Below are 57671 nucleotides of genomic sequence, written 5' to 3' on the forward strand. Positions count from 1 at the left end.
GGGGTATAGCGGATATGCCGGATTTTTCCCGGTATCATCACCAGTTTTAAGGTGTGGGTACGCAAATCCTGGCGAGGAGCCAGAACCCGGCTGGTGACATAGCCGTGATTGATGAGCTGATTTTGCAATTGGGTCATCAGCCGGCTAATGCCTTTATCGCCCAGGCAATGGTTTTCGCCCTGTTGGGCGACACGCCTGAACGGCAACCAGTGCGGGAAATTTTCGGTGCCTGCCAGTCTGACGCGGGTGATAGGAAAACAGGGGGTTTCCACCGGAAAGGCGGCTGACGCCCCCGTTTCCGGTACAGACAGGCGAACCTCCGCAGGCGGCGGGGCTAATTGCGCCTCCAGGGCTTGCTGGCGGGCCTGTTGATGAATGAGTTGTTGTTCTGCGATGTCGGCGGCCTGACTGCCTGANCTGATCTTGCAATTGGGTCATCAGCCGGCTAATGCCTTTATCGCCCAGGCAATGGTTTTCGCCCTGTTGGGCGACACGCCTGAACGGCAACCAGTGCGGGAAATTTTCGGTGCCTGCCAGTCTGACGTGGGTAATGGGAAAACACGGAGTTTCCACCGCAAAGGCGGATGACTCCGCCGTTTCCGGTACCGACAGGTGAACCTCCGCAGGCGGCGGGGCTAATTGCGCCTCCAGGGCTTGCTGGCGGGCCTGTTGATGAATGAGTTGTTGTTCTGCGATGTCGGCGGCCTGACTGCCTGAGACTGCGCTACAAAAAACTATTAATACTACAATACTGCTTTTCATTGACTTGCTATTCCACAATGTTGAAACAGCATTAACCACGAATTTAACTTAGCGATCAATATTTAGTGTTGATTATCAACCGGGCAACTAAAATANGAACCTCCGCAGGCGGCGGGGCTAATTGCGCCTCCAGGGCTTGCTGGCGGGCCTGTTGATGAATGAGTTGTTGTTCTGCGATGTCGGCGGCCTGACTGCCTGAAGCCACGCTACAAAAAACCACAAATACTAAAATACTGCTTTTCATTGACTTTCTATTCCACAATGCCGAAGCAGTATTAACCACAAATTTAGCTTAGTGATCAATGTTTAGGGTTGATTATCAACCGGGCAACTAAAATAGGGGGTTGGTTAAGATAGCAGCAAAAACAAGGGGTTATATTGAAAGGCAAAAAACAGGCCAATGTGATTATTTTGTGACAAGATTGTATAAAAAATAGATTAATATTAATCATTTAATAACCAGCATTAATAATTTCAAATAAATTTTATTGTTTTATTTTTATTATGTGATTCTTATCACATTTATAATGATTTATTTCAGTATTGAATAACTTGAAATATGATAGGTATCGTTAATTTTTGATAAGACATGACCTTTTATGATTAGGTTAGATGATGACTTTTAGCTCAGTTGGCAGAACTGACGCTATACTATTGCGGATTGGGAAATAACCATCAGATAGCAAGTGTTGGTGGTAATTATGCAGCTAATTTCTCTATTACCAGACTTGATGTCTAGTTAGACTGCCCATATCGATTTTGGTTAAATAAACTATCTCAAGTAAAAATAAATCCAGTGCTATTGCTCCGTAATTAACTCACAGATTGGAAAAAATCATGAAGCCTAATGAGACAAAGATCTCCAGGGAGGATTTATCCATGCCAATCTTGCTTTTTATTTGCTGCTCACTCTGCCATAAGATCACTTAACCTAAATTCTTCATAATTATATGGGATAAATAGCATGATTTGTTAGCGTCATTCTCCGTAATTGGAGAGTTGAACGTAGTGGCAATTGGGAAGATGATACGATGTTTGGAGTTTGCAGAGCATGAACTAAATTAGAGGCGCAAATTTACTTTTCTCACCCTAATTCACCTTGGGAAAGAAGGGACCAATGAAAATATCAATGGGTCAATCAAGCAATACTTTCCAAAGGGAACCAATTTTAATGAAATCTCTGAGCAGGAAATAGATTTTGTGGTAAACCGATTAAGTAATCGCCCCTGAAAAACTCGGGGCGGTAAAACACCCAATGAATTATTTAAAGGAATACAGATATATTTACTTCCAGAGTAACAATGTTGCACTTACTATGTGAATATATCCCATGCTATTAACAAGGTCATTCAAACTTACCCATCCTAATAAAAACCCACTTTTTATTTTAATAAAAATAACTTCCTCACCAAAGAAATTATAAATTAATTTATAAATCACATTCAGTAATAATTAGTATAGATAACCCAGTTACTCTCTAACAGAACAATGGACTAAGGAATAATAATAATTTAAAATACTCAACTATAGTTATACTGAGGAGGAAATTAACTAAAGAGGAGAATGAAAATGTCCATATCCCTTGAGTATTTTCAATCTGCAAAATTTGACGGTAATTTGTATCTTAAATGTCACGGTGAAATTAGTAACGATACAGGAATAAAATACACCGTAACCAATTCAAACACAAAAGAGATATACGAACGTTATAGTGAAGATAATCAACTCATCTGTTTGACTTCACTTAAACCCGCAAATTATACAATAGAAACTACCATTAAAAAAGACGGTAAAACAATTGCTACGCTTACACCAGAAAATATAGAAATAAAAGAATCAGACTTTCTGTTTGATATCGATAAAAAAATCGATGAGATAGATAAAGACAAAACTGATAATATCAACATTAACCACATACCACCGAAACAGATACCTTCCAAAGAAAACATTATCTCTTTAAAAGGAAACAATGATATCCCAGACAAGAATTTGAAATATAACCTTGAGATTATGTTTTCCCCTGATGGACTAAAAAAATTTGAAATAGAAAAAGATAATTTATTATCTGCTTTTAATTCATCTCAACACGCAATAGAGATAAAACCTGTTTTTAATCAAGAAGATTTAGATAAGAAAACCTGGAAAACACCAGAATTCAGTAAGTTAATTCACCTCTACAAGATAGATGCTGATATTAATCATGCTGATTTAATCAAGTTAGCCAATGAACTGGAGAAACTGGATTATGTCGAATTTTGCTCTCTTACGCCGATGTTGAAAGAGCTACCGCCACCGCCTTTACTTCTGTCCGAAGAGGAAACAATAATTCCTGAATTTGATACTACTCATATCGTTACACCTGATTTTTCACATCTACAGGGATATTTAGACGAACACAGCGGTATGAATATTAGGAAGGTCTGGGATGAAGGTTATAAAGGCAAAGGCGTCACTGTACACCATCTTGATTTTGGCGTTTATAGAAACCATGAAGATTTAGTTGGTAATATTACGGTTATCAATAGCCGCCCAGAAACACAAGATTGTAATCACGGCACAGCAGCCACCGGCTGTATTGCTGCAAAAGATAATAAATTCGGTGTGACGGGTATTGCTCACGAATGTCAATTCCGTTTTTATGACGTCGATGATTTTAATAGAATAATATATAGCTTTTTACCAGGAGATATTATTAGTTTAAATATTCAAACTGTAGCCAATAATAGATATTATCCTTTCACCTACCTCAAATCTAATTGGCAAAAAATAAAAAGCTGTGCTGATGCAGGGGCAATAATTATTTTCGCTTCTGGTAATAGTGGTCTTAATTTAGCCTATGACTTCACTTTCCCTAATTATGGCGATCCTGGTGGTATTATGATCGGTGCCTGTACATCAATTAATGGACACAGGTTAGGCTTTTCCAATCATAATCTTCACACCAGTTTAAATTCCTGGGGTGAGAACGTCACAACTACTGGGTATACAAACTTACAGTACCTACCAGGAAATAATAGAAATTATACTCGCAGTTATAATGGCACATCCAGCGCTACACCTTTAGTTGCAGGTGCATTAGCGCTTATTCAATCCTATGTTAAATTAAAATATCATAAATATCTTAATAGCACTCAAATAGCAACACTGGTTAGAAGTAGCGGTTTTATAATAGGAGAACCACAAGGAATCGGTACGAGACCAAATGTCGCAAATGCTTTCAAATTAATTGATCGTCTGTTTTCTTAATTAAGGTAAATGACTTCAGATTAAAGTCGTGATGCTTTATCAGGGCCACCCGTTATTCTACGGATGGCCTTATATCAATTAAATAATTAATGCAGTTTTAATCGTGGACGGATAACACGGTTAATTCCGCCAACAAGCATCATCAAGCCAGTTTTAATATAACCATGTAGAGCCACCTGATGCATACGATATAAAGAGATATAGACAGCACGAGCTATACGCCCTTCGATCATCATTGAACCACGCATCAAATTGCCCATCAAACTACCCACCGTACTGAATTTAGACAATGATACCAATGAGCCATGATCCTTATAGGTATACTCTTTTAACGGTTTATCATGCAACAAGGCAATAATATTACTGTAACAGCAGCTAGCCATTTGATGAGCCGCCTGTGCCCTTGGTGGAACAAAACCACCTTCCTTCTTCGAGCATGATGCACAATCACCAATAGCAAAAATATGATCATCAAGTGTCGTTTGCAGAGTTGGCTTTACCACTAGCTGATTAATCCGGTTAGTTTCAAGACCGGCAATATCTTTCATAAAATCAGGTACTTTGATACCGGCAGCCCATACCATGAGATCAGCTTTAATCAGCTCACCTTCTTTAGTACTCAATCCACGTTCATCAGCGCTGGTCACCATAGTTTTGGTTAATACATGAACGCCAAGTTTTGTGAGTTCCTGATGTGCCGCAGCAGAAATACGTGCCGGCAATGCAGGCAAAATTCGCTCCCCTGCTTCGACTAGCGTCACGTTCAATGCTTCTGAACTCAGCCCTTCAAAACCATAACTGTTAAGCTGTTTTACCGCATTGTGCAATTCCGCTGATAACTCAACACCTGTCGCACCACCGCCAACGATAGCAATATTAACCTTATCTTGCTGACCACAGTTTGCAGAATACTTAAGAAACAGATTCAACATTTCATTATGGAAACGGTGAGCCTGTTGTGGGTTATCCAGGAAGATACAATGCTCTTTCACACCTTGTGTATTAAAATCATTAGATGTACTTCCCAAGGCCATAACTAGAATGTCATAGCTCAATTCACGTTCAGGAACCAATACTTCGTTATATTCATCCCTGATCTCAGTCAAAGTAATTTTTCTGCTATCACGGTGAATATCAGTTAACGTCCCTAATTGGAAACTGAAATAGTGGTTACGGGCATGAGCCAGATAACTCAACGCATCAACCCCATCGTCAAGGGAGCCTGTTGCCACTTCATGTAATAACGGCTTCCATAAATGACTTTGATTACGATCCACCAGCACAATTTCTGCTTTCTTCTTACGACCCAACTTATGCCCCAGACTGGTTGCCAGTTCCAAACCACCGGCACCTCCACCAATGATAACAATTCTCTTCTTTGGTGTTGTCATGACTACTCCACTAAAATGTAAACCAAATGTTATTTAAGGGCAGTAAAATAATACCTTTAAATAACATTTAGTTTTATATAAATAACCGATGTGATAATTACAGAATATCATGACTGGTTGGTGGGTCATACCAAAATTGAACAACATCAAATTCTTTTGAATAAATAAACATCAATCACAAAATTTGTCAATTTATTTTCAGTTGGTTGGATTCGGCTCTTATTTATTTCATTTTCTTATTTACATAGGAAATAAAATATGCATCAAAAAAGATGCCTTAAAGAACCTGATATCAATGAAATTTTAGGAATATGACCATGCTATGTATACAAAAAGTGGGATATTTTCCCGCACCATCAACATTAAAAGTCATTTATTTAGTAATATACCCGTCATCTTTCAAGTTGCCTCTTTGTTGGCTGCACTCACTCACCCCGGTCACATAGTTATCTATGCTCCCGGGGATTCACTCCCTTGCCGTCGCGAAGCATCTTGAAATCCATAGGGTATATACCCGTCATCTTTCAAGTTGCCTCTTTGTTGGCTGCACTCGCTCACCCCGGTCACATAGTTATCTATGCTCCCGGGGATTCACTCCCTTGCCGCCGCGATGCATCTTGAAATCCATAGGGTATAGAACAAACATAAGATACGACTTTACAAATTACCGCCCACAATCCTGCCATTGCTCATGTAAAACCGTTAGTGCTTTATTAGCTTGTTGCCAACGTTTTGAATTCTTTAACTCATTCAGACTGTATTGACCACCTCGATGATACAATTCTGATAATTTTTCCACTTTGGTCAAAGGCAGATTATCAAGCACGCTAACTGCTCCATCACGGTTATTACATATCAAAATTATGTCACAGCCTGCATTGAGAGCAGTCTGTCCGCGTTCAACATAACTTCCCATCATTGCCGCCCCTTCCATAGAGAGATCATCGGAAAATACCACGCCATTAAAGCCCAATTGCTGACGCAGCACTGATTTTAACCAATATGACGACCCGCTGGCGGGATGTTCATCTACCTGAGAATAGATCACATGAGCCGGCATAATCGCATCCAATAAATTACGCTGGATAAAATCACGGAAAATAGACATGTCATGATGACAAATCGCTTCTAACGGGCGATCATCACAGGGAGTTTCTTTATGAGAATCAGCATCGACAGCACCATGCCCCGGAAAATGTTTACCCGTCGATTTCATTCCGGCAGAATGCATGCCCTTAATAAAGTACTCCGCCATCATCTTGGCCTGTTCAGGATCTTTATGGAATGAACGCTCACCAATAGCCACACACTGATGACCTAAATCCAATACCGGCGCAAAGCTGATATCGATATCCATAGCAATCATTTCAGACGCCATCAACCAGCCCGCCTCTTCCGCCAATTGGGTGCCATTGAGATTGTCACTCAATCCAGCAAAAGATTGAGCCGCCGGTAAACAAGTGAAACCTTCGCGAAAACGCTGAACTCTGCCGCCTTCTTGATCAACAGCAATCACAAGACGATGACGAGAAGCCTTACGAATCTGACGGACTAATTCTCGTAATTGCTCAACATCATAAAAATTGCGGGTAAACAGAATTAATCCGCCCACTAATGGATGTTGCAAAATTTCCTTTTCTTCATTATCCAATTCATAACCGACAACATCTAACATGATCGGACCCATAACATTCCTCGCTTATATTCATATTACTGCAATCAATGCAGCTTAAAACGTTATACCCTTTATCCTTCAAGTTGCCTCTTTGTTGGCTGCACTCACTCACCCCGGTCACATCGTTATCTATGCTCCCGGGGATTCGCTCCCTTGCCGTCGCGATCCACCTTGAAATCCATAGGGTATAGACCAAAAGAGAGGCGCAACGGTTGTGCTAGTTCTAAAAAGTGTGGATCACCACTCTGTTTCCAGCGCACTTCAAACCACATTAAAATCATGTAATCAACCCAAGGTTGCCAACGTTTAATTTGACGTTCTAATAGTGTCCGGTTTAAATATCCTGATGGCTGACTACAATAGTAATTCAAAAAATCCTGCTGCTGCGGCTCATCCCAATGATCAGTGCGAAACAACGCCGCTAACGCAAATCCAATATCAGTATCAGTTGCATATTCCCAATCAATGAGTTTCAACCCTTGAGAGGTATTAAGCAAATTACCACAATGCACGTCCATATGAACGGGTGATAATTTTAGTATTGAAGGCATCGGAGATGACATAAAACGTTTATGCAGCCGCAACCAACAGGGAGTAAGACGCGCTTTATCAATTTGCAACCAATGGCTTTCTAGCTGATGCCTCAGTTGAAGCCGGTAACCAAACAGAGGCTGGTGATGCAAAATAGCCAATAATGCCGCCAGTTTTTGCAAAAATTCAGGCTGAGAAAACTCATTTTGCCCAATAATATGACCAGGCAACCACTCCAACAATAGCCAGTGAGGAACCATTGCTATGACTTGCGGAGCAATTTTTACTTGGCTGAGATGGCGTAAAATGGCGCTTTCACGTTGACGATTAACGCCAAGCTGTTTCGCCTGCTGCCCCTGCCTGCGGCCGACAATATGATATTCACCATTGGTGGCATAATAACTCTCATTCGTCAGCCCACTTAACGGTCTTATCTCCCAATCGTTTACTGCGGTATGCGGCCATTGTTTGCACAATGCCTGCAATAAACAATTATGATTATTTAACGTCACCGTGCCCTGACCAAAGAATCTCACCCGTCTTTACCAGCATCAGTTGCATGACGATATCACGCTTATCACTGTTACCTGAAACTATGGAATAGAAAACATAATCCGCATTCAAATAACGCGCCAGACCAATCGCTTTACTACGCAATCCCAAGCTATCCTCTTCAGATAAGCCCAGAGATTGACGGGCATTTTGTACCTGATTTTGTGGTATTAATTCAAAAACATGCTCGCTACTGAGAGCCTGACGCAAAACATCGGTTGCTTGCATGGTTTGTAATGCGCCGTTAGTATTGTTTTTCACTGTATCAACTAATAGTAACTTCGCGTTTTCCAGCCCATGAGCCTTAACGAGTTGCTCTACTAATGGTTGCACTGTACTTTCCCAGTCAATCGCGCTCATTTTAGGCGGCTCTGGTACTTTTTCAGATGGCGGTGTCGGTTTTTCCGATGGGGTCACTGGTACAACCGGCGTCGGAGGTTCAGGCTGCTCCGGTGGCAAGGATGGACATCCCGCCAAAAACATAACCGATAGTGCTACAAAAAGAATTCTTTTCATCAACCTATTCCAATTACAGAGTTTTAAAAAACAGATAAGTTTTTGCTGTGACACCAGCAACAAATTATCAGTTCAACTCCAATGATAAATTTGCAGCATTTATTTAAAAAATCGAGATATTCAGAGGCCGGCTTAAAATAAACATCCCCTGAATATCTGCCTATGTCCATGAATTTCAGTACTTCACATTGACTTCATCAACAACGGCCCTAAATGGCGACCACCAACCAAATGCATATGAATATGATAAACCTCCTGCCCCGCATGGCGATTACAGTTCATAATCAAACGATATCCATCTTCAGCAATGCCTTCTTGTTCAGCAATTTTTGCTGCAACTGTCATCATTCGACCTAATGCTGCTTCATGCTCCGGTTTAACATCGTTCACTGTTGGGATCAGAACATTTGGAATAATCAAAATATGAGTCGGAGCCTGTGGAGAAATATCGCGGAATGCAGTGACTAACTCGTCCTGATAAACAATATCAGACGGTATTTCACGGCGAATAATTTTACTGAAAATAGTTTCTTCTGCCATCACATTTTCCTTTTATAAAAAAACAACAGATATATGAGCGCTTACAAACCAAAGATTCAAGTTGATAAATCAAATTTTGTCTACATCAATATGAAATAAATCGCAAAAATTCTGTGTGGTCACTTCTGCCAATGCCTCAATACTCACCCCCTTGAGTACAGCCATATATTCCGCAACATCACGCACATAAGCAGGCTGGTTTTCTTTACCACGATGAGGCACAGGTGCAAGATAAGGAGAATCGGTTTCAATCAGAATACGATCCAATGGTACATATCTTGCTGCTTCACGAATTGGCTCCGCATTACGGAAAGTAACAATACCAGAGAATGAAATATAGAAGCCTAAATCCAGTAATTCTCTAGCGGTATCTTTATCTTCGGTAAAACAGTGCAAAACACCACCACATTCTCGTGCCTGTTCTTCACGTAATACTCTCAAAGTATCATCACGGGCACTACGGGTATGAACGATAACAGGCTTGTTGAGTTTGCGTCCGATACGGATATGTTCACGAAATGAGGTTCGCTGTAATTCAGCATTATCCTGTTGATAATAGTAATCCAGCCCAGTTTCACCTAGTGCAACAACTTCATTCCCGGCTGCTAAACGCGCTAACTCATCAAAATTATAACCTTCATCCAAGTTAAGTGGATGAATACCACAGGAAAATACGATATTTTCCCGTTCACCAATTAGGGTTTTCATTTGCTGGAAACCGGGTAGCGTCGTCGCTACTGCCAGCATAAATTTAACCTCCCGATCTGCCGCTTTCGCAACAACATCATCTACATTTTTATGTAGGTTTTCATAATCGAGACAATCGAGATGACAATGCGAATCAACTAACAACATATTTAAACTCGTATACAAAAAGATTTCAGGGTTATGAAGTAAACTGTTTTTCCCAATTGAGCAACTGTTCTGCCAGTAACAATTCCCAATTTACGCCCACGACTGAAAGCAACTGATGACGACAAGACATCCACTCATCAACGCTTTGCAGTAAAACAGCCATAGTATGCATGGAACTCAATTGATAAATCAGCGTTTGTTGATCCTGATTGATACAATAACGCTGTAACTGCTGTTGCCACTTCACCGCATCAAATAACAAACTGATAAGCCAATGAAGGCGTTGCGGCGCATTTTCATGATTCAGTTGGGGTAAAAGTGACAAAGCATCACGTTTATCCAAAGCCTGTTTAACAGCCTGGCAAAACTGTTCCCGTATCTGCCATTGCTCCGGTTGCAACAATTGTTCTGCTGCTACAGGTGCTCCCTGAGACAATTTCAAGGCTGTCATTGCATCGACCGAAGAAATTAAAGGCAACTGTTTTTGCAACCAATAAAGGCTACTTTCCGTCTCAGGTACCGGCAGAAAATAGTAAAAACAGCGGCTGCGTAAAGTAGCCAAAAGACTGGACGGCTGCCGACATTTCAGAAGAAAATAGGTATGTTCCGGCGGCTCTTCCAACGTTTTCAATAATGCATTGGCAGCCGCATCTGTCAGACATTCAGTCAAAGGTAACCAGACAATTTTTACCCCACCTTGCTGAGAACGGCTATAGAGCTTTTCCGTAATTTGCCGTACCGCTTCCACACCAACACTGGTTTTACCCTTCTCCGGCGACATAATATGCCAATCAGGATGAGTTTCTGCCATCATCAGATGACAGCTATGACACTTTCCACAACTTTTCATCCCCTGTCTATTCCGACACATTAACCATCGGCTTAATCCATAGATCAACACATCGGCCCCAGTACCTGCATTAGCATGAACCAATAAAGCATGATGGCCTCGTCCTTGCTGATGAGATTCCACCAACTGACGATATGCCTGATTAAGCCACGGATACCAATTCATTTAGCCATTTTCCTACCGCTTCAGCCATTGCCCAAGCACCTGGCAAATATCGGCTTGTACTTGCTCTATTGGTTGAGCCGCATCAACGGTCACAATACGCTTATCCTGTGCTGCAAACTCCAGGTAACGACTGCGAGTACGATCAAAAAAATCTATCGACTCTTTTTCAATTCGGTCTAACTCTCCACGCTCACGGGCACGCAGTAAACCAATTTGAGGAGGAAGATCGAGATAAATAGTCAGGTCAGGACGAAAATCACCCAGCACAGTATCACGTAGCGAAGTCATCAAGTTTTTATCAATACCACGCCCTCCCCCTTGATACGCCTGGGAAGAGAGGTCATGACGATCACCCACAACCCATGTACCACGGGCCAAAGCAGGTTTAATCACATTTTCGACTAATTGAACTCTGGCTGCATATAACATTAACACCTCTGCTTTATCCGTCAGAGGTTCACCTTCAACACCTTGTTTAATTAACCCACGTAATTTTTCTGCCAGAGGTGTTCCACCCGGTTCACGGGTAAAAATTAAATTCTGAATACCGTGCTGCTGCAATATGTCAACGACTGTTTTCATCGCTGACGTTTTTCCTGCGCCTTCCAGCCCTTCAATAACAATAAATTTGCCGTTCATTTGTCCTGTTTTAACCTCTGACGGTAAATATTTACCGCCTTGTTATGCGCAGCCAGATTGGTTGTAAAAGTATGACCACCTTTGCCATTCGCCACAAAATAGAGAAATTCGGTTTTTGCCGGGTGTGCAGCCGCTTTTATAGAAGCAAGGCCAGGCATTGCAATCGGTGTAGGGGGCAAACCATTAATCATATAAGTATTGTAGGGCGTCAATGTCGTTAAATCTTTACGAAAAATAGTGCCTGTATATTTTTCACCTAAACCATAAATCACTGTCGGATCAGTTTGAAGTCGCATATTCAACCGTAAGCGATTAATAAACACAGAAGCAACTTTTGTCCGCTCAGCCTCAACACCGGTCTCTTTTTCAATAATCGACGCCATAATCAACATTTCATAAGCATTATTATAGGGCAGATTTTTGTCGCGACCTTCCCATTCCTCTTCCAGCGTCATTTTCATCTGTCGATATGCTCGTTTCAGCAATGTTACATCGCTTGTGCCTGCCGTATAGTGATAGGTATCAGGATAAAGCCACCCTTCCAGAGTATCTGTATCTTTAATATCGAGTATTTCAGCCAATTCCTGAGCATCTTTATTATCCAATTCATGTTTAAGATATTCAGATTGCTGTAGTATTTTCCACCAGTCAGATAAACGGCTACCTTCAACAAAACGAACCGTAAATTGCGCTTCTTTACCACTAGAGAATAATTGCAACATTTCCCGTAAAGTCATTTCTCGTGTTAATTGGTAAGTTCCCGCCTTGAACTCGGCAAGTTTTGGCTCCAACCTTAATAACCAAGGGAAAATATGACTATCTTCAATCAGGTTATCCCGAACCAGTAACGCTTCCAAACCATGACGACCAATACCTGCTGGCAGAGTAAATATTCGATCCTGTTTAATTGTTAGTGTTTGATCCGCAAATTTTTCAACTTTTTCATAGCCAGCATAGAGTAATATCGCTGCCGTAATGACAATCAAAGTCAATAGGGCAAAAAGGCGTTTTTTCCATTTCATCAATTAATCTAATCACTTAAACACATTGTTCACTTAAACACACGGTTCGCTTAAATACGTCGTGAATTACAACTTCAGACATTCAGGAAGCAAATATTTATACAGTTCCCTTGACTGATATTTCCATCCGGGCTGATTTTCATGAGCTTGAATTTCTTTGACAGATATCACTGGCATTAAAGAATTACAAACTATCACTTCATCTGCATCAGCCAATGTTTCGGGATAACAGCTTACACAAGAAAAGTGATAATCGCTTTCCGATAATAACGCGATTATTCTTTCCCGCATCACACCTTCGATACCACAGCCTCGTAAATCAGGAGTATACACATCTTTTCCTTTACGCCAGAAAATGTTTGCAGTACAGCATTCAACCAGCAAACCATCAGTATCAAGTACCAGAGCTTCATCAGCATTTGATTTTTCGATAAATGTTTTAATCAATATCTGTTCTAATCGATTAAGGTGTTTAATTCCGGCAAGATAGGGGTTTATTCCCATCGGTACCGGACTGAGCACCATAGATAAACCTTCCTGACGCTGTTTCAAATACTTATCGGGATAAGGACTCAGAGACAAGATCTGATTAGGTTGCGTAAACCCCTGAGCACTATAGCCACGCCCTCCGGTTCCACGGGAAATAATAACTTTAAGTACACCTTGTTCAGTCGTGGAGACAATCTGTCTTATATGGCTTTCAAGCTGTTGCCAATCGGGTTGTGGAAGATATAACCTTTCAACGCCTTTTTGTAATCTTTGGATATGTAGTGACAACAAAGCGGCCTGCCCCTGTTCTATTTTTACTGTTGTGAAGCAACCATCACCGAATTGAACTGAACGATCATTGGCCGGTAAATAGTCGCACTGCTCTCCATTAATCCAATACATATAATTTTGTTCTTAATTATTCAAAAAGGCATTTCAATGCAATTTATCAACAAGCGATATCATAGTATATCGCTGATACGAGTGCAAAAATGTCCATGATTCTTGCCACAAAAAAAGCTCCAATAATTATTAACTATTGGAGCTCTCTATACTATCGCCTTAAAGTATTTACAAAATCATATACCCGTTATCTTTCAAGGTGCCTCTTTGTTGGCTGCACTCGCTCACCCCGGTCACATAGTTACCTATGCTCCCGGGGATTCACTCCCTTGCCGTCGCGATCCATCTTGAAATCCATTGGGTATACTAAGCGGAACTCAACCGTATTTTTCTGTAATATCAGGCGCTACCTGTTAATCAGGTTTAATCTTACGGAAAATTAGTGAGCCGTTAGTGCCACCGAAACCGAAAGAATTACACAATGCATATTCCATCCCCTCTACCTTACGGGACTCATTTGGCACGAAATCCAGACGGCAGTTCTCATCCTGATTTTCCAGGTTGATAGTCGGCGGAACAACTTGATCACGTAATGCCAGGATAGTGAAAATAGATTCAACCGCCCCCGCAGCACCCAACAAATGACCCGTCATTGATTTGGTAGAACTCACTAAAACATCAGTGCCTTCACCAAACACGGACTCAACTGCATGGGCTTCCGCTAAGTCGCCAGCAGATGTTGAAGTACCGTGAGCATTAATATATCCCACTTGCTTGGTAGTGATACCGGCATCTTTCAGCGCATTTTCCATCGCCAACGCAGCACCTGCACCATTTTCTGGTGGTGACGTCATATGATAAGCATCGCTGCTCATGCCAAAGCCAACGATTTCTGCGTAAATTTTCGCACCACGCCTCTTCGCATGCCCATATTCTTCCAGTACCAAGATACCTGCACCATCCCCCAGAACAAAGCCATCACGGTCTTTATCCCACGGACGACTTGCACCTTGTGGATTATCGTTACGGGTAGATAAAGCACGGGCAGCACCAAAACCACCAACCCCCAGAGGAGTACTGGCTTTTTCTGCACCACCGGCCAGCATAATGTCAGCATCATTATAAGCAATAATACGGGCAGCATGACCAATATTATGTACACCTGACGTACATGCTGTGGCGATAGAAATACTTGGGCCACGCAAACCGTAAATAATACTCAGATGACCTGCTACCATATTTACGATCGTAGAAGGTACGAAGAACGGGCTGATCTTACGAGGACCACTCGCCACCAACGCCCCGTGATTTTCTTCAATCAGACCCAAACCACCAATACCAGAACCAATAGCAGCACCAAAACGACTAGCATTGGCTTCTGTTACTTCAATTCCAGAATCTTCAATGGCTTGCACACCTGCTGCAATACCATATTGAATGAAATCATCCATTTTTCGTGCATCCTTGCGCGAAATATTGAAATCTTCATGATTAAAATCTTTAACCAGACCAGCAAACTTAGTTGCATGGTGACTGGTGTCAAAATGGTCAATAAGGCTGATACCACTCTGTCCGGCACAAACAGCTTTCCAAGAAGATTCAGCTGTATTACCGACAGGAGATAACATGCCTAGTCCGGTCACAACTACTCGACGCTTAGACACGCTTATCCTCCAAGGAGGGAAATTATTTAGGGCAGAAACATAGGCGGTCGAATGACCGCCTAGGTGTGTTCACTTATTCGCTTTGGTTCTGGACGTAATCAATAGCTGCCTGAACTGTAGTGATCTTTTCTGCTTCTTCATCTGGAATTTCGATATCGAACTCTTCTTCCAGCGCCATTACCAGTTCAACTGTGTCAAGAGAATCAGCGCCCAAGTCATCTACAAAAGAAGCTGAATTAATAACTTCTTCCTCTTTAACACCAAGTTGTTCAACGATGATTTTTTTAACGCGTTCTTCAATAGTGCTCATGCTATTAAATTTCCTATCAAAATTCGCTTTCGCGATGGTTTTCGTAGTTTATAAAATACAGGAAAAGATGCAACCCAATCCCGGCTGGTCGAACCACAAACTTGCTCTATTTTGCGTTATTTGACACAAAAAATGCAACTGGTTCGCTCATTTTTTAGTTCATATACATGCCGCCATTGACATGTAATGTTTCGCCTGTGATGTAAGCCGCTTCATCAGAAGCGAAGAAAGCCACAGCACTAGCAATTTCTTTTGCATCCCCAAGCCGCTTAGCGGGGATATCTTTTGAAAAGTTCGCCAACTGCTCTTCTGGCAATGCTTTTAGCATATCAGTTTCAATAAGCCCTGGCGCAACAACGTTAACAGTAATACCACGGGAAATCACTTCCCGAGCCAATGTCTTGCTGAAACCAACAAGCCCTGCTTTCGCCGCTGCATAGCTTGCCTGCCCAACATTCCCCATCGATCCAACAACAGAACCAACAGAGATGATACGACCGTGACGTTTTTTTATCATAAAGCGCATCGCCGCTTTTGACATACGGAAAACGGATGAAAGATTAGTGTCAATAATATGCTGCCACTCATCATCCTTTATACGCATCACCAGATTATCACCGGTGATACCCGCATTATTCACTAAAATATCAAGCCCGCCACACTCTGTTCGGATGGTAGACATAAGCTGTTCAATCGATTCCGGATCAGTGACATCCAGTACAAAACCTTTACCTTTTTCACCAAGGTAAGCACTGATGACTTCAGCGCCTTTATCGCTTGTTGCTGTACCAATGATATAGGCTCCACGCTCTGCTAATAGCTCAGCAGTTGCACGGCCTATCCCACGGCTAGCACCTGTTACTAATGCAATCTTTCCATCTAATCTCATATTGCCCTCAATTATTTTCCAATGCAGTTATTAGTGTAGCTGTGTCATTAACTGCTGCTGCGCTTAAGGTATTGACAATTCGTTTAGTTAAACCTGTCAAAACTCTACCTGGCCCTATTTCTAATAGCTGCCCAACACCCTGTCCAGCAATAAATTCAACTGCTTCTCTCCAACGGACAGGATTATAGAGTTGTCGTACCAGTGCATCACGGATAGCTTCAGCAGATTGTTCTATTTTCACATCAACATTATTTACCACCGGGAACTGAGGATGGCTAAATTCAATTCCTTCCAAAACAACTGCCAGCTTATCTGCGGCGGGTTTCATCAGTGCACAATGCGACGGTACACTGACTGCCAAAGGCAGCGCGCGTTTCGCACCTGCTGCTTTACATGCATCACCAGCACGCTCTACCGCCTCTTTCTCACCCGCAATAACAACCTGACCAGGTGAGTTAAAGTTAACTGGAGAAACAATTTGCCCCTGAGCTACTTCTTTACAGGCACGATCAATGGATTCATTATCTAAACCAATAATAACATACATTGCACCAGTGCCTTCAGGTACAGCTTCTTGCATCAATTTGCCACGCAGTTCAACAAGTCTAATGGCTTGTTTGAAATCAATGACACCTGCACAAACCAGTGCAGAATATTCACCAAGGCTATGTCCAACCATCAGTGATGGTGCTTTTCCACCTTTTTCCTGCCAAACCCGCCAGATAGCAACCGATGCGGCCAACAACGCGGGTTGAGTTTGCCATGTTTTATTCAGTTCTTCTTCTGGCCCCTGTTGAACTAGAGCCCAGAGATCATATCCCAGCACATCAGACGCTTCAGCGAAAGTTTGCTCGACAACCGGGAACGCTGTAGCCAAATCGGCCAACATACCAAGGTCTTGAGAACCCTGACCAGGAAATACCATTGCAAATTCAGACATAGACATGCTCATCTTCCTGTCAAATTAAAAACGTATCAGTGCTGAACCCCAAGTAAGGCCACCACCAAAAGCCTCAATTAAGATTAACTGACCGCGCTTAATCCGGCCATCACGTACTGCTTCATCAAATGCTGTGGGTACCGATGCCGCAGAAGTATTACCGTAACGATCCAGCGTTACCACTACTTTATCCATTGTCATGTTTAATTTTTTAGCTGTCGCTGCGATAATACGCAAATTAGCCTGATGAGGTACCAGCCAATCCAACTCACTATATGGTAAGTTATTTGCTTCTAAAGTCTCATCAACTATGTTAGCCAATTCACGGACTGCAATCTTAAATACTTCATTACCGATCATACTAGCATACGCTGGTTCTTTTAGATTCTGGCGCTCCTGATAAGGCAATACCAACAATTCACCATAGCTACCATTTGCATGAAGGTGAGTTGAAAGAATTCCTGGCTCATTAGAAGCCCCTACCACCATAGCACCTGCACCATCGCCAAACAGGACAAGTGTTCCGCGATCTTCTGGATCAAGTGTTCTGGTAATAGAATCAGAACCAATAACCAATGCATGTTTTGCCGCACCGGTTTTAATAAACTTATCAGCAATACTCAGTGCATAAACAAAACCAGAACAAGCAGCAGAAATATCAAAAGCCGCTGAATTTTGGGTACCCAACATGTGCTGAATTTGGCACGCAGAACTGGGGAAAGCATGGGTGGATGAAGCTGTTGCAACAATGATTAAATCAATCTGCTCTTTATCAATGCCCGACATTTCAATTGCTTTCTTTGCAGCCCGGAACCCCATAACCGCAACAGTTTCATCATCAGTAGCAATACGACGTTCGCGGACACCTGTACGGGTAATAATCCACTCATCAGAAGTATCCACCATTTTTTCTAAATCAGCATTAGTACGCACTTGCGCAGGTAGATAACTACCTGTACCTAAAATTTTTGTATACATGTATGTTCAGTCACTCTTGGGTAATGCTGTTTCCAGGCGTGCAGCAATTCTATCAGGAACCTGCCTTTCAACGGCCTGAACAGCCTGTTCGATTGCGGCCTTAAACGCATGCTCATTAGCCGCCCCATGGCTTTTGATTACAATTCCATATAATCCTAACAGACATGCGCCATTATACTGGTCAGGGTTCAGGTGACCGAAGCGTTTTGTCATCCGTTTTTGCAGCCAATTCTTGACTATTTTCAACAACCAGGAAAATTTTTTCTTTTGTCCATCCGATGATTTAAGCAGGGATAAAATAACTCTGATCGCCCCTTCCATCGTTTTTAACGTCACGTTACCTGCGAAGCCGTCACATACCAATACATCACTTTTACCTGTCAGTAATTCATCACCTTCCAGATAACCAATGTAATTTATCGTCGGAATGCGCTTTAAAATAGTGGCGGCTTCGCGGATATTATCCAGCCCTTTACTCTCTTCCGTACCAATGTTAAGCAATGCTACCGCGGGATTAACCACCCCCACGACTTCCTCGGCCATTACTGAACCCATAATGGCGAATTGCACCAACATGCGGCTATCGCAATTAACATTGGCACCTAAATCCAATACGACAGTTTGCCGCTGTTTCAGGTTTGGCAACACGGTCATCAAAGCAGGTCTTTCAATGCCTTCTATCGATTTTAGCATCAATTTAGATAACCCCATCAATACTCCGGTATTCCCTGCACTGATACACGCCTGCGCTTCACCTGATTTCACTAAATCCAGGGCAATACGCATTGACGTTCCTCGGCTGTTACGAATCGCTTGCGACGGTTTCGCATCATTAGCCACAACCCGTTCAGCAGGAACCACTTGTAAACGACTGAGCAACTCAGCATCACTATTTACAAGCATCGGAGAAATGATATCGGGGATTCCGACCAGCAATAATTTAAGTCTAGGGTTAGACGCCAGTGCCTGCAATGCAGCAGGCACCGTAACGCGAGGACCAAAGTCCCCGCTCATGGCATCTAACGCTAAAGTCAGATTAGTCAAGGTATCAACTTGCTAATGACTGGCGGAGATTATTTGTTGATGACTTTGCGGCCACGGTAGTAGCCATCAGCAGTCACATGGTGACGCAGGTGAGTTTCACCAGAAGTTTTATCTACAGATAGTAATGGTGCAGTCAGTGCATCATGAGAACGACGCATACCACGTTTAGAACGAGTTGGTTTATTCTGTTGTACGGCCATTGACCTTACTCCTTAAGTACTTTTCTTTAAACTGGCTAATACGGCAAATGGGTTTGGTTTTTCAGCCTCTAGAGGTAATTCACCAAACACCATGTCCGCTTCGGACACTTCACAGTGTTCAGAATCATGTACCGGAACTACCGGCAGAGAAAGAATTATTTCATCTTCAATCATTGCCAGCAAATCTATTTCGCCAAATTCGTTAACGTTAATTGGCTCATACTCTTCCGGTAATGCTTCAGCCTGTTCATCTTTGACGACCGGGCTAAAACAATATGTTATGTGAACGTGATGGCTGAAATTACCGCCACAACGCTGACATTCAAGCGTAACATCCACATCGGAATGCCCACGCACAACCGCCAGACGTTGGTTATCTATCTGAAACGATAAAACGCTGTCTACATCATTGTCCACGCTAACCACAGATTCCGCGATACGCAAAACTTGCTCAGGTGAATAACTGCCTGCGTAGTCTAATCGTTTCTGAGCGGCGCGAAGCGCATCAATGGTCAGGGGTAATTTTACCTTTTGCATAAGGCGCGCATATTATCTTTGTAATGAGATATAGTCAAAGAAAAAGGCCACACATCTGCACCTTTCCGCCAAATATTCGCTTATTAAGCTGTGCCTAGTTTAAAATGCCTGCAATTATTTCGCCATGTCTTTTGGAAAAATTATGACACAAATCATTTTAGCTTCCACATCAGCTTATCGCCGCATGTTACTGGAAAAACTTCGTTTACCCTTTATATGCGCAGCGCCTAATACTGATGAAACACCTCGAATGAATGAAAATGCAGAACAACTCGTTATGCGTTTGGCGCAAGCCAAGGCACAGGCATTACAAACAAAATATTCTCAGCATTTGATTATTGGTTCTGATCAAGTTTGTGTTATTAACGGCGAAATCACCGGCAAGCCCCACAGTCTTGAAAATGCATTTAAACAATTACGGCAAGCCAGTGGTCATTGCGTCACCTTTTATACCGGCATTTCTCTCTTTAACAGCAAAACAGGAATAACTGATACACGTTGTGAATTATTCAATGTCTATTTTAGAGAACTGGCTGATGATGAAATCTGGGCTTATTTAACTGCGGAAAACCCTCTTAATTGTGCCGGAAGCTTTAAAAGCGAAGGGTTAGGAATCACTTTATTTGAACGACTTGAAGGGAAAGATCCGAATACGCTGATAGGTTTACCATTAATTACATTGACTGAATTATTAATCCGCCAGGGGGTAAACCCACTGACGGCGATAGGTTAATTACTGTGATTCTGACGTAGCGTTTTTATACAATAGCGCAATTGCTCATCCATCGGTGCTTCAAGACGTAATGTCTCCCCCGTCGAGGGATGAGTAAATTTTATCGCACTGGCATGCAAGAATAGGCGGTTAAGGCCCGTAGCTGACAGTTGCGAATCAAAAACTTTATCCCCATAGCGATCATCAAAAGCGATCGGATGCCCAGCATATTGAGTGTGAACACGGATTTGATGAGTTCGACCCGTTACCGGACTGGCTTTCACTAACGTTGCATTGGCAAAACGCTCTTCTACTTTAAAACGCGTTTCAGAAGGCTTACCTTCACTGTTTACTTTAACAATCCGCTCACCACTTTGCTGGATATTTTTCAGCAATGGAGCCTGAACAACCTTACAATGTGATTGCCATTGTCCTCGTACTAAAGCCAGATAATCTTTCTGCATCTGTTTAAGGCGTAATTGCTCATGCAAGGCCCGTAAAGCTGAGCGTTTTTTAGCAATTAACAAAATTCCAGAGGTATCACGATCTAAACGATGCACTAATTCGAGGAATTTTGCTTCCGGACGCAAAACCCGCAATCCTTCAATAACACCAAAACTTAAACCACTACCGCCATGAACGGCCGTACCAGAAGGTTTATTGAGCACCAGAATATAGTCATCTTCGTATAAGATACAATCGTCTAATGCAGCGACTTTATCCAGTTTAGCTGAAACTGACGCTTCTTGCCGTTCTGCAACCCGAACCGGTGGAATTCTGACAACATCCCCCGCAGACAATTTATACTCAGGTTTTATCCTGCCTTTATTTACCCGCACTTCCCCCTTACGCACAATCCGGTAAATCATGCTCTTAGGAACACCCTTCAAACGCGCTAATAAAAAATTATCAACTCGCTGTCCAGCTTCATCGTCATCAATAGTGACAAATTGTACAACTTGATTATTCGTTTTCATGATAGCAATTTTAATTATCACTCAAGCAGAGTGCTACTCATTTTTAAATATGTGTAAAAATCACGCATACTTTCCGGTTGTTACCTTCCCTACTTTAAGATAAAGATTAAATATTAACTATTTCTTCCTATTTCATCAGAAAAACCGCTTAAAGACATAAAGTCACCTTGCTATCACCCCAACAGCAATGGAATAATACGTAGCCATCATCAGTTTTTTAAACCTGAATGGCGAAGTTAAACGTTTGTTCTTCATTTGATTGCACAAAAACGCAGCAATGGCGTAAGACGTACTGGGAAATCAAATAATTAGCGGGCTACGGGTAGCAGTTTACTGGAATTGGATCAAATCAGCTTCATTTATATTTGCAGATTATTCCTAGAAAAGGGTACTGTTTTCTAAGTGAAAATTCAGACCTGCCGAAAATATGCGTCTCTATACAAACGACAACCGGGAGGTTGGCGGATTTGTAAAAGACACGAGACCATCGGTTACCAGTCGCTCATCTATATTTGCCCGTAGCTCTATAACTAATGTAAAAAATAATGAGTAAGTTACAATGAAAAGAATGCTAATCAACGCAACTCAGCAAGAAGAGTTGCGTGTTGCTCTGGTTGACGGGCAACGCCTTTATGATTTGGATATCGAAAGCCCAGGACACGAGCAAAAAAAAGCAAATATCTACAAAGGTAAAATCACCCGAATTGAACCTAGTCTGGAAGCTGCTTTTGTTGACTACGGCGCTGAACGGCATGGTTTCCTTCCTATTAAAGAAATAGCCCGCGAATATTTTCCCAATAACTACCATCCTCACGGTCGCCCTAATATCAAAGATGTTTTAAGGGAAGGCCAGGAAGTTATCGTTCAAGTCGATAAAGAAGAACGTGGTAATAAAGGGGCCGCCTTAACCACTTTTATCAGTCTGGCGGGCAGTTATCTGGTACTAATGCCTAATAACCCTCGCGCGGGCGGTATTTCCCGCCGTATCGAAGGAGATGACCGCACAGAACTGAAAGAAGCTTTGGCATCGTTAGAAGTGCCAGAAGGAATGGGACTGATCGTCCGCACTGCGGGTGTCGGTAAGTCCGCAGAAGCACTACAGTGGGATTTATCATTCCGCCTTAAACACTGGGAAGCGATCAAAAAAGCCGCCGAAAACCGCTCTGCCCCCTTCTTAATCCATCAAGAAAGTAATGTCATCGTCCGTGCTTTCCGCGACTATTTGCGCCCAGACATCGGTGAAATCCTAATCGACAATCCCAAGGTTCTCGATCTGGCACGGCAACATATCACTGCACTTGGCCGCCCGGATTTCACCAGTAAAATTAAGCTGTATAGTGGTGAGGTTCCCCTATTCAGCCATTATCAAATTGAATCACAGATTGAATCTGCATTTCAGCGTGAAGTTCGTCTGCCATCAGGCGGTGCTGTGGTTATCGATACCACAGAAGCATTAACTGCGATCGATATTAACTCTTCCCGTGCAACACGCGGAGGAGATATCGAAGAGACGGCTTTTAATACCAACCTTGAAGCAGCGGATGAAATTGCCCGTCAATTACGCCTGCGTGACCTTGGTGGTTTGATTGTTATCGATTTTATCGATATGACACCAGTACGTCATCAACGTGAAGTGGAAAACCGCCTACGTGATGCTGTTCGTCAGGATCGTGCTCGTATTCAAATTGGCCGTATTTCCCGTTTTGGTCTACTGGAAATGTCCCGTCAGCGCCTGAGCCCATCACTAGGTGAATCCAGCCACCACGTTTGCCCACGCTGTAGCGGCACAGGGACTATTCGTGATAATGAATCCCTGTCGCTATCCATTTTGCGTCTGATTGAAGAAGAGGCACTGAAAGAGAACACGCATCAAGTCCATGCCATTGTTCCAGTACAAATCGCCTCATATCTACTAAACGAAAAGCGCCAGGCAGTCAGTGCAATTGAACGCCGTCAGGGAGATGTTGGCGTAGTGATCGTGCCTAACGATCAAATGCAGACGCCTCACTTCTCTGTTCTACGCGTACGTAAGGGTGAGGAAATTTCTGCACTGAGCTATCTGCTTCCTCAATTTTATGAAGCAGGAACGATAAATCCTCAAGAAGATGTCCAACCTGAACGTAAACGTCCTGAGCAGCCCGCTATTTCTGCTTTTGCTTTGCCAGCCGATACACCAGCACAGCAACCATCACATAAAACAAAAGAGAAAAAGCCAAACCACATTGCTCAGACTATAACGGAACAACCTGGTCTCTTAAGCCGCTTCTTGGCTGCTGTGAAAAAAATGTTCAGTACAGAAGCAGAAGAAGAAAAACCGGCACAGAAAAAAGAGAATAAATTATCTGGTCATGATAACCGTCGCTCTTCTGAACGACGCAATCAACGCCGCCAAAATTCACGTAAAGATCGTGATGATAATAATCTGCGTGATGAACAACGTAATAACCGTGATCGTGACGAACAACGGAAAAATCGTAATACTCAACAGAAAAATGACACTCAAGATAACAATGTGACGATAGATACTGCTGCTCGTGAAACCCAACAGCAGCAACGTCGCGAGCAACGTGCAGAACGTCAACGCCGTCGTCAGGAAGAAAAACGCCAGCAGCAACTTGAAACCCAGAAGCCGGAAGTCGTTGAAAATGAGGTTGAAGAACGTCTACCGGTTATGCCACGTCGCCAACGTCGTCAGCTTGAACAAAAAATTCGCATCATAGATGAAGTGAAAGAAGTTACAACTGCCGCCTCGCTGCCCGTACCTGTTGTTACAGAAGAGCAATTACCAGTACCTGTTGAAATACCGGTAGAAACAGCCCAGCCGCAACAATTGACTGAAAATAAAGAGCAACAAGATAATGTTATGCCACGCCGCTCTCGTCGCTCTCCTCGTCATTTGCGCGTTAGTGGTCAGCGCCGCCGCCGTTACCGCGATGAAAGAAATCTACTTCAATCACCGGTACCATTATCTATGGCTGTTGCATCACCAGAAATGGCTTCCGGTAAAGTTTGGGTTCGCTATCCGGTGGTTCCGATTTCCATAGAAATGCCTGAGGAAATTTCTATGATCGAACAGCAAGAACAGCAAAATGAGGTATTGTCGGCAATAGCAACAGAAACAGTACCTGCAATCATCGTTGTTGCAGAATCTGAACAAACCATCATTGAATCTCCGAAGGTAGCAAAGACGCTAGAAACTCACCAAAACGGAATCAAATCTGAAACAGGCATTACAGAACAAAATGACATTGTTCTACAGCAAACTGAATCAGTGCAGGAAGAACGGTCAGTTATTGAACTGGTTGCAATAACACCGATTATCCCTGAATTTGAGCAGCAATCTGAAGCAGAAGATGACATTGTTGTTTCTAAAGAAATTGCAGCAGTGATGATTATTGAAGAGAGTAAAGATGAAATGGTTAAACAACCTGTTGCTATTATAGCCAAAATTCATCATTCTTATGCGCCGATGACCAAAGCGCCAGCCCCTGAGATGATTGAAAAACCTATTGCTATCAGCGAATGGCAACGGCCTTTTTCTCATTTTGAAGGGAAAGGGGGAGCTGGGGGCCATTCAGCTACTAATGCGGCTACTTCACCAATGGCTAAACCGCAATTCTTTGAATAAACAACATTGTTTAATATCAGCAAAATGGCTCTTTTTAGGGAGCCATTTTTTTTTGCTACTAACCCCACAAAAATACCTACCGTTAATTTTATTCTATCCACATAAGGGTTAGCTTAAACAGTCATTACCATAACCCTGTTCAATTAATTATCATTCGATTTCTTATTTAACCAGGAGAATAACCTATGAAACCGTGGCTTATTTTTGGTGCAGGTAGTGGCGTTGGACGTCATCTCGTGACTGTCGCACTGCAACAAAAACGTCCCGTCATTGCGCTTATCCGCAATTTTCAGCAGGCTACTGAACTGAGTGCTTTAGGTGTCAAAGTGATACAAGGTGATGCCTGTAATGCTGAAGATGTTGAAAAAACGGTACAACATGTAAGTTCAGAAGCAATCGTCTTTTCTACTATTGGTGGAATTGATTCAGATCTCTTTGGCAATATGACTATCATTGATGCTATTGAGAAAACAGGAATAACACGTATGTTACTCGTTACCTCAATAGGTTGTAGCGAAGGCTGGAAAACCCTGTCACCCAGAGCTAAGTCATTGTTTGGCCAATCTGTCAGGCTCAAATCAATGGCAGAAAGCTACCTCCAGACAAGTTCCTTGAATTACACAATTATTCGCCCGGGAGGATTAACCGATAAACCAGGAACAGGCCATTGTCAAAGATATCAGCATGAAATTCATGGTGCAGTTAGTCGCCAAGATGTTGCACATCAACTGGCAACTATGGCAGAAGAAGAATCTTCATATCAGCAGATTTATACCTTAGTTGATCCAGAGCTTAAACCTGATTGGGCTGTTGCGTAGTCGGTAAGAATAACCACGCATTCATGCGTGGTTATTTAATGATGCTATTTGAGTTCACCCATTGTTTTAAGCTTTTTAGACAATTCACGACGCTCTTTAGAAAGATCCGCATTTTTAATTATATGATCATCTATACGGTCTTCATAATCACTTCTCATATTCATAATGATGCTCTGAATATCTTCAATTGACATACCGGGCTTGATGTATTCGCTCAAGTTATCAAGCAATAAAACACGCTTCTGGTTATCGCGTATTTTCTTTTCATTGTCTGCAATTTCGCGCTGTAACTTATTCTTACGACGAAACATATGTACAAACTCCAACACATTGTGGAATGACGGCTTATTTACGTTGTCCATTTTCATACCTTATCTTCAATCTAAACGTACAAATTATCCAATCTGACTACACAATAAGACTAAAACCATTAATAGACAAGTCAGTTTCCGTTATTTATTGATTCTCATTAATTACATAAACCAGTTAACTTCTTGCTAAAGGTTCAGCATATTGACTCAATCGAAAACAATCAGCCAATGCGAATGAATAATAAATCACCAATCTTCCACTGGCAGAAGCACAGTTTTTCCCTATCGCTCATATTCCATCTGTTACTCTACAATTTTTTCAGATTTCAAGTGCACGATTATTAATCACTATTATCTCATACAAAATGAATAAAAAACTATAAAGTTAATTCTATTTATAAATTAAATAATTAAGTTAGATATTAATAAACCAACCAAATAAAGACAATTAATTATATAGAACACAATAAAAACTTGAATAAAATGTTATTATTCCCCCAATATTCCATATATTTTGAACTGTCTTAATACTTTCACTTTTCAATTCCTTGTGAAATAGGATTTTTAGCAAATTATTTTGAAGATAATTTATATTAAATAGGAAAACCATTAGTTTATTAGTTTATTAGTTTATTAGTTTATTAGTTTATTAGTTTATTAGTTTATTAGTTTATTAGTTTATTAGTTTATTAGTTTATTAGTTTATTAGTTTATTAGTTTATTAGTTTATTAGTTTATTAGTTAAACACCTTACAAAAATCACTATATTTATGATATTCATCTTAATAATAAAATAAAAAATTCTTTATTACTGAAACATAATTAAAATTGACGAAAAATATAACGATGATTAGGTTAGTGATGAAAAAAATTCCTTTTTATTTGGATGGTTACGAAATCTCTTTTGGTCATGCACGTAGAACAAGAATTCCAATTATAAAAATAACTCATTCCAAAAATGGGATTTCCATCAAACCATTTTATAGTGTTAATAGAATAAACTTACTTGAAATAATTCAATATGAAACTGGTTTAAATGATCAATATATTGAATCTATTAATGAGCATTTTCAAGAAGTTAATTATCCTTAATAAGGAAAAATATATTATAATTATTATATGCCCTGTTTGCTGGTAAAATTGCCTAAACAATTCATCAGCAAACTAGTAAAAGGTCTTTATAGATTGCCGGTAATAATACCATTGAAATAGCCCCCCTGAAAAATGTACTTATTAGTCAAATCTACCTTGGTGAAGAATAACTTTTATGCTTACTAATTGTAACCTATTGGAGTAATATACATTTTTCTTTTATTTTTTCCGTTATTTTGCTAATAAAGGAGAAGCTTTATCAATAGATTTAGTGATAATTACCGGATGATGTGAAACATCCAGCAGAAATTAACCCTTGGTTTTGGCCTTTAACTGTTAAATAAATTAAATTTGACATATTCACCTCGTTTATTTTTTCAATACTTCGATGGATACTGTGGTAGGCAGGTCAATATTGTCAAGGGTAAATGGTCTTAAAATAGACAATTTTTTATTCCAAGTACCCAAAATGTTAATAATCGGCCTCCAATCGCAAAACAAAAAGCAGGAAAACATGTATATACCCTATGGATTTCAAGATGGATCGCGGCGGCAAGGGAGCGAATCCCCGGGAGCATAGATAACTATGTGACCGGGGTGAGTGAGTGCAGCCAACAAAGAGGCAACTTGAAAGATAACGGGTATACAATATTGATTGCAATTACCAGATTCTCTAAGATAGTAAACAACAATTGTCTCTATTTTATGGCAAAAATGTCGTCCATTCTCTGAAAAAACAAACAATTAACATCATTGGACATTGAACAACCGTGAAAAATAACAGCGAACAACCCACTTTCTACATCCACGACTACGAAACTTTTGGTCAACATCCGGCCTTAGACAGACCGGCTCAATTTGCTGGTGTTCGTACTGATATGGATTTCAATATTATTGAAGAGCCATTAGTTATTTACTGTTCACCTGCTGATGATTATCTGCCACAACCAGAAGCTGTCATGATTACAGGTATTACTCCGCAAATTGCATTAGAAAAAGGGGTCAATGAAGCGGAATTTGCCCGCCAGATTCATAATGTATTCAGTGTACCGAACAGTTGTATCCTCGGTTATAACAATATTCGGTTTGATGATGAAGTCAGCCGTAATATTTTTTACCGCAATTTTTATGATCCGTACGCTTATAGTTGGCAAAAAGGTAATTCCCGTTGGGATTTACTTGATGTATTACGTGCCTGTTATGCCTTGCGCCCCGAAGGTATTGTCTGGCCAAAGAATGAAGATGGTCTACCTAGCTTTAAGCTAGAACATCTGACTAAGGCAAATGGTGTTGAACATTCACATGCTCACGATGCGATGTCCGATGTCTATGCCACAATCGCAATGGCAAAATTACTCAAAGAAGTACAGCCAAGGATGTTTAATTATTTCTTTCAGTTAAGAAATAAGCAGAAAATTAGCGCCCTCATCGATATTCCCCAAATGAAACCGCTAGTTCATGTTTCCGGGATGTTTGGCGCTGCTCGCAGCAATCTCAGTTTGGTTGCACCTCTTGCCTGGCATCCGGTAAATCAGAATGCCGTTATTATGTGCGATTTAGCCGGAGATATTTCACCATTACTGGAATTGGATGCAGATACATTGCGTGAACGTCTATATACCCGCCATGATGAATTACAGCCAGATCAACTACCAGTCCCGATAAAACTGGTTCATATTAATAAGTGCCCAATAGTCGCCCCCGATAATACTTTGCGAACAGAAGACGCTGAGCGTATCGGTTTGGATCGTGATCATTGTGAAAGAAATCTGGCTATTCTGCGAAATAATCCACAAATTAGAGAAAAAGTTGTAGAGCTATTTGCAGAGGCTGAACCTTTCCCTGAATCTGATAATGTTGATGCTAAGCTGTATGATGGTTTTTTTAGTAGTGCCGATAAAGCAGCAATGAATATTATCCGTGAGACATTACCTCAGAATTTACCTGCACTCGATCTGACTTTTCAGGACCCACGTATTAAAACGCTGTTATTCCGCTATAGAGCCAGAAACTACCCTGCTACTCTAACTTACGATGAACAACAACACTGGTTACGTCATCGTCAAGATGTATTAACTCAAGATAAGCTGAGTGAATATTTCTTTATAATTGAACAACTCTTCACTGAATATCAAGGCAACGAAGAAAAATGCCGTCAACTTAAAGCACTCATGGAGTATGCGGCAAAACTGGTCGGATAATTAAACAGACAGTAGGTAAATATAAAACGGCGAGTCATATATACTCGCCTTTCCGACAGGATAACTCTCTCATCAATCTTTACAGATTTAAACTTTCCTAGTGACAACATGACATTGTCACTACTGAGAATATTGACATTAAGATCTTTCACCCCAATTTTTCAACTTGGATGTTTTCCCAATTCCGGGATTGAGAGTGTTAGTGGGATCAGTCATCCGATAAAAAGCCTTAAGTTGAAGTTTAGCCTGATATAGATGACCCACATTATGCTCTGCGGGATATTCCGCTCCTCGTTTATCAAGCAGCTCTATCATTCTTTCTTTCAATGCCTGTACGTCCACCCCTTTTTTCACAATGTAATCCTGATGAAACACGTAGCACATAAAATGCCCGCAATAAAGTTTGTGTACCAATACATCATCAAACTCTGGGGGTAATTGTTCAAACCATTCACGATCATTGCGGCGCAGAGCGATATCAAGTGACAGGATATTCTCTACTTCGTTACTATGCACCGCTTGATAACGGATCGCTGAACCACCGGCGGAAAAACGATGCAAGAACGCTTTAGCACCCTCCTCCGGCGTACAAGCAAAAAAATCCCCTTCCACCCGGCTAAAATATTCTTCCAACCAGCTTCTGGCCTCTTCAACCCCATCACCTGACATTTTTAATATCAAATGGTGCTCAAAACGATTACGATATTCTTTCAAACGTTTAGGCAAGTGGGAGGGAAGTAAACGACTTAACCCCTGCATAATGCGATCGATAAGATTGACAGGTAAAAATGGAATTCGGTTGAAAAGAGCGTCCATTCTCCCTTTCAAAGTAAAATAAGCCGGCATCTTATCCGTGCCAAGCTTATCAATCATGATGAAAGTATCTTTACCGTAAGTTTCCGCAATATCGAAAATATCCCGGTGCATATATTCACCCGCCACCGGTAAATTATGAAAATTTGCTAATATATGGCGACGCAATTCCGTCAATACGCCAGTTTGGTTGGTACCGATATAAAATACTTGAGACAAAGGTTCTGCCGGAAAAGTATCGAGCCGCACAGCAAACACAACCAACTTACCCGCACAACCTGAAGCTTCAAATAAACGACGCTCGTCAGAATTAAAACGAGATGGAGTATCAGCATCTACGTCACGTACTCGTTGGGCATATTCATGATCAGATGCTTTACGCTGACCCTGTTCTACATCCTGATCACTGTAACGCTGTTCTTCCAGACAAGAGAGAATCTCTTCTGGTGTTTCTCCCAAATAGATACCCAGATGATTAATCAATTCTGGCTTACCACACTCATTAACACGTCCATACAATGCCATTTCGGTATAAGCCGGCCCACGATGAACTAAAGAACCTCCTGAGTTATTACAGATGCCCCCAATCACAGAAGCGCCAATACAGGAAGAACCGATAACTGAATGTGGTTCACGTCCCAGCGGCTTGAGCGCCCGTTCAAGTTGCCATAATGTACTGCCAGGTAATGCAACTACCTGATTATACTGTTTTAAAATCTGAATTTTATTCATGCGCAGCGTGCTAATAATGACTATGTCACGATCGTAATCCTTACCATTCGGAGTAGAACCTTCAGTTATACCCGTGTTGGCCGCCTGCATTAAAATGATTTTATCTGCTTCAACGCAGACCTTAAACACACGCCACTGTTCCACCAGCGAGCCGGGAAATACAACGGCTAAAGCATCTCCCTGGCCGGAGCGAAAGCCTTTACGATAACGTTCAGTTTTATGGGGAGCAGTCAGGATATGAGATTTACCGACAATATTGGTCAGGGTAGTAATGAGTTGCTGATTTTGAGAGGTCTTTGCATCATTCATAGTCTCTTCCTTAATATACAATTACCTCTCAGAGCATAGATTGTTTTTCTTCGTTTACCGTTGAAATTTTTCTTATCTGTAAGCGACCTCGCTGTTTTTTTTCTTAAGCTCCTTTTCGTTAACTATTACGGTAAAATTAGCAACATAGTAAAAATAATGGCGCCAAATTCGGCGCCATTATTCTTTTGCTAAATATTAAACCATTTCAGAGTATTGAGGCATCGGCTGACGGAAGCTACGGGTCAGGAATACCATATAAACCAGACCAATTGCTCCCCAAGTTAGCCCCAATTCCATAGAACTTTGCTCCAGATTCATCCATAGTACGCTAACAGTACAAGCACCTATCACAGGTAATATCAAGAAATTAATGGTATCTTTTAATGTACGGTTACGACGTTCACGGATATAGAATTGAGAAATAACTGATAAGTTTACAAAGGTGAACGCTATCAACGCACCAAAGTTAATCAGAGCTGTTGCAGTAACCAGATCAAAGGTAATCGCAGATAACCCTATGGTGCCTACCAACAATACGTTGATTATCGGAGTCCGCCATTTTGGATGAACATAGCCAAATATTTTCTCAGGAAATACACCATCGCGCCCCATAACATAGAGCAAACGGGAAACCCCCGCGTGAGCCGCCATACCAGAAGCCAAAACAGTGACACAAGAGAACACCAAAATAATGGATTGGAACAGAGTACCTGCTACATACAGCATAATTTCTGGCTGAGATTCATCCGGGTTCTTGAACCGAGAAATATCCGGAAAATAGAGCTGCAAGAAATAAGAAACCGCAATGAAGATAACACCACCGATTAATACTGTCAGGAAAATCGCTTTCGGAATCACCTTACCAGCATTCGGAGTCTCTTCGGACAACGAACTAATGCCATCAAACCCTAGAAATGAGAAGCACAAAATCGTCGCCCCAGTAATCATTGGGATCAAATGGGCATCTTCAGAAACAAATGGTTTCGCATTCCATAAAGTTCCTACTCCTTCCCCGTTGTACACACCGTGGATCAGTAAACCCACAAATACGACCATAATGGCCACCTGAACAATAACAATAGCCGTGTTGAGATTAGCAACAACGTTAATGCCACGCAGGTTAAAAGCGGTCATCAGTAATGCAAAACCCACAACGAAGATCCACGGATCTACGCTAGGAAAAATGGCCTGAAGATAAATTTTCGCTAACAAGATATTAATCATCGGCATGAACATATAGTCCAATAGCGATGACCAACCCACCATAAAGCCAACATGCGGACTAATGGATTTTTGTGCATAAGTATATGCAGATCCAGCAGAAGGGAAACGTTTTACCAACTTCCCGTAGCTCACGGCGGTAAACAGAATTGCGATCAAAGCAATAGCGTAGGATGTCGCTACGTGACCGTTAGTCAAACCAGAAACAATACCGAAAGTATCAAAGATAGTCATAGGTTGCAGATAAGCAAGACCCATCATCACTACCTGAACCAAGGTCAGTGTTTTTCTGAGCTGAACGCGATTATTAGCACCAGTCTGGTTGGTACCTAGTGTGATTACAGTATTATGAGTCATGAGCAAAACCTCCCATAACTCCGATTCGTGTTATGACACTACTTAATCGATAGTTACTGGGAAGACTTCGCTTCTGCCTATAGGCAGTAGAATTAGAGGCTGGATTATATGCAGAGCTCAATGCTCCATAGTCATCGATGCAGCAGCATGTGCCAATTGGCACAAGTGCGAAAGGAAATAATTGCTCCATATTAGCGTTCCTCATTACGGCAACCGATTCTCATTGCGGTTGATCGTGGGCCAATTATCTATCCGGCTCAGAGTCCGGCCTCTGGTATAGTAAAAAATAAGTCATAGCAAAAAAAATAACCGACGCATATAAACGCATCAGTTATTCTCTAGTGGGCGAATTCTGCACTTGAAGACCTGAAATAGCAATACTCACCACACTAAAAGTTCATTATTTTTTACCACACTCATTGATGACGCTATGGAATTTGACGGTGTCATATACATTTTTTTAATGTGGCTAAGTTTTAACACAACACAAAACGGATTTCTATTCAGTTTTACAGGTATAAGCAAAAAACAAAAATCCTCCTTGTCAGCGACAAACAAGGAGGATTATAAAATATACCCGTTATCTTTCAAGTTGCCTCTTTGTTGGCTGCACTCGTTCACCCCGGTCACATAGTTACCTATGCCCCCGGGGATTCACTCCCTTGCCGTCGCGATCCATCTTGAAATCCATAGGGTATAGTTAGTTAGAACGTATTATCAAAAGTCGTAATTAATACCAATGTTATAACGACGGCCATCCAATACTATATCATGGGTGTCTTCAGTCACTTGTTTTTCAAACACGTTATATACCCCCCCTACCAAGCGTAAACCTTCAGCCAGATAATAGCTGACACCGATATCCACAAAGGTATAAGACGGTGTTCCTGTCCCCATAGAGGTACGTGATAAATAATTCGAAGTTTTGCCACGGTAGTTAACACGCGCCCAAGTTTGCATTTCTGGTAAAACCTGCCAGTTTAAGGTTGCATTCACCATATGTTTAGGCATCTTATTCAAAGGCTTCCCTTTGAAGTTACCGCTCTTTTGCTCAGAATCAGTATACGTATAGTTTGCAGCCAATACCCAGTTATCAACAATATCCCAGTTCATCGTCGCTTCTACACCACGCATATTGGCTTTATCAATGTTCACACGGTCACTGATAAATTTATAAGCAGTGCCATCAATAACACATTTGCCCTGAGATTTACCACTTGGATCGGTACAACGACGTAATTCAGTAATTTTATCTTTAAATTCAGTGTTGAATATTGTTAAACCGACATTAAAGTTATCCCGATTGTTCCAGATAACACCAATTTCCTGATTGAAGCTCTTCTCCGGTTTCAAATCCGGATTACCGACGATAATCGCTGGATCACCACCGCCACCCGTAATCTGCCCCCAATTAGATGCTGCCTGACGTAATTCTGGTGAACGATATCCTGTAGAAACGCCTCCTTTAATCGTCCATTGCTCATCAACATGCCATACACCGTACAAACGTGGAGTCCAATGGTCACCGAAGTTTTCGTCTTTATCCATGCGGATACCACCGGTCAGAGCAAAGTCATTGGTCATTTGCCATTCATCTTCAGCAAATAACGCCCAACTCCAACGGTTCAGCTTATTGATATTTTTAGCAGAAGCTAATTGATTCCCTTCATCGCGTAAATCTTCATAACGATACTGACCACCTATACTCAATGAATGATCATCCAACATAAACACTGTATGAGTATTGAACAGATTATCGTAATATTTCATATCACGACCAGGATTACGTGATTCATCACGCTGGAAGTACGTTGTCGACGTTCCAAAATCGTAAACGCCATTATGGGTGATAGAGTAATTATTTCTTTTATATCGACTTTGACTATTACCTGGAGATCGCCAACTACTTGTCTTTGTTTTCCCTACAGTAGAATCACGATCTTGCTCATAACGTCCCGCTTCAAAATCAAAAGTATTCTGCTCATCGGGAGTGAAAGAGAAAGTGGCTGAACCATTACGCATTTCCTGTTTGTTAAACCCACCGATAAATTTATCTTCATTACGGTGAGAATACAGGCCGCTCACTTTCAGCCCTAATAATCCATCAATAATTGGACCTGACGTATACACACTACTCTGATGACTATTACCTGATTTAGAACGCTCCTGCAAAGTGCCATCAGCGCGGAAGCTGGTTTTCCACTCTTTCTGTGCCTTACGGGTAATGATGTTAATCACCCCTCCCATCGCATCAGAACCATAAAGAGAAGACATAGGACCACGAACAACCTCGATACGTTCTATCGCGGCCAATGGCGGCAACCACCCCTGTTCAATCCCAGAATTATCACGGTTTGGACGAGTACCACGGGTATCAACACGCTTACCATCAACCAGAATCATTGTATATTGAGACGCCATACCGCGAATACTGATATCACTGCTGCTAGCACCACCTGTAACAACGACACCTGGCACATCTTTCAGTGCATCAGTCACATCACGATAAGCCTTAGTTTCCAATTGTTCACGGCTCACCACAGAAATAGACGCTGGCGCATCTTCAATTTTCTGTTGAAAACCAGCTGCCGTAGTGACAAGAATAGTGTCATTACTGCTACTAGCCGCAAAAACTGGGCCAGATGAGATTGCAGCAATAATACCTAACGCGATTTTTCTTTTATTAAAAACACCCATTCCCGATTCTCCAAGAGATATAATTACACTTTATTTATCTATAAAAATGGATAATCAACATGTGCTCAAATAACGAGGATAAAATATTTACCTCTGTGTGGTTTTATTAGTTTGCTTACATCTTATTACCATAAGACATAAGACAATATTTTTTATTAATTACAACAATCCATCTTATTAACTTATTCCATTTACTATTCTTCGCAGTAAAGAATGAATCTCAGCATTAACCAGACAAAAACTGTAGCTTTCAAATATGGCTTAGCTTTTAAATCCATAGGGTATATACCCGTCATCTTTCAAGCTGCCTCTTTGTTGGCTGCACTCACTCACCCCGGTCTCATAGTTATCTATGCTCCCGGGGATTCGTTCCCTTGCCGTCGCGATGCAACTTGAAATCCATAGGGTATATACGACAATGCACATTCTGATTTTTGTACGCATTCTGCGCCTACACTTTATTAAAAATATATATTAAACAATAAGTTAAAATGAATTTTCTCTCACTAGCTTTGAAACTAATCCATCAACTAATACCTGAGGAATACCCTGAGAACAACGTTCAATTCTGCCTTTGACACCATAAACCTGTGCCAGACTATCTGGCGTAATAACCTGCTCAGGAGTTCCCTCGGCAATTAAATGCCCTTTTTGCAACATTAATACATGGTCACCATGACGCAAAGCGATATTAATATCATGCACAACGACCACAGTAATAATATTCCGCTGATAAGTTTCTTGTGCCACCAACGCCATTACGTGATATTGATAATTTAAATCCAGCGCACTAAGTGGTTCATCTAATAATAATAATGCTGGTTTACGAATTAACGACTGTGCTAATCCGACTAATTGTTTTTGACCGCCAGATAACTGATCTAAATAACATAACGCCAGATGCTCAATCCCCAACTGACGTAACAGCAACATCACTTCTTCTTCGCTGGTTTCAGAATAACGCCCTCCGGATGCCCGTTGAGCAACGATAATTGACTCCAGTACATGCAAATGAACACCAGCAGGTAAGCTTTGTGGTAAATAAACCACATTTTCCGATCGCTGGACAAAACTCATCTTCATCAAATCTTGACCATCAAGCCAAAGCTGGCCTCTTGCACGATTTAAACCAGCCAAAGAACGCAAAAGTGTTGATTTACCGCTACCATTTGGCCCCAACAATACTGTAATTTTCCCACGAGGCAACGGAGCAACATTCAGATTTTCAATAACAGAATGTTTCGGATAACCTGCAAAAAAATTGTTAATGGTTAATCCCGGATTCATATATTCGCCCTATGACGTAAGATTATGCTAAGGAAGAATGGAACCCCAACTAACGCAGTAACGATCCCAACAGGAATAACGACACCCGGGATCAAGTTTTTCGAGGCGATGGACGCCATAGACAGCACCAGTGCACCAATCAAGGCACTGGCTGGCAAATAGAAACGATGATCTTCACCAAACATCATGCGGGCAATATGTGGCGCAATTAAACCGATAAAGGCAATTGGCCCAACAAAGGCAACTGCTAAAGCAGCAAGAATACTGATACGCAATAATGTCCCCAGGCGCAGACGACGAACATCAATACCAAAACTGATTGCACGATCTTCACCCAAGCGCAGCGCTGTCAGCTTCCAAGAATTCATCATTGAAATAGGAAAAACGGCGGCAAACACCAACAACATAACACCCAGTTTTATCCAGGTTGCTCTGGCAAGGCTACCCATTGTCCAAAGTACCAGCCCCTGAAGGGTATCTTCCGTTGCAATAAACTGCATCATGGAAACCAATGCTTCAAAGGTAAAAACTAATGCAATGCCAAATAATACGACCCCAGACGTAGCAACTCGTGTCCAACGAGTAATCGTATCCAGCACCAATGCTGCCAACAAGGCGAAAATGAAAGCATTCGCAGAAATGAACCATTGATCAGGCACGCCTGGAATACCAATACCAGACACAATCGCCAACGCAGCACCAAATGCAGCCGCCTGGGCAACCCCTAAAGTAGAGGGACTGGCTAATGGGTTATTTAAGATCGTCTGCATTTCCGCGCCAGCCAACCCAAGGGACAGGCCAATCACTACCGCCATCAGGGCATAGGGTAAACGGATATCCCAAACAATTACCCGTGTACCCGCATCCACACTCTCTGGCGATACTAAAGTCTGCCAGAGAGATGACAAAGATAAACCTGATGGACCTATCGTAAAATCTAATACCAGTGAAACACCAATAATCAGCACGATGAAGACCATCATCACAATACGGCGGCGTAAAATATATTGGTAATGGGCTTTTACACTGCTGTCATCTAATTGTTGTTTCACCATTGGCATCGGCTCGGTAGTGGCACTCATTATTCCCGTTACCTGACTTACTGATTATTTTTCACTGATCCAATAAACCCCTGATGGATCAACTGCCAGGAATTTACTGTGTAATTCATTCAGTGTCTTCTGCGGATCTAAATCTGTAAATTTCTCAGGATAGAACCATTTAGCAAATACCTGAGTCGCTACCATATTATATGGAGAATTGTAGTAGTTATGCCAAATCGCATAGTTTCTGCCCTCTTTGACCGCAGTCAACGAGCTGATACCTTTACGTTCAGTCATTTGTTTCAGACTGACTTTTGCTAGTTCAGGCGTAGATTGCGCTCCCAGTTTTACACCAGGTTCATTACTGTCTGGCGCTTTTGCCCCACTAGCAATGTAAATATAAGGGTCAACTGCAATAATTTTTTCGAGGTTCATATTACCAAGTGCGCCTGGCAGAACACCTTTAGCAATGTTTTTACCACCAGCCAAATCGATAAAATTACCCATATTGCCATTACCGGCAGTCGCACAGCAGTCTTCAAAAGCACCCGCTCTCAAGTCGATAAATACTGTTGGTTTTTTCTCTTCCGAGATTTTATTGGTGATATCAGTCACCAGTTTTACATTTTTCTCGTAAAAATCGGCATATTCTGTCGCTTGTTTTTCACGATTTAGTACTTTACCTAGCATACGAATGCTCGGCAGCGTATTCTTTAACGGCTCAGTACGAAAATCAACAAATACAACCGGAACACCTGCCTTTTCAAGTTGGGCGACCAGTTCGCTGTTTTTACCAGGACCATGACCAGACAAGCCAAAAATGGCGATATCCGGATTGAGGGTTAACACTTTTTCAGAGCTGACACTATCAGCACTGGTGTTACCAATCAAAGGAACCTTATCAATCTCAGGGAATTTAGCTTTATAGACGGCGTAAGACTGTGGGTCCAGTTTGCGGAAATCACCTTGCCAACCCGCAATACGGGCCAGTGGTTTATCACCTTCAAGTAAAGCGATAGCGTGGAACAAACGGCCTTCGCCCAACAAAATACGATTTACATTCTCAGGAACTTCAACAGTACGACCAACTATATCGGTGACCGTTTCAGCCCATGATGCGAAGCTTGCCATGACTGCCGAACCCGCTAACAGGCCGACACTGATACTCTTTGCTATGGATCGCGACATAAATTTCATTTTGTTAGCCCTTTCATATTAATAATTATGGTACTAACAATAGGACAAATGAGAATACTTATCAATATGATCTACACAAATTTTGGTAAATTACGTGATTAATTGCATGAATTAACACTATGAAAAATAAAAAATACCTATTTGATCACAAAATGAGTGTATTCTTTTAATTTCTTATCAAAAACGGCTTATCTACTCAAATAAATAAAACATTAAGATAATAATAAATTAATCGTGAATCGAATTAAAAAAACCATAAAACCAAGCCGGTAGGAATTTTTTCAAAGATTCCTACCGACCTGTTAATCACGATTTAACGTATTTACATTCACTGATTCGTGATATCAGGAAATTTCATCTCGCTATATTTGATAAAGTGAGTTTTCCTAACTAATTTGTAACCAAACCAAATCAACAGGAATAGTGGAATACCAATATAAGTTGCAGTTACACCATACCAGTCAATTTTATCTTGTAGAAATGCCTGATAATTCTGTCCTAACGTGATGGTTAGACACAAAACAAACGCAAAGATTGGACCAACCGGGAAAAATCCTGAACGATAAGGTAATTTACTTAAATCCAACCCCTGAGCTACATAACCACGGCGGAAACGATAATGGCTAATAGCAATCCCCAACCATGCAATAAAACCGGTCATCCCAGAAGTATTCAACAACCACAGATAGACGGTCTGGTTACCGTACATTGAACTGAGGAAACACAACGCAGCAACCACTGTCGTTGCATACAAGGCATTACGCGGTACACCACCTTTGGATAATTTGCCAAAAATCCTCGGTGCTTTACCCTCTTTTGCCAATGTGAACAACATACGAGTCGATGCATACATACCTGAATTACCCGCAGACAGCACAGCCGTCAAAATAACCGCATTCATCATAGCTGCGGCGGATAACAAACCAGCGTTTTCAAATACCAACGTAAACGGACTAACACTAATATCACCGACCTCATTACGCAGTAGGCTTGGATCAGTATAAGGAATAATCAAACTGATAATCAGGATCGCAAAAACATAGAATAGCAGAATACGCCAAAATACCTTACGTACAGCACTGGGAACATTTTTTGCCGGATCTTTTGACTCACCCGCCGCAATGCCAATTAGCTCAGTTCCCTGGAAAGAAAACCCAACTATCATTGCTACGCCAATCATGGCAGAGAAACCACCGGCAAAAGGTGCATCACCAATAGTCCAGTTATGCCATCCAGCACCTTCTGCCCCTTTCATGATGCCGGCTATCATCAGTAATCCGACCACAATAAAAACAATAACCGTGCTGACTTTAATTAAAGAGAACCAGTATTCAGCTTCACCAAATCCTTTCACTGAAATAAAATTCAGTAGGAAAATCAGCGCGAGGAATAACGCACTCCAGATCCAACCCGGCATATCCGGCAGCCAATAACCCATAACCAATTGGGCAGCAACCAAATCCACCGCGATAGTCACCGCCCAGTTGTACCAGTAGTTCCAACCCAGAGCGAAACCAAACCCTTCTTCAACATATTTGGAACCGTAAGTTGAGAAAGAACCGGAAACGGGCATATAAGCGGCCAGTTCACCCAAACTGGTCATCAGGAAATAAACCATCAAGCCAATTAATGCATAGGAAAGTAATGCTCCGCCAGGCCCTGCTTGTGAAACTGTCGCACCTGAAGCCACGAATAACCCAGTGCCTATTGATCCGCCAACGGCAATCATCGCCAGATGCCGAGCTTTCAATTCACGTCGCAAATGTTGCGTTGCTGGTTTCAGGGAAACACTTTTTTGTTGTTGAGACATTCTGTTCCTGTTAGCTGCAAATAAATCTGATGGCGGATTGTAACAAATCCTCACTATCAAAATAGCGAGGAAGCACTGTTATAAGATACCTTCATAATTTAGAGAAAATTATAAGTAATACAGCTAATTTTGGATTTTAAACAAAACGTAAAATTTACCGGCAGTAACTGAGCAATTTTTGCAGTGCGATAGACATATGCTTTTGCCGATGATGAATCAGGTACAATGTTCTGAAAAGTCTTAATTCTGGCACTTTTAACTCCAGTAAAGTACGATTTTGCAATTGCTCTGCAACGACTCGTCTGGACAAGCAACTGATGCCCATACCAAATTTGACCGCATGTTTTATCGCTTCAGAATTTCCCAATTCCATCAAAATCTTGAACCCAGGTAAATGGGCAAACAACAGATGATCCAGCACTTCTCTTGTACCCGATCCCCTCTCCCTTAATATCCATAATGCCTTAACTAAATCATCCAATTTTAGATCCTGTTTAGCTAGCGGATTTTCAGGAGAAGAAAAAATAACCAACTCATCCTCCATCCATAGTTGAGTTATCAATTCAGGACTATGACAGGAACCTTCTATCAAACCAAGATCAACACGGAATTCCAGCACAGAATTGATGACATCCTGCGTATTACTGATATTTAACTCTAGCGGCGTATCAGGAAAATCCTGACGATAATTTGCCAGCATTTCCGGCAACATATAATTACCAATGGTGCTACTGGCAGCGATACGTAGCGCTCCTAACTCCTGTTTGAATAACTGCTGAATTTCCCCTGCTTGCTCTAGCAATGCCAACGCCTTGGGATAGAGTAGACGACCATGTTCATTCGTCACCAATCGCTTTCCTACCCGATCAAAAAGCTGTACGCCAAGTTGGCTTTCCAGATCCGTTAATGAGGCACTCACTGCGGACTGAGATAGTGCCAATTGCTGAGAGGCTTGCGTCGTTGAACCGCTTTTCAATACCTCAGTAAAAACTTCCAACTGCCTCAATGTGATGTGCATATTGCCCCGCAAAATATGGTGTCAGTCAAAATTAGCTTGTTTTAATTTTATACGGCAATAGACAACTTAACAAAAATCCACTTTCTTACCAATTTTTTCGATTATATATAAAAATATTATCAATTTTACTGATAAATTAGTCTGCTATATGCTTATGTTTAAAACATATAAGCAAAGTGAGAAACATCTATGTCTGACATTCGTGCCAAAAAATTCAGCAAACAATCATCTATTCCCGGTATGAAATTAATATTTGGGTTAATATTAGCGGCAACACTTACTGCAATTTCAATATATGCTGGCAATATTCCGTGGTTTATTAATATGGGACTGGGCACATTAACACTGGCGATCCTTGCAGGGATCATTGCCGGTAATACTGTTTATCCTTTACTCAAACCTTATTGTGATGAAGGTATTCATTTCTCAAAACATTATCTTCTGCGGGCAGGTATTATTCTTTATGGCTTCCGTTTGACATTTCAACAAATTGCCGATGTTGGCATTACCGGCCTTCTGATTGATGCTGCTATGTTGTCTTCCACTTTCTTTATTGCAATGTGGCTAGGCAAATCACTCTTTGGATTAGACCAGCAAACGGTGATACTAATTGGTGCCGGCAGCAGTATCTGCGGCGCAGCAGCTATTATGGCAACAGAGCCAGTAGTGAATGCCCCTGCCAGTAAAGTTGCTGTTGCGGTATCGACAATTGTCATCTTTGGCACTATCGCTATTTTCATTTATCCGTGGTTTTATCAACTCAATGAGCTTTATCAGTGGTTACCACTTACTCAGGAAACTTTCGGCATCTTTACTGGTTCCACCCTTCACGAAGTTGCTCAAGTTGTTGCTGTTGGGCATGCTATTAGCGATCAAACGGAAAACGCAGCCGTTATCAGTAAAATGATCAGGGTTATGATGTTGGCGCCATTCCTGTTGTTATTATCCCGTTACATTAGCCGTGCCCACACTAAAAATGGCAGAAACCATCAGGAGAAAACACCAATGACTATCCCCTGGTTTGCGGTGATTTTTATTGCAATAGCAGGTCTTAACTCTTTCAATTTACTACCTGCTGCAATAATTAATTCTCTGATTAATATTGATACTATTATGCTTACTATGGCAATGGGGGCACTGGGTTTAACTACTCATGTAAGTGCCATCCGTCAGGCCGGATTTAAACCCATTTTATTGGCTCTAATTTTGTTTGTATGGCTGATGGCGGGTGGTCTTTTGATCAATCTTGGCATTCAACATCTGTTTGGCTGATCAGAATCCACCCGGAGAAATTTTATTTCAACAGCATATACCTTATGGATTTCAAGATGCATCGCGACGGCAAGGGAGAGAATCCCCGGGAGCATAGCTAACGATGTGACCGGGGTGAGCGAGTGCAGCCAACAAAGAGGCAACTTGAAAGATAACGGGTATATAACCTTTCCGTTCTTAAGGTTCATAGAGTGATTGAACAATGCCATAATGACGTAAAGTAAGAAGGAGAAAAATATGAAATTTGTTGGAGCACATGTCAGCGCTGCCGGTGGAGTTGATCAAGCAGTTATCCGGGCGCACGAACTAAAAGCGACCGCCTTTGCCCTATTTACAAAAAATCAGCGCCAGTGGCATGCTCCACCTTTAGCCGCTGACGTTATCGATAAATTTAAAGAAAATTGTGAACGTTATGGATATGGTAGCCGACAAATTCTCCCTCACGACAGTTATCTGATTAATCTTGGTCACCCAGAAATTGAAGCACTGGAAAAATCCCGACTGGCTTTTATTGATGAGATGCAACGTTGCGAACAATTAGGGATCGATTTATTGAATTTCCATCCTGGCAGCCATCTCAATAAAATAGATGTGGATAAATGCCTGGCGCGTATTGCGGAATCTATCAATATTGCTCTCAATAAAACCCAGGGAGTCATTGCTGTTATCGAAAATACGGCAGGTCAAGGCACTAATCTGGGTTTCAAATTTGAACATCTGGCAGCAATTATTGATGGAGTTGAAGATAAAAACCGAGTGGGTGTCTGTATTGATACCTGTCACGCCTTTGCTGCTGGCTACGATTTACGTACAAACGATGCTTGTAAACAAACTTTTCAACAGCTTGAAAAAATTGTTGGCTTTCAATATTTATGCGGAATGCATTTAAATGATGCCAAAAGTGAATTCGCCAGCCGTGTTGACCGACATCATAGCCTTGGAGAAGGAAATATTGGTAAAACACCTTTCAGTTATATTATGAAAGATGCTCGTTTTGATGGTATTCCACTCATCCTTGAAACAATAAACCCAGATATTTGGCCACAAGAAATTGCCTGGCTGAAATTACAACAAAATTAATTATTCTTTAATTAAAGCATTATCTAACGGGTATCAGTTCAACTTTAGCCATCATGGCAGCTAATTCAGTACGATTGCTGATACCAACATTAGGCTGGCTAACGGCAAGTGCAGATACAGCGGTCGCCAATCGCAACGTATGTTCACTGGATTCCCGCATCAGCAAACCATAAACCAAGCCACCAACCATTGAATCACCAGCCCCAACAGTGCTGACGACTTTACAATGTGGTGGTTTCGCCAACCATGCTCCAGACGCATTAACCCATAATGCTCCCTGCTCACCCAATGATATGACAACATGAGCAATTCCCTGATCCCTAAGTTGATGTGCCGCTATGATGATATCGGATAATTCAGGTAACAGACGCCCCGCCCATACTTCAAGCTCATGGCGATTCGGCTTCACTAACCAAGGGGATGCTTTTAACCCTGCAACCAATGCTTCACGGCTGCTGTCAAAAATAATGCAAGGACAAAGTTGACGTAGACAGGTCATCCAGTCGGTAAACGATTCAGCAGAGACACCAACCGGTAAGCTACCACTCACAACAACCATATCAAACTGTCCAAGCCATGAAAGCGAATCATTAACAAATCCCGACCATTCAGCTTCACCGACATAAAAACCAGTGAAGTTAAAATCTGTCACTTCACCGCTTTCTTCTGTTAATTTGACATTAATCCGTGTTCTGCCTGGTACTAAATGAAAACGATTTACCATACCATTTTCATTGAAGAATTGTTGAAATCCTTCCTGATTTTCCTTACCCAAAAAACCACTCACCGTGACATCAATACCTAAGTCACGCAAAACCTTAGCAACATTATTGCCTTTCCCAGCAGCATGTAGTCCAGCGGCTTGCACTCGGTTGATCGCCCCTTTGACGATTTCCGGGCACAATCCTACCAAATCATAAGCAGGGTTTAGGGTGATAGTGGCAACTCTACGGCTCATATTTACCCGATGTCTCCTAAATAGATATACCCGTTATCTTTCAAGTTGCCTCTTTGTTGGCTTCGCTCACTCACCCCGGTCACATAGTTAGCTATGCTCCCGGGGATTCGCTCCCTTGCCGTCGCGATGCATCTTGAAATCCATAGGGTATAGTCATCATCATTACTACGCATTTTCAGTTCTATTTATATCACTTTATATCACTAAAATTGAATCGTTTCAGTTAAATTCCGTACTTTATTGATCGTTATTGATCGTTGTCTTAAATTGATTTCCAGATAAGAATAGCATTGAATTTTTCTCAAAAAGAATTGCTAATTTATTGAAATTTAGATGAAAGGAATAAACCAAATGTCTGTCATTGTGGGTGTTGGCGTAGTTATTGTGAACGAATATGGTCAAGTATTACTCGGAAAACGTAGCAGTAAACATGCTCCATACTGGTCAATCTTTGGTGGTCATGTTGATGACGGAGAAACTTTTGAGCAATGTGCAATCCGTGAAATTGAAGAAGAAACGGGTCTGACGATTAAATCACCAAAGGTCTACGGTATTTGTAATAACCTTCAAACTTACCAACAAGAAGGAAAACATACTATTTCAGTATGTTTACTGGCAAAACATCCAGGTGGTGAACCAAAATTGATGGAACCAGAAAAATGTGAACAGTTTATGTGGGGCGATCCCGATAATCTTCCTGAACCTCATTTTGAAGCTAGCCGGAATGCAATAAAAATGTGGCAAGAAAATAAATTTTATTTTACCGAATGAACTAACTTATGTTAGTTCAATTTCAAATAATCCTTTATGACATCTATTTACACTCTATAGACAAAAATGTATCTTTAAGCTAGTACAAAGAAACAATATGCCAGCAGGAGTTAATATGTCCATCGAGACACCCCAGAGTTTAAAGCGCCCTCCCATACTGGGTGGTGCAATGATAATTGCCGGAACTGCTGTCGGTGCAGGAATGTTCTCTACTCCTGTGGCAACTTCCGGTGTCTGGTTTACTGGCTCCATTATTCTGCTGGTTTACACATGGGTGTGTATGTATTTTTCCGGCTTGATGATACTAGAAACCAACCTGAACTACCCATCAGGTGCAAGCTTCCATACCATGACTAAAGATTTACTCGGTAAAGGATGGAATGCAATCAATGGCATCTCTATTGCATTCGTACTTTATATATTAACCTACGCCTACATTTCAGCGGGTGGCTCAATTATTGCCCATAATTTTAAAAATATTATTTCGATATCACAGGCAAATGCTGGCTTTATTTTCGCGTTTATCGTTGCATTTATTGTCTGGTTATCGACTCAAGCTGTCGATCGTTTGAGCACAATTTTGATCGGCGGTATGGTTATTACTTTTTTTATGTCCGTTGGTGGCATGTTTACCGAAGTGAAATATGTCATTCTGTTTAATCAGACGGATGCTATATCAAATGACACGACAACAAGTTATATATCTTACGCTTTAGCCGCTCTGCCCTATTTACTCGTTTCATTCGGATATCACGGTAACATCCCAAGTTTAGTAAAATATTATCATAAAGATAGAAAAGCCGTTATTCGCAGCCTGTTATTAGGCACATTAATCGCATTAGCTATTTATATCCTGTGGCAATATGTCATTCAGGGAAATATTCCCCGCGAAGCATTCAAACAGATTATTGCTGATGGCGGGAATATCGGTGATTTATTAAAACACATGGATAATACAACAAACAGCAAAACCGTTCACCAGCTTCTAAATGCCTTCTCTTATATGGCATTAGCAAGTTCATTTCTTGGTGTCTCCTTAGGGCTATTTGATTACATAGCCGATTTTTTCGGTTTTAAAGATAACAGCCCCGGCCGGTTAAAATCTGCATTAGTGACATTTATTCCACCAACAGCGCTAGCTTTACTGTTCCCCAATGGTTTTCTATATGCCATTGGTTTTGCTGGATTCGCTGCAACCATCTGGGCTGTCATTATTCCAGCACTCATGGCCCGGGCAAGTCGCCAGCGCTTTCCTGAAGCCAGTTACCGAGCGCCAGGAGGGAAATTCCTCATTGGGTTCGTCATTCTGTTTGGTTTGATAAATGCTATAGCTCATATTTTGTCCTCTCTTGATTTATTACCTGTGTATCGTTGATATATAAAACATTCTTACTACAACCCCAATGTAAAAAAACAGTGGGGTTTTTTAATCCCTACTTGCCTAATGTCTTGACTGCGAGTAATTTTGTCGCCGATTATTCTCTTGTGGTTTTATGGAAGGTTACATATGGCTAAAGCCAATGAAATTAAACGCGGTAGCGCCGTCAGTTATAATGGTAAGTTACTGCTGGTTAAAGATATTGATATTCAAGCACCAAGCGCCCGGGGAGCTAGCACATTATATAAAATGCGCTTTACTGATATCCGCACCGGTCAAAAAGTGGAAGAACGTTTCAAAGGCGATGATATCCTTGATACGATCAACCTAACTCGTCGTAGCGTTAACTTTTCCTACATTGATGGCGATGAATATGTTTTCATGGATGATGAAGATTTCACACCTTATCACTTTAAAAAGGAACAAATCGAAGAAGAGTTGTTATTTATTCCTGAAGGTGGCCTGCCTGGTATGCAAGTTCTGACAATAGAGGGGCAAGTCATTGCCCTTGAGCTACCACAAACAGTCGATATGGTTATTGAAGAAACAGCCCCTGGAATTAAAGGCGCTTCAGCCAGTGCACGAACAAAACCAGCCAAAATGAGCACCGGACTTACCGTGCAAGTACCTGAATATATCAGTAGCGGGGAAAAAATCCGTATTCATATTGCAGAACGCCGTTATATGGGGCGTTGCGATTAATAATATTAGCTAATTCTGAGTTACCCGGTATAAAACAGGGTAACTCACTTTTTATTTTATTCCATTCATTAAATTAGTCAGCTACTTTCCATTAACATTTGGGCATAATTTAAATTCCAAAATAAAATATAATATAAATCTGTCACTCATTCATTTTAGCAATGGCAGATAAAATCCCGACTCATCTTCAATTAAACATTGAATAAATAACATGTAAAACTTTTCTTAACATCAATTATAGAAAATTGTAACAACGCCAATTTTCTCTTTTCCTTTTATCCATTTAATCTCTGTTATCCCCATTTGGTGTGGTAAATAAAAATAAATATCATTTTGCAAATCGAGCTTTTGTCGTTGGGTAATCTTATGTCCTTTTCGCCAACAAGTGGTGTCAGCCCAGTTATCACGCCAATCAAAACGACACGGTGATTCAACGATCGCACCAGAAAAGCGAATAACCCCTGTATTTGATGTTGTTTCTGGTTCACTATTGACAAGACCAGAAATCATTAGGAAAAAACAACCCATTATAACCCGAAACATAGACATAAAGCCCCCTCCATAAAACAGCATCATTCGCTGCGATTTCCAAAAATGAAATCAATCTAGAAATCGGAAAAATTTCTGAGTCTATGTATTGGTAACGGCTATTTTCATTGTTTATTTATGATTTTTAGCGATTAAAACTGATTAAGATATTTATATCTTACAATATTAGAATTATCAGAAGTAATTTTCAATAAATTAAGAATTTACAACCTTAAACACCCCAACATCACTCAATAAAATCCATGGAATTGAACAGGAATAGTTACCAAAGTAGATAAACAACAACAAATTAACTTATGATTAAGAACTGTGACATTATTACTCAATATTTGTTATATTAACCTACATAATTGTAAGTTTAGTTACCATTTATCTTATTTTTAACAAATAGGTCTCCCATGACACGCAGTCACCCATTTGCCATATTTATACTGAACCTGTTAGGTATCACTTTATTTCTCTCCTGGTATTTACCAGAGCATCATGGTTTCTGGCTCAAGATCGACTCTGCAATCTTCTACTTCTTTAATGAGAAATTAATATCAGGCTCAACATTCACAGAATTTGTAGCATTTGTGAATATCAGGGCCTTCGATGTCATTTCACTTTTATGTATGGGATTGCTGTATTACAACACTTTTCGTAAACAGAATTACGATGGCAAACGCAGATTATTCATGATTGGTTTGGTCATGATAATAAGCGCAATTATACTTAACCAAATCGGTCATCTACTCCCTGTTGTCCGTCCAAGCCCAACATTAACCTTCGATCATATCAATCGTATTAGCGAAATGACCAATCTGGTAACAAAAGATGCATCAGGCGATAGCTTTCCAGGTGATCACGGATTAATGCTCCTGATTTTCAGCTGCTTTATTCTTCGATATATCTCAGGCAGAGCATTCTGTATTGCATTACTCATTATGGTAATATTTGCGTTACCTCGCATCATGGCAGGAGCTCACTGGTTTACTGATATTGCAGTCGGTTCTTTATCTCTGGTGCTAATTGGAACAAGTTGGCTATTATTAACACCATTAAGTGACATAATGATTAACTGGTTGGATAAGAATCTACCGCAAATTGGTCGCCCAACTTAAGATCTTTCCCATAAACTCTATTTTACTGAATCATATCGGGAAGGTATTTAACCTTCCTAATAGTTCATAAAACCCACATAAATTAGCAACACTCCTGATCTCTCCCCTTTAGAAATCTAATTTTTTGTAAATTATGTCATTAAATACTCGCCTTTTCCTGATTGTTTCTGTACTCTCGATCTGGATAACATTTATTGTAAATATCGTTATAAAACGTGGCATCAGACGCGTTTTTTCACCAAGCGCGTTGTTTACTCATTGTTTTTTCTAACACCAGGCTTTGAAGCGTTTGATATTTTTCAATAATAGCGACCAACTAAGGTAAGGATAGCAAGGGAAAACAAAAATAATGGTCAAGTCTCAACCGGCACTGAGATACATTACGCGGCTGATACCCGCGCTGTTCGTAGCGATCACCTTATCCGCGTGCAGCTCACCAGATTCATCAAGGTTTCGTAACACACAAACTGATACGCATGCAGTAAATGGTAAGAACGGCTTCTTACTTCAAGCGTCTCAGGATGAATTCGAAGCACTCGTTCGTAATCTGGACATAAAATCCAAAATTCTTAGCCAATACAATGGCTGGAAAGGAGTTGCCTATCGACTCGGTGGCAATACTAAACGCGGTATAGATTGTTCTGCCTTTGTTCAACGTACTTTCCGTGACCAGTTTGGCATGGAACTACCACGTTCAACATTTGAACAACAAAATATTGGCAAAAAAATCGACCGTTCAAGATTACGCCCTGGCGATTTAGTTTTATTTAAGACAGGTGCCCGTACCAGGCATATTGGCATCTATGTTGGCAATGACCAATTTGTTCATGCCTCTACTAGCAATGGTGTAATCGTTTCCAGGTTAAGCAGTACATACTGGAGCAAACGTTATTATGGTGGTCGCCGGGTCATCAGCAATAATATGGCACCTAACGGCTAAAAATTTTTCCCTTGCCCGCAAAAAAGTGCTCCCATTAAAGGAAGCGCTTTTCGCGTTTATACCCGTTATCTTTCAAGTTGCCTCTTTGTTGACTGCACTCACTCACCCCGGTCACATCGTTCGCCATGCTCCCGGGGATTCGCTCCCTTGCCGTCGCGATGCATCCTGAAATCCATTGGGTATATATCAAAATGGATAAAGCGCTGTTATCTTTTCAGCAATGGCTGCGCCAAGTGTCTTCAAACGACACATAACCGCACTTTCGTCTTCACTATTAATAAATAAGCACGGCTGACCTTCCAACTCAATCACAGTGCTTCCAATTTGCATATCAGCAAGTGATTGCTGTAATTTTTGCATAATATTCCACGCAGCCCCGTCTTCGTGGCTGAGTAACTTCAACCCCATCAGGCTGCTTTCTGCATTCACTTCATCAACCGGAAGCGGCTCAACTTTGATACCCACAAAACCGGGTGACCACTTGTAACTTTGCGGCAGCCGATGTACTACCGAAAGCTGAATATTATTCACGAATCATTCCTACCTGAAAGAACATAGATACAAAAGTTAAAGTTAGCGGCTATCTTCAGGTGTTCTACTCGCCAAAACCGAATAACTAACCCCCAAAAAAGGTAAACGAAAAGTTAAATTTGTGTTTATAGTATTACATTAATTCCAAATTTCACCTTAGAAAAAGTGAGATCAATCTCTCATTTCTCATATATTTATACTTTTTTTAAAGAAAACTCAACTAATTTTTATGCAAAAACCCAACTTTATGTTTAATGATTGTTTACATATTTTATTTTTTCAACTCAATACCTTAACATAAAAATCAAATAAGAACTGTAAAAACAAATAGATAACAATGTGTTTTATAAGGTATAATTAATGAAAACCTAATGATAACGCCGTTTAATATTTTTTAATTTAACAAAAATACAACAATGACTTATAACTACTATCAATGCATTAATAACAATTTATTCACACGGAAAAACATTTCGGAATTTCCTTATAGTAAAAAGTTAGCTTCTCAGCTCAATAGGAATATAAAAATCAGCAAATACACAACAGCGATAATAAAAAAATAAACTCCCTTGACGTCGCGATGCATCTTGAAATCCATAGGGTATATTATGCATAACCAATTTTTCAATTTTCCTGAATATTCAGGAAAAATATTCTCTTTACTAACATTATCGTTTTTAATGATAATGTTAGTAATACAGAAAATGCAGCTAATACTACAAAGCTATTACAACCTCGTTACTTAATGGCAAATCTTAGAATAACAAAAAATAGCATAATTTTTTGTTCTAATTGGTTATCTTTAATAAAAGAGATTAAATCTTACCCTTGTCAATCAAGAATATATCAACGAAAGTAGACATATATTTTAGAATAAAAAAACCTCAACAATCTCACATAAAATTATAACCAGACAACATCATCAAAAATATTTTTCGCTTATTCTAATTTTCTTTTGAAGGAAAAGGCTGCACATGAAAACAGCCTTCTGTTTTTATTTATCGCCGCTTTTTTGCGTATATAATAAGCAACACAGCCAAAATAACAGATAAAACCATAGAACCAACCATTGGCCAGGCATTACGTGCAGGTAACATAGCAAGTAATATACTAACCAAAGCACTAATACCAAAACGAACTGTACCTGCCAATGAAGACACCGTTCCGGCCATATGTGGATAATCATCTAAAACCACTGCCATGACATTGGATGTAATCATTGCAATACCACATACATAAGCTGCAACACCGATGACCAGAGCAATAAAGCCAAAATCGAGCGCGGTAGACAGTAACAACCAGATCCCCATCATAAGCTGCACACTCAAACCAAAATACATCATCTTCAACGCACCAAAACGCCGGACATAGCGACTATTTATTGTCGTCATCACAAACAGAAATACGATGTTAAGCGCAAAGTAATAACCAAAGTGCTGGGGCGAAACACCATTCAACTCAATATAAACAAATGGCCCTGCACTGAGAAAAGAGAACATTCCCGCAAATGAAAAACCGCTGGCAAGCATGTAGCAAAATACACGACGCTGGCGAAATAACATAATAAACTGGCTTACGGTTGTACGAAGATGAAATTTTTGTCTTTTTTCTTTTGGCAAAGTCTCTCTTATAAAGAAAGCGACAAGGAATACAGCAATAACAGAAGCCACCGCAATACTCCAGAAAATCGCATGCCAGGTGAACCAAATCATTATCATGCCACCAAGAATTGGAGCAATTAATGGGGCAATGGTCATTACCAATATCACAAAAGACATGCTACGCGAGAATTCGTCTTTGGTGAACAGATCTCGCATTAGCGCATTAATGACAACACCCGCTGCGGCGGCGGAGAATCCATGCAAAAAGCGCATATAAATAAAATCATCGATATTCTGAACCATTGCACACGCAGCTGAAGCTAGAGCAAATACAGTAACCCCACCCAGAATAACCGGCTTACGCCCCAAACTGTCAGCCATTGGACCATATACCATCTGACCAATGGCAAAGCCAAGAATATAACTGCTCAGCGTCATCTGAACCTGTCCGTTATCTACACCGAAATCCTCGGCAACAGTCGGCAAACTCGGCAAATACATATCAATGGCAAGGGGCATTAACATAGAAAGTAGCCCAAGGATTAAAATCAGTCCCAAATAGGATGATCGTTGTTGTTGCACGTATATTGCTCCAATAATTTAAATAATTAACTAAAACCAGGATTAAAGAAGAGTGACACTGGCAATTTCTTGCTCAGTTAATGATCGGTACTCTCCTGGCTCCAGTTCAGGAGCTAAGATGATTTCACCGATTCGCTCACGATGAAGCGAGGTTACCCGATTACCTACCGCTGCAAACATACGTTTTACCTGATGATAACGCCCTTCACTAATCGTCAGACGGGCTACTTGAGGCTCCAGAATTTCCAGCTGGGCGGGTTTTGTCACTGTTTTTTCACCATTAAGTTGCACACCTGCAAGAAATTTATCTGCCGTTTCTGCTGCAACTGGACATTCAAGTGTGACTAGATATGTTTTTTTACAATGATGTTTCGGGGAAGTAATACGATGAGACCATTGACCATCATCAGTTAGCAAAACCAGACCCGTAGTATCCATATCCAACCTACCCGCGGTATGTAATTTATGCGCTACCGGCTCATCAATAAAATAGAGCACCGTTGGATTTATCGGATCATCGGTGGAACAGACATATCTCTGTGGTTTATTTAGCATAAAATAACGAGGCCCTTGCTGCTGTTCCAATAATGAACCATCAAACATGACCTGTTGCTCTGGAGTTAATTTATAAGCTCCCGTTTTTACAATCTCATCATCAACAGTGATACGCCCCGCACGCAACTCGCGCCCTACGTCATTCCGACTGATACCAAGTTGTTGTGACAAAAATTTATCCAATCGCATGGATGAAGACACCTGTATTAATTAATTTAAAAATGAATGTGATCCTCTACTATTTTGGCACTACCTTGGCACTACAACACCGAGCCACCAAAAAAGAAGATATGAAATGAGCCCAAAATATTTCAAAGCTAATCATAACTATGTTTACTATAAACAACAATTATCTATTTATTATAACCAGTCATAGTTTCACTCAGTCAGATAATTATCTTACTTTGACTTCCGTCCACAGAAAATTGATAAGGAAAATGTTACTCTTTTGCGAATATTTTTCGGTTGCGAAACGATTATGACTTTTACTTTACGTCCCTATCAGCAAGAAGCCGTGGATGCCACCATCAATCATTTCCGGCACCATCATGAGCCCGCGGTCATTGTGTTACCAACTGGAGCAGGTAAAAGCCTGGTTATTGCTGAACTGGCAAAATTAGCTCGCGGGAGAGTATTAGTATTGGCTCATGTAAAAGAATTAGTTATACAGAATTACAGCAAATACTGCGCATACGGTTTACCCGCAGATATTTTTTCCGCAGGATTGCAGCAGAAGCAAAGCACAGGCAAGGTGGTGTTTGGCAGTGTACAATCTGTTGCCCGCAATCTTGAATATTTTGATAATCAATTCTCTTTGCTGATAATTGATGAATGCCACCGTATTAGTGATGATGAAAACAGCCAATATCAGCAAATTATTCATCACCTTCGGCAAAATAATCCACAACTACGTATTCTCGGCTTAACGGCGACACCTTACAGACTGGCTACCGGCTGGATATATCAATATCACTATCACGGCATGATCCGTGGTGATGAAAGTCGTTTTTTTCGTGATTGCATCTATGAATTGCCCCTGCGTTATATGATTAAACACAGTTTCCTGATCCCGCCAAAACGGCTAGATATGCCCGTTATGCAATATGATTTCAGCCAAGTTCACTCTAGTCAGCAAGGCATCTTCAATGAAACTGATTTAAATCACGAAATCAAACGACAAAAACGCATCACCCCCCATATTATCAGACAGGTTATTGAATATTCCGCTGATCGCAAAGGTGTTATGCTTTTTGCTGCAACTGTCGAACATGCCAAAGAGATTTTTCAATTACTCCCTTCCGGCCAAGCCGCATTAGTCAGTTCTGATACATCAACCGCTGATCGTGATCTGTTTATCGAAGCCTTTAAAACTCAGCGATTGCGCTATATGGTTAACGTCGCCGTATTGACAACTGGATTTGACGCTCCCCATGTTGATCTGATAGCTATTTTGCGCCCTACTGAATCCGTCAGTTTATATCAGCAAATTATCGGTCGGGGTTTACGATTATTTCCCGGCAAAAAAGATTGCCTGATTCTCGATTATGCAGGAAATCCTCACGATCTCTACACACCAGAAGTTGGCAGCAATAAACCGGATAAACAGAGCCAACCGGTTCAAGTATTCTGCCCTATCTGTAACTTCGCTAATCTATTTTGGGGAAAATGCACCTCCGACGGTGAAATTATTGAACACTTCGGTCGCCGCTGTCAGGGTTGGGAAAAGGATCAATGCGGCAAACGCCATCAATGTGAGTTCCGCTTTCGTTTTAAACTCTGCCCTCATTGCAATGCAGAAAATGATATTGCAGCGCGGCGTTGCCACAGTTGCCAGGAAGTGCTGGTTGATCCCGACGATATGTTGAAAGCCGCATTGAAGCTCAAAGATGCACTGGTACTGCGTTGTGGTGGCATGCAACTCATCTCTGAAACTGACAGTAAAGGCGAATGTCTGAAAATCATCTATTACGATGAAGATGGTGCTGATGTTTCGGAACGCTTTCGGCTGACAACCCCTGCCCAACGACTAGCCTTTGAGCACCAATTTCTCCGTCAGCATCAACGTGCCCCGGCAATACCTTTTGACTGGAAAACCGCCTCAGATATCGTTCGCCGGCAATCTTTATTACGCCATCCAGATTTTGTTGTCGCCCGTAAAAAAGGCCGATTCTGGCAAATTCGTGAAAAGATCTTTGATTACCAAGGGCGTTTTCGACGAGCAGATGAATTGTATTAAGATGAATTGTATTAAAATGAACTGTATTAATAGGTTCAGATTGACCTATTCCATTTGCTGTAACTACCATTTTTCGCTAGAATGCCGCCCGCTTAACACGGTGTTACTATGTTAGTTACTATGTTAAATGTTAAGCCAAATCTCGAACCTGCTGCTGGGTCGCCTGTAGCAGGATTTATTTTCTTCTTGAAGAGAAAAAATAATGTTTACTATTAATGCAGAAGTACGTAAAGAGCAGGGCAAAGGTGCGAGCCGCCGCCTGCGCAGAGCTAACAAGTTCCCAGCTATCGTATACGGTGGCAACCAAGAGCCAGTTTCTATTGAACTGAATCATGATCAGGTTATCAATATGGAACACCAAGCTGAATTTTATAGTGAAGTTCTGACCTTGGTTATCGACGGTAAAGAAACTAAAGTTAAAGTGCAGGCTGTACAGCGCCATCCGTTTAAGCCAAAACTGACGCACATTGACTTCCTGCGTGCTTAATTAGCCACAGCCGAGCTTTTCGGGACGCCGAGTAAATAACGCCGCAAATGCGGCGTTATTTATTTCTTAGCATCAATGACCACCACGATGACGCTGTAACTGATCTCGTAAATTTGGCGGCGTGCCTTTAATCGTTAAAGTATCCGTTGCCGGATCCCAAAAAATTCTTTCACCAAATAACATTGCATCAAAATTGATTGTTAATCCGCCACCACTACCGGCAAATTTAGTCAACTGGCGTAACGTACTGCGATCAGCCGGAAAACTCTCTTCCAGCTCATATCCTTGTTCCTGTGAAAACTGCTGAAAATTCTGCTCTCCAAATGTAGGTAATTCCTGAGACAACGCCTTAATCTCAATTTCCTCTCCCGCCTGCAATTGATCATTACAATAGCTGTATACTTGCTGACGATAGGCTTGACGCTCATTCTTATCAAGCTCACCAGATTCACAATAATCATCAACTGCTTGTAGCAAGCCTTTATTCTGAACTTTAGCATTCATACCTTCACTAGCAGCGAGAAAATCCATAAAGAAATCTGAAACTTTACGCCCTACCCGGCCTT

Annotated in this window: 56 protein-coding genes and 1 pseudogene (1 of these 57 running past the window's edge); 17 read left to right on the forward strand and 40 right to left on the reverse strand. The window is 41.1% G+C overall.

What is annotated here, in order from left to right; translation table 11 throughout:
• Positions 1-137: POTRA domain-containing protein (locus tag AAC155_RS24440; RefSeq protein ID WP_445260687.1), on the reverse strand; the 137-nt coding region annotated here is incomplete at its 3' end.
• 16 nt (positions 138-153) lie between these two features.
• A complete protein-coding gene (locus AAC155_RS09230) occupies positions 154-762 on the reverse strand; it encodes a POTRA domain-containing protein (RefSeq protein WP_113041888.1) in 609 nt (202 codons plus the stop codon).
• A gap of 1058 nt (positions 763-1820) precedes the next feature.
• Here AAC155_RS09230 and AAC155_RS09235 point away from each other — a divergent pair.
• Positions 1821-2061: pseudogene (locus AAC155_RS09235) on the forward strand (transposase); the annotation flags it as partial.
• Positions 2062-2331: 270 nt separating this feature from the next.
• Positions 2332-4008 carry a S8 family peptidase gene (locus tag AAC155_RS09240; RefSeq protein ID WP_113041889.1) on the forward strand — a complete coding sequence of 559 codons (1677 nt, stop codon included), beginning with the start codon at positions 2332-2334 and terminating at the stop codon, positions 4006-4008.
• 86 nt (positions 4009-4094) lie between these two features.
• Here the strand turns inward: AAC155_RS09240 and AAC155_RS09245 are convergent, their stop codons facing one another.
• From AAC155_RS09245 to yceD, 19 genes are all read right to left on the reverse strand, one after another.
• A complete protein-coding gene (locus AAC155_RS09245; RefSeq protein WP_113041890.1) occupies positions 4095-5399 on the reverse strand; it encodes an NAD(P)/FAD-dependent oxidoreductase in 1305 nt (434 codons plus the stop codon).
• 664 nt (positions 5400-6063) lie between these two features.
• Entirely contained in the window at positions 6064-7086 is a 1023-nt protein-coding gene (nagZ, locus tag AAC155_RS09250) for a beta-N-acetylhexosaminidase (RefSeq protein WP_113041891.1), read from the reverse strand.
• The gene (locus tag AAC155_RS09255; RefSeq protein ID WP_158536528.1) at positions 7052-7195 is read right to left on the reverse strand and encodes a hypothetical protein; all 144 of its coding nucleotides are present in this window, start codon (positions 7193-7195) and stop codon (positions 7052-7054) included. Before AAC155_RS09255 ends, nagZ begins: the two co-directional genes overlap by 35 nt.
• 4 nt (positions 7196-7199) lie before the next feature.
• The gene (thiK, locus tag AAC155_RS09260; RefSeq protein ID WP_228901485.1) at positions 7200-8117 is read right to left on the reverse strand and encodes a thiamine kinase; all 918 of its coding nucleotides are present in this window, start codon (positions 8115-8117) and stop codon (positions 7200-7202) included.
• On the reverse strand, positions 8104-8673 hold the full coding sequence (lpoB, locus tag AAC155_RS09265) for a penicillin-binding protein activator LpoB (protein ID WP_113041892.1): 570 nt from the start codon (positions 8671-8673) through the stop codon (positions 8104-8106). Before lpoB ends, thiK begins: the two co-directional genes overlap by 14 nt.
• A 183-nt stretch (positions 8674-8856) precedes the next feature.
• Positions 8857-9213 carry a purine nucleoside phosphoramidase gene (hinT, locus tag AAC155_RS09270; RefSeq protein ID WP_113041893.1) on the reverse strand — a complete coding sequence of 119 codons (357 nt, stop codon included), beginning with the start codon at positions 9211-9213 and terminating at the stop codon, positions 8857-8859.
• A 69-nt stretch (positions 9214-9282) separates the two neighbouring features.
• On the reverse strand, positions 9283-10068 hold the full coding sequence (locus tag AAC155_RS09275) for a metal-dependent hydrolase (RefSeq protein ID WP_113041894.1): 786 nt from the start codon (positions 10066-10068) through the stop codon (positions 9283-9285).
• 31 nt (positions 10069-10099) lie between these two features.
• The gene (gene holB, locus AAC155_RS09280; RefSeq protein ID WP_113041895.1) at positions 10100-11083 is read right to left on the reverse strand and encodes a DNA polymerase III subunit delta'; all 984 of its coding nucleotides are present in this window, start codon (positions 11081-11083) and stop codon (positions 10100-10102) included.
• 12 nt (positions 11084-11095) lie between these two features.
• A complete protein-coding gene (gene tmk, locus AAC155_RS09285) occupies positions 11096-11722 on the reverse strand; it encodes a dTMP kinase (protein ID WP_113041896.1) in 627 nt (208 codons plus the stop codon).
• Positions 11719-12744, reverse strand: a complete 1026-nt coding sequence (gene mltG / locus AAC155_RS09290; protein WP_113041897.1) for an endolytic transglycosylase MltG — start codon at positions 12742-12744, stop codon at positions 11719-11721. The genes tmk and mltG overlap by 4 nt, the downstream gene beginning before the upstream one ends.
• 66 nt (positions 12745-12810) lie before the next feature.
• Positions 12811-13635: an aminodeoxychorismate lyase gene (pabC, locus tag AAC155_RS09295; protein WP_113041898.1), complete on the reverse strand. Its 825-nt coding sequence runs from the start codon at positions 13633-13635 to the stop codon at positions 12811-12813.
• 353 nt (positions 13636-13988) lie between these two features.
• The gene (gene fabF, locus AAC155_RS09300) at positions 13989-15239 is read right to left on the reverse strand and encodes a beta-ketoacyl-ACP synthase II (RefSeq protein WP_113041899.1); all 1251 of its coding nucleotides are present in this window, start codon (positions 15237-15239) and stop codon (positions 13989-13991) included.
• 73 nt (positions 15240-15312) lie between these two features.
• Positions 15313-15549, reverse strand: coding sequence for an acyl carrier protein (gene acpP / locus AAC155_RS09305; RefSeq protein ID WP_112894165.1), 237 nt, complete (start codon positions 15547-15549; stop codon positions 15313-15315).
• 154 nt (positions 15550-15703) lie between these two features.
• Positions 15704-16438, reverse strand: a complete 735-nt coding sequence (fabG, locus tag AAC155_RS09310) for a 3-oxoacyl-ACP reductase FabG (RefSeq protein ID WP_113041900.1) — start codon at positions 16436-16438, stop codon at positions 15704-15706.
• Positions 16439-16445: 7 nt separating this feature from the next.
• Positions 16446-17378, reverse strand: a complete 933-nt coding sequence (fabD, locus tag AAC155_RS09315) for an ACP S-malonyltransferase (RefSeq protein ID WP_113041982.1) — start codon at positions 17376-17378, stop codon at positions 16446-16448.
• A 24-nt stretch (positions 17379-17402) separates the two neighbouring features.
• Positions 17403-18356, reverse strand: a complete 954-nt coding sequence (locus AAC155_RS09320) for a beta-ketoacyl-ACP synthase III (protein ID WP_112878494.1) — start codon at positions 18354-18356, stop codon at positions 17403-17405.
• Between the two features lie 6 nt (positions 18357-18362).
• Positions 18363-19400, reverse strand: a complete 1038-nt coding sequence (gene plsX / locus AAC155_RS09325; RefSeq protein WP_113041901.1) for a phosphate acyltransferase PlsX — start codon at positions 19398-19400, stop codon at positions 18363-18365.
• Positions 19401-19429: 29 nt separating this feature from the next.
• Positions 19430-19600 (reverse strand): 50S ribosomal protein L32, encoded by a 171-nt coding sequence (gene rpmF, locus AAC155_RS09330; protein WP_011147057.1) that lies wholly within the window; start codon positions 19598-19600, stop codon positions 19430-19432.
• 12 nt (positions 19601-19612) lie between these two features.
• On the reverse strand, positions 19613-20137 hold the full coding sequence (gene yceD, locus AAC155_RS09335; protein WP_113041902.1) for a 23S rRNA accumulation protein YceD: 525 nt from the start codon (positions 20135-20137) through the stop codon (positions 19613-19615).
• Positions 20138-20279: 142 nt separating this feature from the next.
• Here yceD and AAC155_RS09340 point away from each other — a divergent pair, with 142 nt between their 5' ends.
• A complete protein-coding gene (locus AAC155_RS09340) occupies positions 20280-20870 on the forward strand; it encodes a Maf family protein (RefSeq protein WP_113041903.1) in 591 nt (196 codons plus the stop codon).
• Here AAC155_RS09340 and rluC read toward each other — a convergent pair.
• Positions 20867-21826, reverse strand: a complete 960-nt coding sequence (gene rluC, locus AAC155_RS09345; protein ID WP_113041983.1) for a 23S rRNA pseudouridine(955/2504/2580) synthase RluC — start codon at positions 21824-21826, stop codon at positions 20867-20869. The genes AAC155_RS09340 and rluC overlap by 4 nt on opposite strands.
• A 559-nt stretch (positions 21827-22385) precedes the next feature.
• On the opposite strand from rluC, the gene rne reads away from it, so the two are divergent.
• Both rne and AAC155_RS09355 read left to right on the forward strand, forming a co-directional pair.
• Positions 22386-25454: a ribonuclease E gene (gene rne / locus AAC155_RS09350; RefSeq protein WP_113041904.1), complete on the forward strand. Its 3069-nt coding sequence runs from the start codon at positions 22386-22388 to the stop codon at positions 25452-25454.
• A gap of 185 nt (positions 25455-25639) precedes the next feature.
• A complete protein-coding gene (locus AAC155_RS09355; protein WP_113041905.1) occupies positions 25640-26272 on the forward strand; it encodes an NAD(P)-binding oxidoreductase in 633 nt (210 codons plus the stop codon).
• 44 nt (positions 26273-26316) lie between these two features.
• Here AAC155_RS09355 and tmaR read toward each other — a convergent pair whose 3' ends face one another.
• Positions 26317-26634: a PTS system regulator TmaR gene (gene tmaR / locus AAC155_RS09360; RefSeq protein ID WP_112878499.1), complete on the reverse strand. Its 318-nt coding sequence runs from the start codon at positions 26632-26634 to the stop codon at positions 26317-26319.
• Positions 26635-27444: 810 nt separating this feature from the next.
• On the opposite strand from tmaR, the gene AAC155_RS09365 reads away from it, so the two are divergent.
• From AAC155_RS09365 to sbcB, 3 genes are all read left to right on the forward strand, one after another.
• The gene (locus AAC155_RS09365) at positions 27445-27675 is read left to right on the forward strand and encodes a hypothetical protein (RefSeq protein WP_113041906.1); all 231 of its coding nucleotides are present in this window, start codon (positions 27445-27447) and stop codon (positions 27673-27675) included.
• Positions 27676-28263: 588 nt separating this feature from the next.
• Entirely contained in the window at positions 28264-28407 is a 144-nt protein-coding gene (locus AAC155_RS09370) for a hypothetical protein (RefSeq protein WP_158536529.1), read from the forward strand.
• 38 nt (positions 28408-28445) lie between these two features.
• A complete protein-coding gene (gene sbcB / locus AAC155_RS09375; protein WP_113041908.1) occupies positions 28446-29876 on the forward strand; it encodes an exodeoxyribonuclease I in 1431 nt (476 codons plus the stop codon).
• A gap of 138 nt (positions 29877-30014) precedes the next feature.
• Here sbcB and dld read toward each other — a convergent pair whose 3' ends face one another.
• The 9 genes from dld to yieE form a co-directional block, all read right to left on the reverse strand.
• Positions 30015-31730, reverse strand: coding sequence for a D-lactate dehydrogenase (dld, locus tag AAC155_RS09380; protein ID WP_113041909.1), 1716 nt, complete (start codon positions 31728-31730; stop codon positions 30015-30017).
• Between the two features lie 195 nt (positions 31731-31925).
• Positions 31926-33308 carry an APC family permease gene (locus AAC155_RS09385; protein ID WP_113041910.1) on the reverse strand — a complete coding sequence of 461 codons (1383 nt, stop codon included), beginning with the start codon at positions 33306-33308 and terminating at the stop codon, positions 31926-31928.
• A 717-nt stretch (positions 33309-34025) separates the two neighbouring features.
• Positions 34026-36005 (reverse strand): ligand-gated channel protein, encoded by a 1980-nt coding sequence (locus AAC155_RS09390; protein ID WP_113041911.1) that lies wholly within the window; start codon positions 36003-36005, stop codon positions 34026-34028.
• Positions 36006-36266: 261 nt separating this feature from the next.
• The gene (locus AAC155_RS09395; protein WP_146748077.1) at positions 36267-36449 is read right to left on the reverse strand and encodes a hypothetical protein; all 183 of its coding nucleotides are present in this window, start codon (positions 36447-36449) and stop codon (positions 36267-36269) included.
• 42 nt (positions 36450-36491) lie between these two features.
• A complete protein-coding gene (locus tag AAC155_RS09400) occupies positions 36492-37292 on the reverse strand; it encodes an ABC transporter ATP-binding protein (RefSeq protein ID WP_113041913.1) in 801 nt (266 codons plus the stop codon).
• On the reverse strand, positions 37289-38374 hold the full coding sequence (locus AAC155_RS09405; RefSeq protein WP_113041914.1) for a FecCD family ABC transporter permease: 1086 nt from the start codon (positions 38372-38374) through the stop codon (positions 37289-37291). Before AAC155_RS09405 ends, AAC155_RS09400 begins: the two co-directional genes overlap by 4 nt.
• 24 nt (positions 38375-38398) lie before the next feature.
• Positions 38399-39523: an ABC transporter substrate-binding protein gene (locus AAC155_RS09410; RefSeq protein WP_392392047.1), complete on the reverse strand. Its 1125-nt coding sequence runs from the start codon at positions 39521-39523 to the stop codon at positions 38399-38401.
• Between the two features lie 337 nt (positions 39524-39860).
• The gene (locus AAC155_RS09415; RefSeq protein WP_113041916.1) at positions 39861-41342 is read right to left on the reverse strand and encodes an amino acid permease; all 1482 of its coding nucleotides are present in this window, start codon (positions 41340-41342) and stop codon (positions 39861-39863) included.
• Positions 41343-41496: 154 nt separating this feature from the next.
• Positions 41497-42360, reverse strand: a complete 864-nt coding sequence (yieE, locus tag AAC155_RS09420) for a DNA-binding transcriptional regulator YeiE (RefSeq protein WP_113041917.1) — start codon at positions 42358-42360, stop codon at positions 41497-41499.
• Positions 42361-42549: 189 nt separating this feature from the next.
• On the opposite strand from yieE, the gene AAC155_RS09425 reads away from it, so the two are divergent.
• Both AAC155_RS09425 and nfo read left to right on the forward strand, forming a co-directional pair.
• Complete coding sequence (locus AAC155_RS09425; RefSeq protein ID WP_113041918.1) at positions 42550-43632, forward strand: YeiH family protein; 1083 nt, start codon at positions 42550-42552, stop codon at positions 43630-43632.
• A gap of 237 nt (positions 43633-43869) precedes the next feature.
• Entirely contained in the window at positions 43870-44712 is an 843-nt protein-coding gene (gene nfo / locus AAC155_RS09430; RefSeq protein WP_113041919.1) for a deoxyribonuclease IV, read from the forward strand.
• Positions 44713-44731: 19 nt separating this feature from the next.
• Here nfo and fruK read toward each other — a convergent pair whose 3' ends face one another.
• Positions 44732-45670 (reverse strand): 1-phosphofructokinase, encoded by a 939-nt coding sequence (gene fruK / locus AAC155_RS09435; protein ID WP_113041920.1) that lies wholly within the window; start codon positions 45668-45670, stop codon positions 44732-44734.
• Between the two features lie 2 nt (positions 45671-45672).
• A complete protein-coding gene (locus AAC155_RS09440) occupies positions 45673-45843 on the reverse strand; it encodes a hypothetical protein (protein WP_158536530.1) in 171 nt (56 codons plus the stop codon).
• A 178-nt stretch (positions 45844-46021) separates the two neighbouring features.
• On the opposite strand from AAC155_RS09440, the gene AAC155_RS09445 reads away from it, so the two are divergent.
• From AAC155_RS09445 to yeiP, 3 genes are all read left to right on the forward strand, one after another.
• Positions 46022-46441 carry a nucleotide triphosphate diphosphatase NUDT15 gene (locus AAC155_RS09445; protein ID WP_113041921.1) on the forward strand — a complete coding sequence of 140 codons (420 nt, stop codon included), beginning with the start codon at positions 46022-46024 and terminating at the stop codon, positions 46439-46441.
• Positions 46442-46556: 115 nt separating this feature from the next.
• Positions 46557-47816, forward strand: coding sequence for a tryptophan permease (mtr, locus tag AAC155_RS09450; RefSeq protein WP_113041922.1), 1260 nt, complete (start codon positions 46557-46559; stop codon positions 47814-47816).
• 132 nt (positions 47817-47948) lie between these two features.
• Entirely contained in the window at positions 47949-48521 is a 573-nt protein-coding gene (yeiP, locus tag AAC155_RS09455) for an elongation factor P-like protein YeiP (RefSeq protein WP_112878518.1), read from the forward strand.
• A gap of 231 nt (positions 48522-48752) precedes the next feature.
• Here the strand turns inward: yeiP and AAC155_RS09460 are convergent, their stop codons facing one another.
• Positions 48753-49070 (reverse strand): hypothetical protein, encoded by a 318-nt coding sequence (locus tag AAC155_RS09460; RefSeq protein ID WP_229015602.1) that lies wholly within the window; start codon positions 49068-49070, stop codon positions 48753-48755.
• A 398-nt stretch (positions 49071-49468) separates the two neighbouring features.
• On the opposite strand from AAC155_RS09460, the gene AAC155_RS09465 reads away from it, so the two are divergent.
• The gene (locus AAC155_RS09465) at positions 49469-50173 is read left to right on the forward strand and encodes a phosphatase PAP2 family protein (RefSeq protein WP_113041923.1); all 705 of its coding nucleotides are present in this window, start codon (positions 49469-49471) and stop codon (positions 50171-50173) included.
• Positions 50174-50522: 349 nt separating this feature from the next.
• Positions 50523-51113, forward strand: coding sequence for a bifunctional murein DD-endopeptidase/murein LD-carboxypeptidase (gene mepS, locus AAC155_RS09470; RefSeq protein WP_113041924.1), 591 nt, complete (start codon positions 50523-50525; stop codon positions 51111-51113).
• A gap of 34 nt (positions 51114-51147) precedes the next feature.
• Here the strand turns inward: mepS and AAC155_RS09475 are convergent, their stop codons facing one another.
• The 4 genes from AAC155_RS09475 to rsuA all read right to left on the reverse strand — a co-directional run bounded on the left by AAC155_RS09475 (position 51148) and on the right by rsuA (position 54571).
• Positions 51148-51303 (reverse strand): hypothetical protein, encoded by a 156-nt coding sequence (locus AAC155_RS09475; protein ID WP_158536531.1) that lies wholly within the window; start codon positions 51301-51303, stop codon positions 51148-51150.
• Positions 51300-51644 (reverse strand): YejG family protein, encoded by a 345-nt coding sequence (locus AAC155_RS09480; RefSeq protein WP_113041925.1) that lies wholly within the window; start codon positions 51642-51644, stop codon positions 51300-51302. The genes AAC155_RS09475 and AAC155_RS09480 overlap by 4 nt, the downstream gene beginning before the upstream one ends.
• A gap of 998 nt (positions 51645-52642) precedes the next feature.
• Positions 52643-53827, reverse strand: coding sequence for a Bcr/CflA family multidrug efflux MFS transporter (locus AAC155_RS09485; protein ID WP_113041926.1), 1185 nt, complete (start codon positions 53825-53827; stop codon positions 52643-52645).
• 42 nt (positions 53828-53869) lie between these two features.
• Positions 53870-54571: a 16S rRNA pseudouridine(516) synthase RsuA gene (gene rsuA / locus AAC155_RS09490; RefSeq protein WP_113041927.1), complete on the reverse strand. Its 702-nt coding sequence runs from the start codon at positions 54569-54571 to the stop codon at positions 53870-53872.
• 289 nt (positions 54572-54860) lie between these two features.
• Between rsuA and AAC155_RS09495 the strand changes: the two genes are divergently transcribed.
• Positions 54861-56618 (forward strand): DEAD/DEAH box helicase, encoded by a 1758-nt coding sequence (locus AAC155_RS09495; protein WP_113041928.1) that lies wholly within the window; start codon positions 54861-54863, stop codon positions 56616-56618.
• Positions 56619-56820: 202 nt separating this feature from the next.
• A complete protein-coding gene (gene rplY, locus AAC155_RS09500) occupies positions 56821-57105 on the forward strand; it encodes a 50S ribosomal protein L25 (protein WP_113041929.1) in 285 nt (94 codons plus the stop codon).
• A gap of 72 nt (positions 57106-57177) precedes the next feature.
• Here rplY and yejK read toward each other — a convergent pair whose 3' ends face one another.
• A protein-coding gene (gene yejK / locus AAC155_RS09505; protein WP_113041930.1) for a nucleoid-associated protein YejK crosses the window boundary here: on the reverse strand, positions 57178-57671 show its 3' end. The gene runs 511 nt beyond the window's last position; the window shows 494 of its 1005 coding nt (coding positions 512-1005); its start codon lies off the right edge, out of view; the stop codon is at positions 57178-57180.

Source organism: Photorhabdus sp. HUG-39 (assembly GCF_963878365.1).
Lineage (GTDB): Bacteria > Pseudomonadota > Gammaproteobacteria > Enterobacterales > Enterobacteriaceae > Photorhabdus > Photorhabdus kayaii.

Excerpts from the sequence above, each read along its gene's own strand:
- AAC155_RS09240 (WP_113041889.1), top strand. The coding sequence starts at position 2,332 with ATGTCCATATCCCTTGAGTATTTTCAATCTGCAAAATTTGACGGTAAT.
- AAC155_RS09245 (WP_113041890.1), bottom strand. The coding sequence starts at position 5,399 with ATGACAACACCAAAGAAGAGAATTGTTATCATTGGTGGAGGTGCCGGT.
- nagZ (WP_113041891.1), bottom strand. The coding sequence starts at position 7,086 with ATGGGTCCGATCATGTTAGATGTTGTCGGTTATGAATTGGATAATGAA.
- lpoB (WP_113041892.1), bottom strand. The coding sequence starts at position 8,673 with ATGAAAAGAATTCTTTTTGTAGCACTATCGGTTATGTTTTTGGCGGGA.
- hinT (WP_113041893.1), bottom strand. The coding sequence starts at position 9,213 with ATGGCAGAAGAAACTATTTTCAGTAAAATTATTCGCCGTGAAATACCG.
- AAC155_RS09275 (WP_113041894.1), bottom strand. The coding sequence starts at position 10,068 with ATGTTGTTAGTTGATTCGCATTGTCATCTCGATTGTCTCGATTATGAA.
- holB (WP_113041895.1), bottom strand. The coding sequence starts at position 11,083 with ATGAATTGGTATCCGTGGCTTAATCAGGCATATCGTCAGTTGGTGGAA.
- tmk (WP_113041896.1), bottom strand. The coding sequence starts at position 11,722 with ATGAACGGCAAATTTATTGTTATTGAAGGGCTGGAAGGCGCAGGAAAA.
- mltG (WP_113041897.1), bottom strand. The coding sequence starts at position 12,744 with ATGAAATGGAAAAAACGCCTTTTTGCCCTATTGACTTTGATTGTCATT.
- pabC (WP_113041898.1), bottom strand. The coding sequence starts at position 13,635 with ATGTATTGGATTAATGGAGAGCAGTGCGACTATTTACCGGCCAATGAT.
- acpP (WP_112894165.1), bottom strand. The coding sequence starts at position 15,549 with ATGAGCACTATTGAAGAACGCGTTAAAAAAATCATCGTTGAACAACTT.
- fabG (WP_113041900.1), bottom strand. The coding sequence starts at position 16,438 with ATGAGATTAGATGGAAAGATTGCATTAGTAACAGGTGCTAGCCGTGGG.
- fabD (WP_113041982.1), bottom strand. The coding sequence starts at position 17,378 with ATGTCTGAATTTGCAATGGTATTTCCTGGTCAGGGTTCTCAAGACCTT.
- AAC155_RS09320 (WP_112878494.1), bottom strand. The coding sequence starts at position 18,356 with ATGTATACAAAAATTTTAGGTACAGGTAGTTATCTACCTGCGCAAGTG.
- rpmF (WP_011147057.1), bottom strand. The coding sequence starts at position 19,600 with ATGGCCGTACAACAGAATAAACCAACTCGTTCTAAACGTGGTATGCGT.
- yceD (WP_113041902.1), bottom strand. The coding sequence starts at position 20,137 with ATGCAAAAGGTAAAATTACCCCTGACCATTGATGCGCTTCGCGCCGCT.
- AAC155_RS09340 (WP_113041903.1), top strand. The coding sequence starts at position 20,280 with ATGACACAAATCATTTTAGCTTCCACATCAGCTTATCGCCGCATGTTA.
- rluC (WP_113041983.1), bottom strand. The coding sequence starts at position 21,826 with ATGAAAACGAATAATCAAGTTGTACAATTTGTCACTATTGATGACGAT.
- rne (WP_113041904.1), top strand. The coding sequence starts at position 22,386 with ATGAAAAGAATGCTAATCAACGCAACTCAGCAAGAAGAGTTGCGTGTT.
- AAC155_RS09355 (WP_113041905.1), top strand. The coding sequence starts at position 25,640 with ATGAAACCGTGGCTTATTTTTGGTGCAGGTAGTGGCGTTGGACGTCAT.
- tmaR (WP_112878499.1), bottom strand. The coding sequence starts at position 26,634 with ATGGACAACGTAAATAAGCCGTCATTCCACAATGTGTTGGAGTTTGTA.
- AAC155_RS09365 (WP_113041906.1), top strand. The coding sequence starts at position 27,445 with ATGAAAAAAATTCCTTTTTATTTGGATGGTTACGAAATCTCTTTTGGT.
- dld (WP_113041909.1), bottom strand. The coding sequence starts at position 31,730 with ATGAATGATGCAAAGACCTCTCAAAATCAGCAACTCATTACTACCCTG.
- AAC155_RS09385 (WP_113041910.1), bottom strand. The coding sequence starts at position 33,308 with ATGACTCATAATACTGTAATCACACTAGGTACCAACCAGACTGGTGCT.
- AAC155_RS09390 (WP_113041911.1), bottom strand. The coding sequence starts at position 36,005 with ATGGGTGTTTTTAATAAAAGAAAAATCGCGTTAGGTATTATTGCTGCA.
- AAC155_RS09395 (WP_146748077.1), bottom strand. The coding sequence starts at position 36,449 with ATGCGTACAAAAATCAGAATGTGCATTGTCGTATATACCCTATGGATT.
- AAC155_RS09400 (WP_113041913.1), bottom strand. The coding sequence starts at position 37,292 with ATGAATCCGGGATTAACCATTAACAATTTTTTTGCAGGTTATCCGAAA.
- AAC155_RS09405 (WP_113041914.1), bottom strand. The coding sequence starts at position 38,374 with ATGAGTGCCACTACCGAGCCGATGCCAATGGTGAAACAACAATTAGAT.
- AAC155_RS09410 (WP_392392047.1), bottom strand. The coding sequence starts at position 39,523 with ATGTCGCGATCCATAGCAAAGAGTATCAGTGTCGGCCTGTTAGCGGGT.
- AAC155_RS09415 (WP_113041916.1), bottom strand. The coding sequence starts at position 41,342 with ATGTCTCAACAACAAAAAAGTGTTTCCCTGAAACCAGCAACGCAACAT.
- yieE (WP_113041917.1), bottom strand. The coding sequence starts at position 42,360 with ATGCACATCACATTGAGGCAGTTGGAAGTTTTTACTGAGGTATTGAAA.
- AAC155_RS09425 (WP_113041918.1), top strand. The coding sequence starts at position 42,550 with ATGTCTGACATTCGTGCCAAAAAATTCAGCAAACAATCATCTATTCCC.
- nfo (WP_113041919.1), top strand. The coding sequence starts at position 43,870 with ATGAAATTTGTTGGAGCACATGTCAGCGCTGCCGGTGGAGTTGATCAA.
- fruK (WP_113041920.1), bottom strand. The coding sequence starts at position 45,670 with ATGAGCCGTAGAGTTGCCACTATCACCCTAAACCCTGCTTATGATTTG.
- AAC155_RS09440 (WP_158536530.1), bottom strand. The coding sequence starts at position 45,843 with ATGCGTAGTAATGATGATGACTATACCCTATGGATTTCAAGATGCATC.
- AAC155_RS09445 (WP_113041921.1), top strand. The coding sequence starts at position 46,022 with ATGTCTGTCATTGTGGGTGTTGGCGTAGTTATTGTGAACGAATATGGT.
- mtr (WP_113041922.1), top strand. The coding sequence starts at position 46,557 with ATGTCCATCGAGACACCCCAGAGTTTAAAGCGCCCTCCCATACTGGGT.
- yeiP (WP_112878518.1), top strand. The coding sequence starts at position 47,949 with ATGGCTAAAGCCAATGAAATTAAACGCGGTAGCGCCGTCAGTTATAAT.
- AAC155_RS09460 (WP_229015602.1), bottom strand. The coding sequence starts at position 49,070 with ATGTCTATGTTTCGGGTTATAATGGGTTGTTTTTTCCTAATGATTTCT.
- AAC155_RS09465 (WP_113041923.1), top strand. The coding sequence starts at position 49,469 with ATGACACGCAGTCACCCATTTGCCATATTTATACTGAACCTGTTAGGT.
- mepS (WP_113041924.1), top strand. The coding sequence starts at position 50,523 with ATGGTCAAGTCTCAACCGGCACTGAGATACATTACGCGGCTGATACCC.
- rsuA (WP_113041927.1), bottom strand. The coding sequence starts at position 54,571 with ATGCGATTGGATAAATTTTTGTCACAACAACTTGGTATCAGTCGGAAT.
- AAC155_RS09495 (WP_113041928.1), top strand. The coding sequence starts at position 54,861 with ATGACTTTTACTTTACGTCCCTATCAGCAAGAAGCCGTGGATGCCACC.
- rplY (WP_113041929.1), top strand. The coding sequence starts at position 56,821 with ATGTTTACTATTAATGCAGAAGTACGTAAAGAGCAGGGCAAAGGTGCG.